Origin of the sequence: Thiohalophilus sp. (assembly GCF_034521165.1) — a bacterium.
Lineage (GTDB): Bacteria > Pseudomonadota > Gammaproteobacteria > UBA6429 > Thiohalophilaceae > Thiohalophilus.
Map to the genome: position 1 here is coordinate 114,437 of NZ_JAXHMV010000010.1, position 57,431 is coordinate 171,867.

Sequence of the window (57,431 nt, forward strand, 5' to 3'; positions counted from 1 at the left end):
ATCTTGTAGCTCACGCTGGCGTTAGCCTGCGTGACAACCCTCCGATATCGAGAGTGTCAGGTAACGCTGCGCGCAACCTGACCTGCGCTTCTGAGTACCTTATTAGGAACAGTTACTTAGCAGATCCGCGGCAGGGGATCGTCTTCCAGTTCTTCCAGCGCCCGTTCGCCTCCCAGTTCGGTCTCCAGCACCACGCAAGGGTCATCACGATTAATCTGGCCGATGATGGCGGCGTCCTCGCCCGCGGGAAGTTGCTGCCAAGCATCCAGTAAAGCCTGAGCCTGTTCGGTGGCGATAACGGCCACGATGCGCCCTTCACAGGCCAGATAATAGGGATCGTAGCCGAGCATCTCGCAGACGGATCGGACCGGTTCGCGGACCGGAATGCAGGACTCCTGGATCCGTACCCCCAGTCCCGTGGCGCGCTGGATCTCGTGCAGTACCGTCGCCAGCCCGCCACGGGTGGGATCGCGCATATAACGCAGGCCACCCAGTTCGGTGGCGGCCTGCGCCAGGGGCAGGACACTGGCCGCATCGGAACGGACCTCGCCGCGCAGGCCGAATTGTTCGCGGGCCAGCATCACGGCAATCCCGTGGTCCCCAACCGGTCCGCTGACGAGGATCGTGTCTTCCGACTGGATACGGGACATACCCAGTTGTAACGAACGCGTTCGCAGACCGACGCCGGTGGTGGCAAAATAGACGCCGCTGCCTTCGCCGCGCGGTACCACCTTGGTATCGCCGCAGGCAATGCGCACGTCGGCGTCACGGGCGGCGCCGGCCAGGCTGTTGAGCAGGCGTTGCAATAACGCCACCTCAAGCCCTTCTTCGATAAACAGGTTCAGGGTCAGGTAATGGGGAATCGCGCCGCTGACCGCCAGATCGTTGATCGTACCGTGTACCGCCAGCGACCCGATATCACCGCCCGGGAATTCCAGCGGCTTGACCGTAAAGCCGTCGGTGGTGATGAGTAATTCGGCATTGTCACATGCCATGTCGATACCGGCCGCATCATTTTCAAAATCCAGCAGCCGATCGCCGAGGCAGCCGGCAATCAATTCTTCGATCAACTCGCGCATCAGCCGGCCGCCATTGCCGTGGGCGAGGGAGATGTGCGTGTCAGTCAGCATGGCCATGTTTGTTTTTTTACCGCAGAGACGAAAATATAATTTTGAATTTTGAATGTTGAGTTAAATCTGGATACAGGGGTTCAATTCAAAATTCAGCATTCAAAACTCAAAATTACCTTGCCGCCTCTGCGGTGAAATCGTTTTTGAACTTTAGTCCGCCTGAAGCCGGGCCCGGGCTTCGATGATCTGACCGTAACACAGTCCGGCATCGTTGACCGGCACCTGTTGCGGCAGATAGACGCGAAAGCCGGCCTGTCGACACTGTTGCATGACCAGCTCGCAGAGTAAACGGTTTTGAAACACACCGCCGGACAGCCCGATGGCAAAATCGCCGTGGCGCTGTTTCAATGCGCTGGCCTGCGCGAGCAGGGTCCGGGCCAGGCTGTGATGAAAGGCCGCGGCCCGATCGGCAATCGACAGCGTCTCATCCAGCAATAGCGGCAGCAGCGGAGCCCAGTCGCTGCGTAACACCTCCGATTGTTCAAACCAGGGCAGGTCGATGCCTGCATGCTTGCCTTTGACGGCCTGTTGTTCGAGCCACATCGGCCCCTGGCCTTCGAAGCTGGCCTGCTGGCAGAGGCCGGTCAGGGCGGCCGCGGCATCGAACAGTCGACCGACGGCCGTGGTTTGCGGTGTATTGAGGCCTTTGTGCCAGGCTTCCTGTAACAGTGCGGTATTGTCGGGCGCGTCGGGCCAGTCGTATCCAGATTGCCAGCACAGCGCCAGGGCCGCTCGCCAGGGTTCACGCGCGGCACGCTCCCCGCCGGGTAAATAAAACGGCCGCCAGCTGGCCACACGCTGCCATTGGCCGGGGTGGCCCAGCAGGGCTTCGCCGCCCCACAAGGTGCCGTCCGGCCCCAGTCCAACCCCGTCCCAGGTAAACACCAGCCAGCGCGGCTCGTCGGGGAATTCCCCGGCGACGGTTGCGGCATGAGCGTGGTGATGGGGCACCGTTATCAGTGGCAGCTTCTGTTGTTTGGCCCAGCGTGAGCTGAAATAGTCGGGGTGGTTGTCGCACACCAGCGCGGCGGGCTCGACCGTATAGAGTTGTTGCAAATCGGCGAGGGTCCGGGCGTAGACCTGCTGGCTGCGGGGCGCATCGAGATCGCCGATATGCGGGGAGATGACGACCCGTTGCTCCCAGGCGAGTGCCACGCTGTTTTTCATATGCCCGCCACAGGCGAGCAGCGGTTGGGATAAGGGCTGCGGCAGGGTCAGCTCCAGGGGCGCATTACCCCGGCCCAGGCGCAGGGGGCGAGGGTGGTGATCAATCATGCGCAGCACCGGGTCATCCGCCGGTCGCACGATGGGACGGTCATGGTGCAGGCGAATGTCCGTCAGGTGCGTCAGGCGTTGTCTGACCTCGTCGGCCCCGGTCAATACCGGTTCCCCCGAAAGATTGGCCGAGGTCGCCACGATGGGCTTGCCAAACTGTGTCAGTAAGAGATGATGCAGGGGACTGTAGGGTAACATGACCCCCAGCTCATTCATTCCCGGGGCCAGGTTGGCGGGCAACGGGCACTGCGGCAGGCGGGATAACAGCAGCACGGGGCGTACCGGCGAACGCAAACAGGCTTCGGCAACGGCATCGAGTTGCAATTGTGGGCGTATCGCCGCCAGCTCATCCTCGCCGCTGGCGGGAAACATGACGGCCAGCGGTTTGTCGGGGCGCTGTTTGCGCTGGCGCAAGCGGTCAATGGCAGCCTGATCGGTGGCATCGCAACAGAGATGGTAACCGCCAATGCCTTTAATAAGGACAATCTCGCCCTGCTGTAATGCGCTAATGGCCGCCTGCAGGGCGGCATCGGCCGTGTGTTGTTGCGCGTGATGTTCAAATGCCAGTATCGGTCCGCAGTCCGGACATGCCAGCGGTTCGGCGTGATAACGACGATTGAGCGGATCGGTGTATTCCGCCTGGCAGGCAGCGCATAACGGAAAATCCCGCATGGCGGTATTTACCCGATCATAGGGGAGCCGTTCGATCAGCGTGAAACGCGGCCCGCAGGCGGTGCAGTTGATAAACGGGTAGCCATAGCGGCGATCGTCGGGATCGTTGAGTTCATGCCGGCAGTCGGGGCAGAGAAACAGATCCGTCGGCACATGGATGTCGGTCGAGTCGCCTTCCTGCGAGGGGTGTATCGCAAAACCGTCACCGGTCCCGCCCTCTGTCACGGTATCGATCGTCCGGCTGGAGCGGATTTGAGGTTGCGCGCCGGGCGGCGCCTGTTGCAGGAGTTGGTTGCGGAACGCCTGTAAGCAGTCGGCGGATCCCTGTATCTGAATCCGCACCGTGCCTTTTTCGTTGCGTACCCAGCCGGTCAGTCCCAGCCGGGAGGCCAGCCGATAGATAAACGGCCGAAAACCGACCCCCTGAACTTTCCCGCGGATGACCAGCTCAAGACGCTGCAGCATAAAACCGCTCTGCCTGATTAAAAGAACGTCAGCATAACAGATGTCATATTTTTGTAGCGTTGTTTTGCTTGAGGAGTAAACGAAAGCTGAACCATCAGTGATTGATTCACCGCGACGCTTGACCTAGTATCAAAGGATAGCGTAACAGATTAATCTGATTCTCTCACTGGAAGGTCGATGGAAGATACTCTTTCCAAATTGCTGGCGGCCGAGGACCAGGCCCAGAAGATTATCGACGCGGCACTCAAGGAACGGGACAGCATCGTCAACCAGGCCATGGAGGAGGCCCGGCGTGCCGAGCAGCAATTCGCAGACCGGGTTCCGGAAATACATCAATCGTATATCGACAAGGCACAAGAGCGCGCCCGCCATACCATTGCGGAAATGGAACGCCGCTTCAGTGAACGCCAGGATGAATTGCAACGCATGGCGCAAGAGAACCATGATGCCGCCCTCGATGCCGCCCTGACCATTATGCTGGGCGATAAGCCGGACTGAGCATTGTGCAGGTCAAACACGCTTATCTGAATACCCGACTGAACCTGTTATCCGGCTGGCTGAAGCGAACGGATCTGAACCGGCAATTGATCCGGGAAGGGGATACCCGATCGGGTGAACTGTTGCAGCAAGCCGGATTGCCGCACGCCTTTTCCGAACTGCTTTCACAACCTGATGAGTTTGATCGCCAGCTCCATCAACTGTTTCTGCGTGAAGTCACCCTGCTGTTGCGGGCCACCACGGGGGCTTTACGGGAGTTTATCATTCAGTGGTTGCGACAGTACGAGCTGTTGAATATCAAGACGGTCCTGCGGGCACGGGCCTACGGGGAGCCTCTCGACTCGACACGGATCACCCTGCTGGATATCGGCCGCTACGCCAGCCTCTCGGCCGAAACCCTGCTGGCCGCCGAAGATGTGAATGAAATTTTCCGGGTTCTGGAACATTACAGCTATGCCACTCTGGCGCAAAAGGCGCGGCGCCATTACCAGGAGCGGCAGAACATCTTCGATCTGGAGGCGATGATCGATCGTCAGTACTTTGTCGATCTGATGCAGCATTTTCAATTTCTTGACCCGGCGCATAAACAAGCCCTGAAACCGCTGCTGGGGATGCAACTGGATCGGGTCAACCTGCTGTGGTTGCTGCGCTACCGCCTGAACTACGGGATGGACACCTCGCACATCTATTATCTGCTGGCGCCGACCGGCCGCTGGCTGGACAAGACGGTATTGATGACGCTGTTGCGTCAGGAGACGCTGGAGGAAATGCTGCAACAGTTACCACCAACCTGGCGCAAGGCAGTTGCGGGCAAACAACAACTCACCCGCCTGGAGAATGCTGCCGATCAACTGTTACAAAACTACTATACGGAGCTGTTTCAACGTTCATCGGACAGTGTCGTGCGATTATATTGTTATCTCTGGTTGCGTCAGCATCAATTGAAACAGGTTGCGATCATTATCAAGGGGCGGGAGCTCGGGTTGGAGAGCGCGATGATCAGTGATGCCGCCGGTCTGGAAGAGCATGGGGAAGCAGGATTGAATCCTGACGGGGAACTGAATCTGGCGAGGGCAGGATGATTCGTCTACGTCCCGAGCGCATGCGTCATATTACGCTTTATCTGGTTCGCGAATCCGTACCCGATGTATCGCTGCATCTGGCCCGCTTTGGCTGGTTCAACCCGATATCCCCGAACACGGATACCGAAGTCCTGACTCCACGGCCCGACAGTGAATACCGGGACACTTATGCGCGCGCCAGAAAACGGCTGGACAAGATTCTCCATTTTACCGACTTATCGGTGCGGGGTGAGACAGGCACGATTGAGCAGATGTTGGGCCTTGCCGATTTGCAGGCGCTGGATAATCAGCTGGGTGACCTGTGGCAGCGTTGTTCCCGCCTGGAAGAACAGCAGCGCCAGGTTTCCGAAGAGATCCGCCATACCCGACAGCTGCAAAATACCCTGCAGGAGTATCGGGCGCTGAATATTGATCTCAGTCGTCTGCAACAACCGCATACTTTTCTGGATATTCGCCTGGGAACCGTGCCGCTGAGCGAGGTCAACAAACTGCGTGATGCCCTGAGTCTGAATAACTATCTGCTGACACTGTTCCGCCACCAGGAGAATCAGGCACATGTGGTGATCACCGGAGAAAAGGAACAGGGCGGGAACATCGCCCGGGTCCTGGAGGCCGCCTCGTTTCGCACGACGCCCTTGCCGGCCGAATTTCACGATTATCCCGAACGCCTGCAACAGCAACTGAGTACCGAACTGGATGAGTTGCAGCAGCAACAACAGCAGCTGGCGAAGACTGTCCGGCAAACGGCGCAGGACAACCACGCATTTCTGCAACAGGCGCAGGCGCAGCTGAATATCGCCGAGGCCTATGCCGAATTGTCCGGCCAGCTGGCTTCCAGCGGGGCTCTGGGTTCCTTGCAGGGCTGGGTTCCCAGGGGCCGGCTTGAGGGATTGCGCCGGACGCTGACCGGGATACTGGGGGATCGGTTTGTACTCCAGATACGTGCGCCCCGACTGGATGAGCGTTCGAAGGTGCCGTCCTATACTGAACATGCCGCTTTTTTGCGGCCCTTTGCCACGCTGGTGAACAACTATGGCGTACCGCGCTATGGCGAGTTCGATCCGACCTGGTTATTCGCGCTCAGTTATATTTTTATGTTCGGCATGATGTTCGGCGATATCGGTCACGGCCTGGTGATTATGCTGGGCAGTCTGCTGTTACGTGGCAAACTGGCAAGTTATCGACCCTTTTTTGTGACAATTGGTTTGTCGTCGATCCTGTTCGGTTTTGTCTACGGCAGTCTGTTCGGTTTCGAGGAGATTATCCCGGCCTGGTGGATGTCGCCCCTGCATGATCCGGTTTTGATGCTGACCGTGGCTCTTGGCTGGGGGATCGGGTTTATCATACTGATGGTGCTATTCAGTATCCGTAATCACTGGATCGACAGTGACTATCGAACGGCGTTGTTTGGCGGTCACGGGGTAGCCGGTTTGCTGTTGTATGCGGGTCTGATTCTGCTGGCCTGGCAAGGGTTCAGCCAGGGCGAAGTCGGCGCGGCAGGTGTCTGGCTGACGGGATTGTCGTTGCTGGCCATCCTTGTGCATGGCTGGGTCACGACCAGTTCGTCGCGCGGTGAGCGCGCTCTGGTGATTCTGATCGAGGCGTTCGAAACCGTTATAGGGTATTTCAGCAATACCCTCTCCTTTTTGCGTGTGGCGGCCTTCAGTATCAATCATGTTGCCCTGATCGTGGCGGTGTTCACCGTGGCGAACATGTTTGATAGCACCGGTCAATGGATTACGATTGTACTGGGTAACCTGTTTGTTCTGGTTCTGGAGGGGGCGATCGTCGCCATCCAGGTATTACGCCTTGAATATTACGAAGGGTTCTCGCGGTTTTATCGCGGTGACGGCCTGGCTTTTCGGCCGCTGGTCCTGCGGGATGCGGCCTGAGCCATATCGACTGATTGGACATTATAACGGAGATCAACACGATGCTTTACTGGATAGTGGGACTTGTCAGCGTCAGCTTTGTCGGCATCATTGCCCTCGGCATTTATTATGAAATGCGACCGCAACCGGCCGCCGGCCAGCCACGACGGCGGATGCGGCACGTGCTCGGCGGCAATCTGTTTTTGTTCGTACTGGCCCAAATACTGTTGCTGTTCACTGTCGCCAACGAGGTGATGGCCGCCGAGGCGGTGAATGCCGTCGTGAACGAGGTATCGCTCGGCAAGGGGCTGGCACTGGTCGGAATCGGGCTTCCGACCGCCGTGGCGACCATCGCCGCGGGGATCGCGGTGGGCCCGGTGGGTTCCGCGTCGCTGGCGGTCATCGCGGAAAAGCCGGAACTGTTCGGGCGTACCCTGATCTATCTGGGGCTGGCTGAAGGCATCGCCATCTATGGCCTGGTCGTCACGATCCTGATGCTGGGGAAAATCTAGATTCCAATGGAACGTAATGTGCGCATGCTCGCGCTGGGAAGTGCGGCCCTGACCGACGGCTTTGCCCTGCTGGGTTTTGAAACCTATCCCGATGCCGACCGGGAGGTATTGAACCGGGTGCTGGAAGAACTGGTCCAGCAACGGGGCCGGGCGCTGGTACTGGTGGAACCGGCCTTGTGTGAGCAGCCGAGCACGTTGCTGCAGCGCCTGCGTATCGAAGGCGGGCAGATCCTGATTACCGAGATTCCGCCGCTACAAATGCCCGAAGGCTATCAATCGGATGTCGAGGATCTGTTGCACTCGGTACTGGGCCAGAGTGCCCTGGAGACATAATGGCCGAAGAGCGCGATCAGACCGATAACCTGGAAAAGGCGTTACTCGAGCGCGCCAATCGCCTGGCCCGGGAATACCTGGCGCGTGCCGAACAGCAGCGCGAGGATATCCATCGCGACTTGCGCGAAAAACTGCATCTGAGCGAAGAGCGTGAACTGCTCTCTGCCCGGGAGAAAAGCGAGCGCGTTTATCAGCAACGCATCCAGGCCAGCGAATTACAGCTCCAGGCCCGGCTCGATCATCTGCGCTGGCAACAGGTGCAACAGATACTCGATGAGCTGCTGCGTCAGCTACAGCAACAGGCCGAGGATGACGAGACCTATCTGCCCTTACTCGGGCAGTTGTTGCAGGACGCGGCCGCGGCCATCACTGCCGAGCATCTTGTTGTGCAGGTAAATTCACGCGATCGGCAACGTCTGCAAAACGTCGATACTCAACAGTGGCAAACGTGGCTGCCGGACAAACAGATCACCCTTTGTGAACAACCCTGTGATTGTAGCGGCGGTGTTCTGGTGTATGACAGTGATAACCGGATCCGCGTGAACAATACGTTCGAGGGCCGGATTGCCATGCTGCATGAACAGCTTGAACAAAGCATCATGGAACATCTGTTCAGTAAAACCCTGACCACCGGGGAAATGATTCATGGGTGAAGTGCGGGAGATTAACGGCCCGATTGTCCGGACCCGCTTGCCCGGCGCGATGAACGGCGAACAGGTGCTCATCGGACAGCAGCAACTGATGGGTGAGGTGATCGGCCGGGAAGGGGACGAGGCCATCGTCCAGGTCTATGAGTCGACCGAGTCCCTGCATCCCGGCGAGTCCGTGAAGGGGCTGGAGCATCCCCTGTCGGTGGAACTCGGCCCCGGCCTGCTGGGACAGATATTCGATGGCATCCAGCGTCCACTTAACAAGCTCTATGATCGCAGCGGCGATTATATTGCCCGGGGGCTGAATATTCCGGCCCTGGATCGGGACAAGCTATGGTCCTTCCAACCTGAGGGCAGTCTGCAGCCGGGTCAGTCGCTTGCCGCCGGGGCGGTACTCGGTACGGTGCAGGAAAGCGAGACCATCACGCACCGCATTCTGGTACCGCCGACCCTCGAGGGGGAACTGCTGTCGCTGGCGGGGGCCGGCGAGTATGGCGTGGAAGAGCCGATCGCGCGAGTGCGTGACCACCATGGGCAGGAGCACACCCTCCAGCTTTACCAGCGCTGGCCGGTACGCCAACCCAGGCCCTATGCGCAGCGTGACAATGCGGTCGCACCGCTGTTTACCGGGCAACGGATCCTGGATACCTTCTTCCCTTTACTCAAGGGCGGCAAAGCGGCGGTGCCGGGACCGTTCGGCGCCGGCAAGACAGTCGTGCAACAGCAGATTGCGCGCTGGTCCAACGCAGATATCGTGATCTACGTCGGCTGCGGCGAGCGCGGCAACGAGCTGGTGGATATCCTCGACAGCTTTCCGCAACTGACCGATCCCTATAGCGGACGATCCCTTATGGAACGCACGCTGCTGGTCGCCAATACCTCCAATATGCCGGTGGTGGCGCGGGAAGCCTCGCTCTATACCGGGATCACCATCGCCGAGTATTATCGCGACCAGGGTTACGATGTGGTAATGGTGGCCGATTCCACCAGCCGCTGGGCCGAAGCGCTGCGCGAAGTGGCCGGCCGCCTCGGTCAAATGCCGGTCGAAGAGGGTTATCCTGCCTATCTTGCTTCCCGGCTGGCTTCGTTTTACGAACGTGCCGGTCGGGTGATGACGCTCAACGAAGCCAGCGGTTCGGTCTCCCTCATCGGTGCGGTTTCCCCGCCGGGTGGGGATTTTTCCGAGCCGGTCACCAGCCACACCAAGGAGATCGTGCAAACCTTCTGGGCCCTCTCCAAGGAGCTGGCCGATGCCCGTCATTATCCGGCGGTCTCCTGGACAGAAAGCTTTTCCGAATACGTGGGGGTGGCCGCCGAGTGGTGGCACGAGCATGTGAATGAACAGTGGTATACCGAACGGGCCCAGGCGGTGGCCCTGTTATCCCAGGCCGATGAACTGGCGCGGATCGTCAACCTGGTCGGGCCCGAGGCACTCTCTGCCTTTCAGCGCTGGACTCTGGAGGTGGCCAGTCTGTTGAAAGAGGCGGTGTTGCAGCAGAGCGCGCTGGAAGACAATGACAGTTATGCCTCGCCCGAAAAGCAGTTTGCCCTGTTGCACCTGGTCATCGACATCAAACGTCAGGGTGAAAAATTGCTGAAGCGGGGCGTGCCGGTACAGCAGTTACTGGAACTGGCGGTACTGACGCAGGTGAAGCGGCTCAAATCACGCTACAGCAGCGAACAGGTGGCCGATCTGCAAGGCTATCATGAGACGATCGATGCGGCCTTTGCCGAACTGGGCAGCGAATACCCGGAGCTGGAAACCCATGAGTGAGCATTATCGTCGCGAGGAATATCGCCTGGCCAGTGCCGCGCGCGGCGGTCTGTTGTATATGCAGGGCGTTGGGAATGTTGCCTTCGGTGATCGGGTGCAGATCCGCAACCGTAACGGGCAACTGCGCAATGGCCAGGTGATTCGCAGCTCGCCCGACGTGGTCCTGATCCAGGTCTTTGAAGGGACCGATAATTTAAATCTGGAAGATACCTGGGTGCGGTTTCTGGACAGGCCGTTCGAAATCGCTCTGTCGCCGGACGTGCTGGGCCGGGTCTTCAACGGCATCGGGGAGCCGCGCGACGAGCGGCCGCCGCTGGTCTCCCGTCAGCGCTGGAACGTGAATGGCGCTCCGACCAATCCGGCGGCCCGGGCGTATCCGCGTGAGTTTATCCAGACCGGGATTTCCGCGATCGACGGGCTGAACTCGCTGGTGCGGGGCCAGAAGCTGCCGATTTTTTCCGGCTCCGGTCTGCCGCATAACCGGCTGGCCGCCCAGATCGTCCGCCAGGCCCAGTTACCCGGCGAGGAATCGCGGTTTGCCATCGTGTTTGCCGCCATGGGCGTCTCCTATGCCGATGCGCGTTATTTTCATACCCAGTTCGAGCAGAGCGGGGTTCTCGGGCGGGTGGTGATGTTCATCAACCGGGCGGATGATCCCCCCATCGAACGGCTGATCCTGCCGCGCACGGCGCTGACCGCGGCCGAATACCTGGCCTATGAAATGGACATGCACGTGCTGGTGGTGATGACCGACATGATTCACTATGCCGAGGCGTTGCGCGAGGTGGCTACCGCCAAGGGCGATGTGCCGGCGCGCAAGGGGTATCCCGGCTATCTCTATTCGGATCTGGCCGAGCTGTATGAACGCGCCGGACGCATTCGAAACCGGGCCGGTTCGATCACGCTGCTCCCCGTGGTCAGCATGCCCTCCGATGATATTACCCATCCGATCCCGGATCTGACCGGCTATATCACCGAGGGCCAGATCGTCTTGAGCCGTGAGCTGCACAATCAGGGAGTTTATCCGCCGATCAATATTTCACCTTCCCTGTCACGCCTGATGAAAGATGGGATTGGCAAGAACGATACCCGCGACGATCATCCGCGGGTCGCCAGTCAGTTATACGCCGTCTATGCCCGGGCGCTGGAGGTACGTAACCTGGCCTCGATCATCGGTCCCGAAGAGCTCAGCGAGCTGGATCAGGAGTATCTGCATTTTGCCGAACAATTCGAACAACGCTTTATCGGCCAGGGCGAAGAGCAGAGCCGCTCCATCATCGAGACACTGGATCTTGCCTGGGAGTTACTGTCACTGTTACCGGCCGACAGTCTGAACCGGGTCAGTGATGCGGATCTCGACAAGTATCATCACTGGAGCCGTTCGTCGCAAAATCAGGCCAGAACGGCCCAGGAGGGCGAATAATGCCGGCACGTTTCAAAGTGGCCCCGACCAAAAACAACCTGTTGCAACTGCAGCAGCAGGTCAGGTTTCTGGACAAGGGTTACAGCCTGCTGGAACGCAAGCGCGAATTATTGACCCGGCTGGTCTATGAACGCCTGGCCAATTACCGCAAGCTGCGCAAGCAGAGCAAGGCATTGCTGAAACAGGCCTATCACTCCCTGGCCATTACCCATATGCGTATGGGGCGGGCGCAATTCAAGCAGACCACGCTGGGGATCCAGCCGGCGATTGAATTGCAGATTCTGCCAATGAGCAGTCTGGGTGTGCAGTACCTTTCTGTTAGCGCGAAAAAACGGCCTTTTCAACCTCTGGGCTTGTTCGGCACCGATGCCAGCTTCGATCAGACCCGCCAGTTGATGACGGAATTGGCACTGGTGCTGGTTCAACTCGGGGAGGCCGAAACCGCATTGCGTCGCCTGCTGGTCGAGCAACGCAAGACCCAGAAACGGGTGAACGCGCTCAAATACAATGTCATTCCCCGCTATCAAGATACGATCCGGTATATCGAATCAACGCTGGAAGAAGAGGAGCGCACCACGTTGTTTCAGATTCAGTTGTTGCAGAACAAACAGCACCAGAGTTGATGGCAGGAGCGTCCAGTAAACGCCCCGGCCTTGCGCACGCTGAAAATTTATCCAGAGAGTCCCCGCGTTTATGAAAAGTCTTCGTGTGGTAAGATACTGCTATCGGCCTTACTTTCGAAACTGTTCCGAACTCCCGACACGAGCCAACGGTATAAATGGAACTGCTAAATCACCTTTTATCAATCGCCGCATTGCTGTTATTCGGCAGCATCGTGGTCAGTTCCATTTCGGCACGGGTTGGCGCTCCCTTGCTCCTGATCTTTTTGATCGTGGGCATGCTTGGCGGCAAAGAGGGACCCGGAAACCTGGTGTTTGATGATGTCGGTACCGCCTATCTTATCGGTTCGGTGGCACTGGGCATTATTCTTTTAAACGGTGGTTTACACACCAAATTTGAAAGTTTCCGGGTTGGGTTGCGTCCGGCATTGAGCCTGGCAACAGTCGGGGTGTTGATCACCAGTGGTCTGGTGGGGCTGGCGGCCGCCTGGATTTTTGAACTGCACTGGATGCAGGGCATGCTGCTGGGCGCCATTATCGGTTCCACCGATGCGGCAGCGGTCTTCTCCCTGTTACACGCCCGGGGGATGAATATCGAGCGCCGGGTAGGGGCCACGCTGGAGATCGAGTCGGGCAGTAATGACCCGATGGCCATCTTTCTCACTATTGTGCTGATTGAGCTGATCCAGACCCAGCAGCCGTTGATGAGCTGGGATGTATTGCTCTCGTTTTTCATACAGATGGGTATTGGCGCCCTGGCGGGCGTGCTGGGCGCGCGTCTGCTGGGCTTTATGATCAACCATTTGACGCTGGCCAACGGATTGTATCCTCTGCTGGTGACCAGTGGCGGCTTGCTGATCTTTGCCCTGAGTAACAGCCTGGGCGGTAGTGGTTTTCTGGCCATCTATCTGGTTGGCGTGGTTCTGGGTAATCGCAAGCTGCATGCCGGACAGAATATTCTGCGTGTGCATGACGGGCTGGCCTGGCTCAGCCAGATCGGTATGTTCCTGATTCTGGGATTACTGGTGACGCCTTCCGATCTCTATCCGGTTGCCTGGCACGCCCTTTTGATCGCGCTGGTGCTGATCTTTATCGCGCGTCCGCTGGCGGTGTTGCTGTGCCTGTTGCCGTTTCGCTTTGCCTGGCGTGAGCTGGTCTATATTGCCTGGGTCGGGTTACGTGGGGCGGTACCGATTATTCTGGCCCTGTTCCCGTTACTGGCGGGCCTGGAGCAGGCCGATCTCTATTTCAATGTGGCATTTTTCGTGGTGCTGGTCTCCTTGTTATTGCAGGGCTGGACCGTGGCGCCCGTGGCACGCGGGTTACGACTGGATATTCCGCCGGGACCTGAACCGGTTATGCAGATCGATACCCTGATACCGGGGCATCCTGAATGTGAAATTCTGGTTTACCACCTGGGTCGTAACAGTCCGTTACGGGATCGTTCGCCCGATTACTTTATTTTACCGGGGACGGCACGCCTGACCTCGGTAATACGTGGCGGGATTTCCTACGATGCGAAAGATATCGACCGATTTGCAGTCAACGATTATGTCCACATTCTGGCCGCCAGTGAGGAAGTGGATCAGATAAACCGGCTGTTTACCACGCTGGAGTACGCTGCGGATCATCAATTCTTTGGCGATTTTGTTCTCGACCCCGGCGCCAAACTGTGCGACCTGTCGATGGCCTATGGCGTCTCGGTGCCCGAGCAATGCGACACGCTGACTGTTGGGGAATATCTGGCGCAACAGTTTCGCAACAAACCGGTAGTCGGAGATCGGGCCCGACTGGATAAAGTTGAATTAATCGTGCTGGAGATCGAACAGGGCAAAATTGTCAAAGTGGGTCTGAAAATTTCATAAATTTATGCATTCTGCCGCCTGATTCGATTAAGGACGTTCCCGGGGCAAACCGGGAAGTCGCGTTTGACTTGAAAAGCGTCTGACGATTGTGGTTCAATTCACTGTTTGGGGCCGTTAGCTCAGTTGGTAGAGCAGGAGACTCTTAATCTCTTGGTCGAAGGTTCGAGTCCTTCACGGCCCACCAGTACCTGCCGATTGTCCCCGCACCGCGCACGGATTACACCTCCATCCACGGTCTTCTGTATAATCCCCCCTGATGTGCATTCGCGGAAGTGGTGAAATTGGTATACACGCAGGTTTTAGGTACCTGTGCCGCAAGGCGTGTGGGTTCGAGTCCCACCTTCCGCACCAGCTGTTGAAAGGTTTTAACTGTCTGAATTTAAAGAACTAAATGACGAGGTCAAACACATGCAAGTCTCTGTAGAAGCCACCGGGGGTCTGGAACGCCGGATGACAGTCAACGTCGACGAGGAGCAAATCGCCTCGGCGGTCGACGATCGGCTCAAAAATATGACCCACACCGTCAAGCTCAAGGGCTTCCGCAAGGGCAAGGTACCGTTCAAAGTGGTCAAGCAGCATTACGGCAAGCAGGTGCGTGATGAAGTGGTGGGCGAAGTCGTGCAATCCACCTTTTATGAGGCGGTCAGCCAGGAAAAACTGCAGCCGGCCGGGAACCCGAATTTTGACGATTTGAAAAACGAGCCGGGTCAGGGGCTGGCCTATACCGCCACCTTTGAAATCTATCCCGACGTCGAACTGGCCCCGATGGCCGAGCAGACCGTGGAAAAACCGGTGGCCGAGATCGGCGAGGCGGATATCGACAAGATGATCGAAACCATCCGCAAGCAGAACGTCAGCTGGCAGCCGGTGGAGCGCGAGGCCAAAGAGGGCGATCGGATCACGCTCGACTTCAAGGGCATGGTCGATGGCGAAGCCTTTGAGGGCGGCAGTGGCGAAGGCATGCAGGTCGAACTGGGCGCCGGCCGCATGATTCCCGGTTTCGAGGACGGGCTGATGGGGGGCAAAGCCGGTGAAGACCGGACCCTGAACGTCACTTTTCCCGACAATTATCACGTCGAGACGCTGGCCGGCAAAGCAGCGGTATTTGAAACACATATAAATAGTGTCGAGGAAGCGGTGTTGCCCGAGGTGGATGCCGAGTTCGCGAAGAAACTGGGCGTGGAAAGCGGCGACCTGAGCGAGATGCGCAATGAAGTGCGCGCCAACATGCAACGCGAGCTGGACGACCGTCTGCGGGCCAGGCTCAAGGACGCGGTGATCGAAACCCTGCTGGCGGCCAACCCGATCGATGTGCCCAAATCCCTGGTCGAAAACGAGGAACGGACGCTGTTACAGCAGATGCTGCAGAACCTGGCTAGCCAGGGCATGCAACAGCAGGATCTGTCCGGGCTTAACCCGGAGATGTTCCGCGAGCAGGCTGAAAAGCGCGTGACACTGGGGCTGATTATGTCGGAGATCGTCAAGGCCAATGACCTCAAGGTGGAACCGGAGCAGGTCAAGGCGCGCATCCAGGCGATCGCCGCCCCTTACGAACATCCCGAAGAAGTGGTCAAATGGTACCAGTCCGATCGCCAGCGCCTGAGTGAAATCGAATCGCTGGTCTTCGAGGACCAGGTCGTCGACTGGGTGGTCGATCAGGCCAAAGTGGTTGAGAAACCGGTCTCATTTGATGAAATAATGACGTCCGAAAACGCGAAATAACAAGCTAGCAGCTTAAAGGATAGGTAGTCGTGACCGATAATCATAGCAAGCACACCGATACCGTGGCCCAGATGGTGCCGATGGTGGTTGAGCAGACCTCGCGCGGCGAGCGCGCTTATGACATCTATTCACGTTTGCTCAAGGAGCGGGTGATTTTTGTGGTGGGGCAGGTCGAGGATCATATGGCCAACCTGGTCGTGGCCCAGCTGTTGTTCCTCGAATCCGAAAATCCGGACAAGGATATCCACCTGTATATCAATTCACCCGGGGGTTCGGTGACTGCTGGACTGTCGGTTTATGACACCATGCAGTTTATCAAGCCCGATGTGAGTACTATGTGTATTGGCCAGGCGGCCAGCATGGGCGCGGTCCTGCTGGCCGGCGGCGCGAAGGGCAAGCGCTTTGGTCTGCCGCATTCGCGGACCTTGATCCATCAGCCGCTGGGCGGTTTCCAGGGCCAGGCGTCGGATTTTGAGATCCACGCCAAGGAAATTCTGGATGTGCGCGAGCGCTTGAACCGGATTCTGGCCGAACATACCGGCCAGCCGCTGGAACAGATTCAGAAGGATACCGACCGGGATTTCTTCATGAGCGCGTCACAGTCGGTCGAGTACGGGCTGATTGATGAGGTCATGACCAACCGGGACACAGGCTCGGACACATAGACCGGGTTTATGTCGGAGCGGGGCGCTAAAAGCCTGTTTGCAATAGGGCATTTAACTGTGCATTCGATACTTGAAAAATGCGTCAAATCGACGCATGGTATGAAGACAGTCAGCACACATATTTAGAGGTAGGGACATGAGTGACGACACAACCAATTCCGGTGATAACGGCAAGCTGTTGTACTGCTCTTTCTGCGGCAAGAGCCAGCACGAAGTACGCAAGCTTATCGCGGGTCCCTCCGTGTTTGTTTGTGACGAGTGTGTTGAGTTGTGCAATGACATCATTCGCGAGGAAGTCCAGGAGCAAAGCGGTACGGCGACCGGCAGCAAGCTGCCCACCCCGCACGAAATCCGTGACAAGCTCGACGAATACGTTATCGGCCAGGAACGCGCCAAGCGGGTGCTGGCGGTAGCGGTGTACAACCATTACAAGCGTCTGGAATCGGGGCAGAAAAAAGACGATGTGGAGCTGGCCAAGAGCAATATCCTGCTTATCGGGCCGACCGGCTGTGGCAAGACCCTGCTGGCCGAGACCCTGGCCCGGCTGCTGAACGTGCCGTTCACCATCGCCGATGCCACCACCCTGACCGAGGCCGGTTACGTCGGCGAGGATGTGGAAAACATCATCCAGAAGTTGCTGCAAAAATGCGACTACGACGTCGAGAAGGCCCAGACCGGGATTGTCTATATCGACGAAATCGACAAGATTTCCCGCAAGTCGGATAACCCCTCTATCACCCGCGACGTCTCCGGCGAGGGCGTGCAGCAGGCGCTGCTCAAGCTGATCGAAGGCACCGTGGCTTCCGTACCCCCGCAGGGCGGGCGCAAGCATCCGCAGCAGGAGTTCCTGCAGGTGGACACCGGCAATATCCTGTTTATCTGCGGCGGTGCTTTCTCCGGGCTGGACAAGATCATCCGCGATCGTTCCGAACGCGGCGGGATCGGTTTCGGTGCCGAGGTCAAGACCAAGCAGGAGAAGAAAAGCGCCAGCGAGGTGGTCAGCGAGGTCGAGCCCGAGGATCTGACCCGTTACGGTCTGATTCCCGAGTTCGTCGGTCGTCTGCCGGTCATCGCCACGCTCACCGAGCTGGACGAGGATGCGCTAATCCAGATCCTGACCGAACCCAAGAACGCCCTGACCAAGCAATATCAGAAGATGTTCGAACTGGAAGGGGCCGAGCTGGAATTCCGCGAATCCGCCCTCAAGGCCGTGGCCCACAAGGCCATGGAACGCAAGACCGGTGCGCGTGGTCTGCGCTCGATTCTGGAAGGTGTGCTGCTGGATACGATGTACGACCTGCCCTCGCTGGAGGATCTGAACAAAGTGGTCATCGATGATTCGGTGATTCGCCAGGAAGGCGACCCTCTGTTCATTTACGAAAGTTCGGAGTCCTCCAGAGCGGCATCGGCTGAAGACTGAAACGATTAAGGGGTATTTCGATACCCCTTAATTTTTATGGGCATGGAAAAATCGCCGGCGCCTGTTGAATTCCTGAGTATAGAACCCCAGATTAGCCTGTAACGGTCCCCGGGACCTCACGCAAACAAGAGATATCTGATTATGTCCGAAATGATTGAAGAACCGTTGACCGAAATTCCGGTCCTGCCGTTGCGGGACGTGGTGGTCTATCCCCACATGGTCATTCCGCTGTTCGTCGGTCGTGAAAAATCGATTCAGGCGCTGGAAGCGGCCATGGAAGACAACAAACAGATTCTGCTGGTGGCGCAAAAGAGCGCAGCCGAGGATGATCCCAAGGCCGACGACATGTACCGCATCGGTACCGTGGCCAGCATCCTGCAACTGCTCAAACTGCCCGACGGGACCGTCAAGGTCCTGGTCGAAGGCGGCAGGCGGGCCAAGGTCCTGAACTTCAACGAAGCCGAGGACGAGTATTTTACCGCCCAGGCCAAGGTGCATGAAGAAGAAACCGTCGATGATCGCGAAGCCGAAGTGCTGGTGCGCTCACTGACTACCCAGTTTGATCAGTACGTCAAACTGAACAAGAAGGTCCCGCCGGAGATTCTGACCTCCCTGTCCAGTATCGATGATCCCAGTCGGCTGGTGGATACCATTGCCGCGCATATGTCGCTGAAGATCGAGGAGAAACAGAAAATTCTCGAAAACTTCTCGCTGCGCGATCGGGTCGAGCAGCTGATGGGGCTGATGGAATCGGAAATCGATCTGCTGCAGGTGGAAAAACGCATCCGCGGTCGCGTCAAGCGTCAGATGGAAAAGAGCCAGCGCGAGTATTATCTGAACGAACAGATGAAAGCGATCCAGAAGGAACTGGGCGAAATGGACGACGTGCCCAACGAGATCGAGGATCTGGAAAAGAAAATCGAAGAAGCCGGCATGTCCAAGGAGGCCAAGACCAAGGCCAAGGCCGAGATGAACAAGCTGAAAATGATGTCGCCCATGTCGGCCGAGGCCACCGTGGTGCGCAACTATCTCGACTGGCTGGTGGGCGTGCCGTGGAAAAAACGCAGCAAGGTACGTAACGATCTGGCGCGCGCCGAAGAGGTGCTGGAAGAGGACCACTACGGCCTGGAGAAGGTCAAGGAACGCATCCTCGAATACCTGGCCGTGCAAAAGCGCATGAAGAAAATGAAAGGCCCGATCCTTTGCCTGGTCGGCCCGCCCGGGGTGGGCAAGACCTCCATCGGCAAATCGCTGGCCCGGGCCACCAATCGCAAGTTCATCCGCATGGCGCTGGGTGGCGTGCGTGACGAGGCCGAAATTCGCGGTCACCGTCGCACCTATATCGGCTCCATGCCGGGCAAGGTAGTGCAGAACCTGTACAAGATCGGGACCCGCAACCCGCTGTTTTTGCTCGATGAGATCGACAAGATGGCCATGGATTTCCGCGGCGATCCGGCCTCGGCCCTGCTCGAGGTGCTGGATCCGGAACAGAACCACACGTTTAACGATCACTACCTGGAGGTCGACTTCGATCTGTCGGACATCATGTTCGTGGCCACCTCCAATACCATGAACATTCCGGCCCCGCTGCTGGATCGCATGGAGGTGATTCGTCTGTCGGGCTACACCGAGGATGAGAAGGTCAACATTGCCCTCAAGTATCTGGTGAGCAAACAGGTCAAGGCCAACGGGCTCAAGGAAGGCGAGGTGGAGATCACCGAGGACTCCCTGCGCGATATCGTTCGTTACTACACCCGCGAAGCCGGTGTGCGTAATCTGGAGCGGGAGATCGCCAAGATCTGCCGCAAGGTGGTCAAGGAGATTCTTTCCGAACCCTCCGAGGAAACCGTCGTGGTCAAGCCAGAAAGCCTGGAGAAATACCTGGGCGTGCGGCGCTTCCGCTTCGGCCTGGCCGACGAGCAGGATCGCATCGGTCATGTGACCGGCCTGGCCTGGACCGAGGTCGGCGGTGATTTGCTGACCATCGAAACCGCGGTCATGCCCGGCAAGGGTAAGCACAACATCACCGGCCAGCTGGGCGACGTGATGAAAGAATCCATCCAGGCGGCCCTGTCGGTTGTGCGCAGCCGCGCCAATGTGCTGGGTATCGAACCGGACGTGTTCGAGAAGAAGGACATCCACGTGCACGTGCCCGAAGGCGCGATCCCGAAAGATGGTCCCAGCGCCGGTGTTGGCATGTGCACCGCGCTGGTCTCGGCCCTGACCGGTATCGCGGTGCGGGCTGACGTGGCCATGACCGGTGAGATCACCCTGCGGGGCGAGGTGTTGCCCATCGGTGGCCTCAAGGAGAAGCTGCTGGCGGCACACCGCGGTGGGATCAAGATCGTGTTGATTCCGCATGAAAACGAGCGGGACCTGACCGAGATCCCCGACAATATCAAGGAGAGACTCGATATCCGCACGGTCCGCTGGATCGACGAGGTGCTGGAAGTGGCATTGACCCGCCAGCCCGAGCCGCTCGAGCCGGCCAAGGGTGAAGAGAAGACCGAGGTGGTCACAAACAGCGATAACCCGGATCAGCCGGGCACGCTGCGGCCGCATTGACCCTGCATGTGACGCGGATTGACAGGCTTGTCAAGGATTTTATTACCGGTGGGCTGTATTAAACCGGTAATGTTTCCTTGACCGTCTGTAGCTCCCGTTGGTATAAAAATTCCCAAATAATATCCTGTACGACCGCCGGTCTCGTGATGGCGGTGTTTTTACCTCACACAACACTGAAAATAAGGGGGGACTCCCACTGTGAATAAAGCCGAACTGATCGATGCAGTTGCCGAAGGCGCCGACATCTCCAAAGCCGCCGCGACCCGTGCCGTGGATACCATGTTTGACAAGATTACCAACTCGCTGAAACAGGGCGACCAGGTGACCCTGGTTGGTTTTGGAACTTTCTCCGTGAAGGAACGTGCGGCCCGTACCGGACGCAATCCGCGCACCGGTGAAGCCATCCAGATCGCCGCCTCAAAAGTTCCTGGATTTAAGGCTGGAAAAGCGTTGAAAGATGCCGTAAACTAGCGCGCCTTTGCTGGGGTGGTTAGCTCAGCTGGGAGAGCATCGCCCTTACAAGGCGAGGGTCGCAGGTTCGATCCCTGCACCACCCACCAGTTCGGACCGGTAGTTCAGCTGGTTAGAATGCCGGCCTGTCACGCCGGAGGTCGCGGGTTCGAGTCCCGTCCGGTCCGCCAATACTGAAAAAGGGCGAGCTTTAACGAGCTCGCCCTTTTTCTTTTGTGTTCCCGCGTCAGGTATAACCGCCTCTTCAGGATAAGGTCTGCTGCGGGCCGGCAGGTATTTCGCCAGTGCCCTCAACTGAAATTTTGATTTGCGGGTTCTTTTTCAGACGTTTGCGGCGGTTCGGGATTGGCAACGCATATATTTTCGGCGGCGAATCAGAGTAAAATAGACCCTCCACTCACAACCCGACTCATCTAGTTATGCTGCAACTCATTCGTGATCGTGCCAAAGGTGTCTTTGCCTGGGTTATCGTCGGTCTGATTATTATCACCTTTGCCCTGTTCGGCCTCAGCAGTTATCTCACCGGCGGGGGTGGCTCGAGCAATGTGGCGGAAGTCAACGACACCGAAATTACCGAAAACCAGTTGTTACGCGCCCAGCGTAATTATCTGGAGCGTTTGCGGCAATTCCAGGGCGATCAGTTCGATGCCTCTCTGTTCGATAATGCGCGCGTCAAGCGCGAGGTCTTGCAGGGCCTGATTCAGCGCGAACTGGTTCAGCAGCATATCAACGAGACAGGCTATCAGCCCGGCTCCCGGCAGGTGCTCGATGCCATCCAACAGTATGATGCGTTTCAGGAAGACGGTGGTTTCTCCAGCGCCCGTTACAAAACGATATTGCGTCAGCAGGGGATCGCGGCCGAGCAGTTCGAGCGGGATGTGGCCAGTGATCTGGCGTTCGAACAGTTACGCAACGGGATCGCCGGCAGTGCCTTTGTCACCGATGCCGAGCTGCAGCGCTATTTGCGTCTGAAATACCAGCAGCGCGAGATCGGGTATCTGGTCCTGGATGTCGCCGACTTTCTGGAGCAGGCCGAGGTGGATAAGGCCGAGGTCGAAGCGTTCTACCAGGCCAACCGTGGCCGTTTCATGACGCCGGAGAAGGTCAGTCTCAACTATCTGGAACTCGACCTGCAGAAACTGGCCAAACAGTATGAAGTCAGTCAGCGGGAAGTCGAGGAATTTTATGCCAGCCAGCAGGATCGTTACCGCGAAGGGGATGAGCGCCGCGAGGTCCGCCATATTCTGATTGGAATCAATGCCGAACGCAGTCAGAGCGAGGCGCTGGAAAAGGCTCAACAACTCTATCGCGAGCTTCAACAGGGCGCCAATTTTGCCGAGCTGGCACGGAAACATTCGGATGATCCCGGTTCCGCCAGTCAGGGGGGCGATCTGGGGCGGATTGAACCCGGCGCCTTTGACCCCGACTTTGAGCAGGCCGCGTTTGCCCTGGAGGAAGACGCGATCAGTGAGCCGGTCAAAACCCGCTTCGGCTATCACCTGATCAAAGCCGACACCGTGGTCTCGCCACCGGTGAAGCCGCTGGCCGAGGTCGAGGATGAAATCCGTCAGGAGCTGCGCATGCGCCAGGCGGAACAGGATTTTTACGAGAAAGTCAGCGACCTGGAGCGCTACAGTTACGAGATGCCCGACTCCCTGCAGGGCGTGGCCGAACAACTCGATCTGACAGTCCGGCAAAGCCCGATGTTGACCCGCCAGGGCGGCGATGGCGTGCTTGGCCATCCCAAGGTGGTGAACGCAGCCTTCAGCGAGGAGGTGTTGCAGCAGCGGCGCAACAGCGAGGTGCTGGAGCTGAGCGATACCCATTTTCTGGTATTGCGGGTCAACGAACACGAGCCGGCCAGTGAAAAATCCTTACAGGAAGTTCGCCCCCAGATCGTCCGGCAGCTGAAACGCCAGCAGGCACAGGAACTGGCCAGCGGGACGGCCCGGTCCATCAGGGCCAAGCTGGAGCAGGGGAGCGATCCCGCGGCGCTGGCGGCGCGCTATGACGTCGACTGGCAGACGCCCGGGTTAATTAGCCGTCGCGCACAACAGGCGGGTGCGTCGCTGGATGAGCGTCTGCGTCAGGCGGCGTTTCGGATGCCGGCTCCCCAACAGGGGGACCCCAGCGTGACCACCGCGACCCTGTCCAGCGGCGATGTGGCCGTGATTCAGCTGCAGGGCATCCGCGACGGGGACCTGCCCAGCGGGGAAACGCTGGCACGCGAACGCCAGCAGCTGGCTGCGGCTTTTGGTGTGAGTGAATACAATGCCCTGGTGGAAAGTCTGCGTCAGGCGGCGGAAATCCGTATCAGCGACGACCTGGGCGGCGAAGAGTAACCTTCGTTCGGAACAGGGCTCTGTTCGTCGCTTTGAGGCGGTGATAGCGCCCTGGGCACACGGCTCGCTGGAAGACGAAGGGACAAGGCCATGCTGAAACTCAAACTCCACTGGCAGATCCTGATTGCACTGGTGCTGGCGGTGCTGATCGGGGCCTGGGCGGGCCAGGAGGGCAGCCTGTTCGGGGTGCGCCTGTACAGTGTCTTCGATTTTGTTGGCAGCCTGTTCCTCAATGCCCTGAAGATGATCATCGTGCCGCTGATCGTCGCCTCGATCATCGTCGGCATTGCCGGTATCGGGGGCGGCCACGGGCTGGCCCGGCTCGGCGGCAAAACCCTGCTCTACTACATGGCCACCAGTCTGGTGGCGATTCTGATCGGCCTGTTTTTCGTCAACCTGCTCTCCCCGGGCATCATCGACGGCCAGCCGGCGAACGAGGTACTCGGACTCAGCCAGCAACAGGCCGACATTGCCCGGGAGACGGTCGGCGAGCGGGGCGCCAATGACATTGCCGGCGTCTTTTTGAGCATGATTCCGGCCAATATCGTGGCCGCCGCGGCCAACGGGCAAATGCTGGGGCTGATCTTCTTCAGCCTGCTGTACGGCTTTTTCATGGCCCGGATCGAGGACGACTACGCCGAAGCGCAGTACAACTTCTGGAACGGCATGTTCAACATCATGATGGCCATTACCGACCTGGTCATGAAATTCGCGCCGCTGGGGGTCTTTGCCCTGGTGGCCAGGGTGGTGGCCGAAACCGAACTGGATCAGCTGGCGGAACTGGCCCAGACCCTGGGCCTGTTTGCCGCGGCGGTGTTACTGGCCCTGCTGACGCATGTGCTGGTGTTTTTGCCGCTGCTGCTCAAATTCCTTGGCAAAGTGCGCCCGCAGCGCCACTACCGGGCCATGGCCCCGGCCATGCTGACCGCGTTTTCGACCGCTTCCTCGGCCGCGACCCTGCCGCTAACCATGGAGTGCGTGGAGAAAAACGCCGGGGTTTCCAATCGCACCAGTAGCGTGGTGCTGCCGCTGGGGGCGACCATCAACATGGACGGTACGGCGCTGTATGAGTGCGTGGCGGCCATTTTCATCGCCCAGGCTTACGGCCTGGAGTTGGGCTTTGCCACCCAGTTCACCATTGTGCTGATCGCGCTGCTGACTTCTATCGGCGTGGCCGGGATTCCCGCCGCCAGCCTGGTTGCCATCGCCATCATCCTGGCCGCCATCGGCCTGCCGCTGGAGGCGCTGGGGCTGATCCTGGCGGTGGACCGGATCCTGGATATGTTCCGCACCTCGGTGAACGTCTTCAGCGACTCCTGCGGTGCGGTGATCATCGCCCGCTCGGAGGGGGAGACGGACCTGTTGACTGACGAACAACCGGTTGTGAAATCGGCATAAATCTTCGCCGCTTTACCAGAAGGGCCGAGTTACGAGGGACGAGGAAAGGCTTCACCACCAGGACGCCAAGACACGAAGAAAACTGTTCAGAAGAATTGAGCTTTTAACTTGGTGTCTTTGTGTCTTGGTGGTGAGTATTTCTGGTTTCGGATTTATTCGTCGCCCAGTGGGCGCATGCCGATGGTGCTGTAGCCGGAGTCGACGTAGGTCACCTCGCCGGTGATGCCGTTGGCCAGGTCGGAGCAGAGGAAGGCGGCGGCGTTGCCGACGTCCTCGATGGTGACATTACGGCGCAGCGGGGCGGTGTTTTCCACTTCGGTGAGCATTTTTCTGAAGTTGCCGATCCCGGCCGCGGCCAGGGTTCGGATCGGGCCGGCGGAGATAGCGTTGACGCGGATGCCGTCGGGCCCCAGGCTCTGGGCCATGTAGCGCACGTTGGCTTCCAGGCTGGCCTTGGCCAGGCCCATGACATTGTAATTGGGCATGGCGCGCACGGCGCCCAGGTAGCTGAGGGTCAGCAGGGCGCCGTCACGCCCCTCCATCATGTTGCGGCCGGCCTTGGCCAGGCCCGCGAAGCTGTAGGAGCTGATCTCGTGCGCGGTGCGAAAGCCGTCGCGGGTCACCGCGTCCAGATAATCGCCTTCCAGTTCATTGCGCGGCGCGTAAGCGACCGAATGCACGATAATATCCAGGCCGTCCCAGTAATTGTCCAGCTGATCGAAGACCTTGCTGATCTCCTCGTCGCTGCTGACGTCACAGGAAATGGTAATTTCCGAATCGAGTTCGGCGGCCATTTTGGCGACCCGGTCCTCGAGTTTGTCGTTCTGATAGGTGAAGGCAAGTTCGGCGCCCTCGCGGTGCATGGCCTGGGCGATGCCCCAGGCAATGGAGCGGTTGCTGGCGAGACCGACGATCAACGCGCGTTTCCCTTGTAGAAATCCCATAGTTCACCCTGCAATTGAGTTGATTGAATTCGGTTGCGGACGCCCTGGACGGTCGCCGACATCGGCATAAGGTACCGAAATTTACCAGCCAGGGGAAGGCTTGCAGCGTGTTCCACGGCTTGTTTGCCGGCGGCGGGGTAGTTATTCTGAGTCTCGACCGGGTTTAAAAATAGTGTACCATCGCAGTCACGAAATATAAGTTATAACGATAAAGGCGTAGTGAGCCCCGTCATGGAAAAACGCTTCACGTTTAAAGACTTCTTCCTGTTTGCCTTTCTGGCCCTGTTGTTCATTACTCTGCTGTTATCGATGTACATGGTCGATCGCCAGTGGGGCGAAATGGCCGGGATGCAGCGGATCATGAACGAGCAGGCGGAGGATCTGCGGGCACTGCGGGGTGCGATCAATCGCCTGGAGTCGCGTCTTGATCGTGGCGCCATCGTCAGCGAGGGCGGCGCAGCCGGGCAGACGGCGGCCGAGTCAGCGGCGTTCGCGCGCGCACGGGCCGCCACCCGCCAGCCCGATTTTGCCCGCGGTGACTGGCTGGTGGACTCCTTTGGCACCGGGCTGAAGACCATCACCCCGCTGGTTTCCAGTGATGCCTATGCCTCGCAGGTGCAGTCCTATGTCCAGGAGTCCCTGTTGACCCGCGATCCCGACTCGCTCGAATGGGTGGGGATGATCGCCCGCGACTGGCAGGTCAGCGACGACGGGCTGAGTTTTACCTTCCAGCTGCGCGAGGGCGTCAAATTTTCCGACGGCGAACCCCTGGATGCCGACGATGTGGTCTTCACCTTCGAATTTATCCAGAACCCGGCCATCGCCGCGCCGCGCGAACGGGCCATCTACGACAAGATCGAGAGCGTGAAGGCTACCGGCCCGCATGAAGTGGTGTTTAAATTCAAGGAACCCTATTTCAACAGCCTGGCGCTGGCCGGTGGCATGGCCATCATGCCGCGTCACTTTTACGAACCCTATCTCGACAAGCCGGAAACCTTTAACCAGTCCAAGGGCCTGCTGCTGGGGTCGGGACCGTATCGACTCGCCGATCCCAAAGGCTGGACACCGGATCAGGGGCTGGTGGAACTGCAGCGCAATCCGCGTTACTGGGGGCTGCAGCCCTCGTTTGATCGGGTGATGTGGAAAGTGATCCAGAACGATGCTGCGCGCCTGACTACGTTTCGTAACGGTGATATCGATGCCTACAATGCCCGGCCGCGTGAATACCAGACTTTGCTCGATGATAAGTCGCTGATGTCCCGCAGTCAGCGCTTTGAATACATGAGTCCCACCGCCGGCTACAGCTACATCGGCTGGAACCAGCAACGCAACGGCAAAGCGACCCGTTTTGCCGATGAGCGCGTGCGCCAGGCCATGACTTACCTGACCGATCGGCAGCGCATTATCGACGAGATCATGCTCGGTTACGCCGAAGTGGCGATCAGTCCGTTCAATCCGCGCAGCGATCAGCACGATCCGGCACTGGAAGCGCGCCAGTTTAATCTGGACAAGGCCCGCCGGTTGCTGGGCGAGGCCGGTTATCGCGATCGCGACGCTGACGGTATGCTGGAAGGAGCAAACGGTAAGCCGTTCGAATTTGAACTGGTGTTTTTCCAGGACAGCGAGGATACCCGGCGGATTGTGCTGTTTCTCAAGGACCTCTATGCCCGGGCCGGTATCTCCCTGATCCCCAAACCCACCGAATGGTCGGTGATGCTGGATCTGATCAACAAGCGCGATTTCGATGCGATTACCCTGGGCTGGACCAGCGGGGTGGAAACCGATATCTACCAGATCTTCCACAGCAAGCAGATCGAATCCGGTGGCGATAATTTCGTCGGTTATAAAAATGAACAGCTTGATCGGCTTATCGAGCAGGCACGCGGCACGGTAGAGGAGTCAAAGCGGATGCCATTGTGGCGGGAAGCCGAGCGCATTTTACATGACGATCAACCCTATACCTTCTTGATGCGGCGCGAGTCGCTGGTGTTTATCGATCAGCGCATCAGGAATTTGCAAAACACCAATCTGGGGCTGAACCTGGGGATTCTGCCGGTGGAAATTTATGTGCCCATGGATATGCAGAAATATAAACGCTAGTTGATCCGGCAACGCTCGCCCGATGCATACCTACATACTTCGCCGCCTGCTGTTGATGATCCCGACCCTGCTCGGGATCACCCTCGTGGTGTTCGCCGTCATGGCCGCGGCACCGGGGGGCATCAGTGCCCAGAGCCTGGTGGAAGGGCAGAACCTGGAGCCGGAAGTCAAAAAGGCGATGGAGGAGTACTATAATCGCCTCTATGGACTGGATCAGCCGGCACCGGTGCAATATCTGCGCTGGCTGAACAATATCTCGCCGATCGGTTTTACCTTCGATCAGGACAACCGGGTGGACGGTTTTTCACTGACCAAGGGGGTCGAGCTGGGCACCAGCTTTCGCTATGGGCGCCCGGTCGCGGATCTGATCGAGGAGCGGTTGCCGATTACCTTGCTGCTGAACATTCTTTCCATTCCGCTAATCTACGTGGTGGCGATCGCCATCGGGGTGCATGCCGCCACCCAGCGCGGCAAGGCCTTTGATGTCGGCTCGGGCGTGACTCTGCTGGGTCTGTGGTCGGTGCCGACCATGCTGGCGGGGGTGTTGCTGATCGGCTTTTTTGCCAGCGATCAGTACTGGCACTGGTTTCCCACCGGCGGACTGAATCGGCGCGAGGCACTGGACATGCCGTTCATGCCTCACTGGCGTTCCTTCGGTGATCTCCTGCTGCTGTTTGTGGCCATGGCGTTATCCATGGCGCTGTTCATTATGCTGAGCCTGCGTGGCGCAAGCCGCTGGCGCACCGGGTTGATGGCGGCACTGGGCGCGCTGCTGGGGGCGGTGATGGCCGGCGCCTTGCCCGGCGAGACAGCGTGGCTGACCGTGATGCTGATCAGCGCGGTGCTGGCGGCCTGTCTCGGGTTGATCGGCTATACCGACTACGCTGCCCTGCGTACCACCCTGCTGGGGATTCTCGGTGCGGGGATCGGGGCGGGCATTGCCGTCTATTTCATGCAGGGCGAGTTTATCCGCGGTTTCCTGCTGGATCGACTCTGGCATCTGATCCTGCCGGTGTTGTGTCTGTCCTACGGCGGCTTTGCCTTTCTGGCAAAACTGACACGCAGCGCGGTGCTGGAGAATCTGTTGTCCGATTATGCGCGCACCGCCCGGGCCAAAGGGGTGCCCGAGAAACAGGTACTGTGGCGACACGTTTTTCGCAACAGTCTGCTGCCCCTGATCACGGTGGCGGCCGCCTTGCTGCCCAGCCTGCTGGGCGGGTCCATTATTGTCGAAGCCCTGTTCAGTATCGACGGGATGGGCAAGCTGGCCGTCGAAGCGGTCCAGACGCGGGATCGTGAACTGGTGCTGTCCATTACCCTGATCGGGGCGCTGTTATCCCTGCTGGGCTATTTGCTGGCCGATCTCTGTTATGCGATTGCCGATCCGCGGGTCAGTTATGAGTGAGCCAAGACAACAACGCAGTTATGCGGTCCAGGTTATGCGCGAGGTGTTTACCAAATGGGCCGCGCGTATCGGCCTGGCCTGGATCGGCTTGCTGGTGTTCGTGGCCGTGTTTGCGCCCCTGCTGGCCAACAGCCATCCCCTGCTGTTGAGGGAGCAGGGAACGCTGGCCAGTCCCCTGTTGCGCTATCTTGGCGCGGCCGATGTGACTTTGTTGATTATTTTTTTCAGCGCCGTGGCCCTCGGGTTTATTACCAGAATCCGTTTGCGGATCCGGTTTGGCATATTATTGCTGATCGCGCTGGTTGCCACGGTGCTGTGCAACGCGCTGGTTTCCCCGCCGAAACTGAGTGTCTACGAGGAATACCGGGACAAGCAGCGGGCCGGCGCCTATGACTGGGTGATCAGCGCGCCGATTCCCTATTCACCCAAGGATTATCTGCGCGACGCCGGGGATACCGGCCTGGAAGCGCCGCTGAGCGCGAGCGAACGCCAACACTGGTTCGGCACCGATGAAAACGGTGCCGATGTGTTGAGCCGCATGATCCATGCCTCGCGTATCGCGCTGGGGATCGGTTTTGTCGCCACCGGAATTGCCATGATCATCGGCACCCTGATCGGCGGGCTGATGGGGTATTTCTCCGGCATTTACGACATGCTGGGCATGCGGCTGGTGGAAATCTTCGAGGCGATCCCGGTTCTGTTTTTACTCTTGACCTTCGTCGCTTTTTTCGGCCGCAACCTCTACGTGATGATGATCATCATCGGCATCACAAGCTGGACCGGTTTTGCCCGCTATGTGCGGGCGGAGTTTCTCAAGCTGCGGCAACAGGAATTCGTCCAGTCGGCAATTGCCTGCGGACTGCCGCTGTATTCGATTCTGTTTCGGCATATTCTGCCCAACGGCATGGCGCCGGTGCTGGTGGCAGCCTCCTTCGGGGTGGCCTCCGCGATCCTGGCCGAGGCCACGTTGAGTTTTCTCGGCCTGGGGCTGGTGGATGATCCCTCCTGGGGACAGATGCTGAACCAGGCGGTACAGGCGGCCACCTTCAACTGGTGGATGGCGGCCTTCCCCGGCGGGGCCATTTTCCTGACGGTGTTTGCCTACAACCTGATCGGGGAATCCATGCGCGATGCCATCGATCCCCATCTGAAAAAGTCCGCCCGGTGAGGTCGACGTGAGCCGATTACTCAAAGTGGACGGATTGCATACCTGGTTGCGTAGCGGCGACGAGATGATCCGCGCGGTGGATGATGTCAGTTTCGAGATCAACAAGGGGGAAACCTTTTGCCTGGTCGGCGAATCGGGCAGCGGCAAGTCGGTGACCGCGCTGTCGATTATCCAGTTGTTACCGCCGGATATCAGCGAGCATCCGGGGGGCCGGGTGCTGTTCGAGTATCGGCATAACAACGGCCAGACCGAGCAGGTGGATATGCTCCGGCTTGATCCGGCCAGGACACTGAATATCCGCGGCTCGCGCATCGCGATGATTTTCCAGGAGCCGATGACCTCGCTGAACCCGGTGTTCTCGGTCGGCGATCAGATCATCGAAGCCTTACTGCTGCACAACCCGGACATGGATGAGACCGAGGCGCGCAACCGGGCGATCACCGCGCTGGAGCAGGTCAAGATTCCCCACGCCGCCGAGCGCATCGATGATTATCCGCATCGTCTTTCCGGCGGCCAGCGCCAGCGGGTGATGATCGCCATGGCCATGGCCTGTGAACCCGATTTGCTGATCGCCGATGAGCCGACCACGGCCCTGGATGTCACCGTGCAGGCCGAGATACTGCGCCTGATGAAGGATCTGCAACAGCGGCGCGGCACGGCCATTTTGTTTATCACCCATGACTTCGGGGTGGTCTCGCAAATGGCCGATCGGCTGGCGGTCATGCAAACCGGCAAGATTGTCGAATCGGGTCCCCTGCAGCAGATGATCAACCAGCCCCGGCATCCCTATACCCGCAAGCTGCTGGCGGCGCTGCCGGAGAATTTGCCGCGCGAGGTGATTACCCACGACAGCGAACACAGCAAGTCGAGCGACATCCTGCTCGATCTGCAGCAGGTGGAAGTCCATTTTCCCGTCAAGAAGGGACTGTTGCGGCGGACCGTCGATTACGTCAGGGCGGTCGACGGGATCGATCTGCGCATACCCAAAGGCCAGATTCTGGCGCTGGTGGGGGAGTCCGGTTGCGGCAAAAGCACCCTGGGACGGGCCATTCTGCGCCTGACCGATCCCACCGCCGGTCGGATCCATTTCGACGGCCGCGAGATTACCTCGCTCCCGCGCAGGGCGCTGCAACCGTTGCGACGGGAAATGCAGATCATTTTTCAGGACCCCATGTCGTCGCTCAATCCGCGTCTGAGCATCGCGGCGACGTTGACCGAGCCGATGAAGGTGCACGGCATCGGTGAGTCAAAGGAGGAGCGTCTGGAGCTGGCCAAACAGATCCTGGAACGGGTGCATCTCAAGGGCGATTATGTGTGGCGCTTTCCGCATGAATTCTCCGGCGGCCAGCGTCAGCGTATCGGCATCGCCCGCGCCCTGGCGCTCAATCCGCGTTTCATCGTTTGTGATGAAGTGACCAGCGCGCTGGATGTATCGGTGCAGGCCGAGATCCTGCAAATGTTGCTGGAATTGCGCCGGGAACGGGATCTGACCTTACTGTTTATCACCCATAATATCGGCGTGGTGGAGTATGTCAGCGACGAGATGCTGGTGATGAACGAGGGGCGAATCGTGGAACGCGGTCCCACCGATCGCATCAGCCGCGAGCCGCAACACGAATACACCCGAAAATTGCTCTCGGCGGTACCGCGGGTTCAGTTCAGCCGCTGATGGTCAGTGTCGGATGAGCGCTTCGGTGGTTAAGTCTATGCCGGGACGGAGTGGGCCAATGTTCTCTTCTTTGCGCCTGACAAAAATAACGCAGAGGTCGCGGAGGCGCGGAGGCGCAGAGAATAATAATCGGGTGATTTGCCGGTTCGAACGTCGCAGGCCGGATCATGTGTTAGCAGATCCGGCATAGCGTTGGATAGTCTAAATAACCGCTCCAAATTTATGCGCGCTTTATACTCTGGTTAATCTTACAGGTCACGCTGGCGTTAGCCTGCGTGATACACCTGCTGATACGCAGAATGTCAGGTAGCGCTGCGCGCAACCTGATCTACGCTTCTGCATACCTTTTAGGAACAGTAATTTAGTCATGCAGCCTTTGTCGGATCAGGATTCAGGATCGCCGAAGTTTCTTTATCAATCTATTTCTCCGCGCCTCTGCGAACTCCGCGTTAAAAACATCCACTCTGGAGAAAAGGATTAGCTGGATGTCTGCATGACATCGACATACAGGGTCAGCCGTTGCCCCGGTTGCAGGTATTTGCCGACCGGCAGGTTGTTCCATTTGCGCAACTGGCCGATGCTGACGCGGAATTTTTGCGAGATACGCGCCAGAGAGTCGCCCCGGCGTACGCGGTAGCCGATTCGCTTGGTCAGGCTGCGTTGGGCTGGCAAAGCGATCTGATCCGGATTCAGCGCGGCCTGATCGCTGCGGCGTGACCAGATGATCAGGCTTTGTCCCGGTTTGAGCGGGTCGCCGGGGGCCATGGCGTTCCAGGCGGCCAGGGCCCGAACGCTGACGCTGTGGCGTTGCGCCAGCTCCCAGAACGTATCGCCGGGGCGCACCACATGGGTGATCTTGTTGCCCTGGCGCGGTCGGTTTTGCAACCGCTGGGTGCGCTGGGTCTGACTGAGTCGATAATTTTCCGGTTGCTGGCTGGCTACCGGGATCATCAGGCTCTGCCCCTCGCGCAGCAGGGTGCCGCGCAGCTGGTTGATGCGTTTGATGGTATTGATGCTGGTGTTATAACGCGCGGCAATCCCACTCAGAGTGTCGCCCTGGCGTATGCGGTAGCGTTGCCAGGTGACCATCTGGTGACGGTCCAGCCCGGCCAGTCGCTTTTCAAAGGTTGCGACCGAGTCTTTGGGCAAGAGCAGGTAATGCGGTCCGTCGGGCGCCGTGGCCCAGCGGTTGTAACCGGGATTGAGTCGATAGAGTTCATCCAGATCGAGATCGGCCAGCTCAGCGGCCCTGGCTAGATCGATCTGCCCCTGAATGTCGACCCGGGCAAAATAGGCTTCATCGGGAATCGGATCGATCGTGAGACCGTATTCCTGTGGTGCCTCGATCAGTTTTTTCAATGCCAGCAGTTTGGGCACATAGGCTTCAGTCTCACGCGGCAGATTCAGTGAGAAAAAATCGGTCGGGCGATTGCGGACCTGGTTGCGGCGAATGGCGCGATTCACATTACCGAGGCCGGAGTTATAGGAGGCCAGGGCGTGCATCCAGTCACCGTCGTAATAATCATGCATGCGCTTGAGAAATTTGGCGGCTGCTTCGGTGGAGGCATAAATATCGCGGCGACCGTCGTACCACCAGTTCTGTTTCAGTCCATAGAGCCGTCCGGTCGAAGGAATAAATTGCCAGATACCCGACGCCCGCCCATGGGAGTAGGCAAACGGTTGAAAGGCACTTTCGACGATCGGCAGCAGGGCGATCTCCAGCGGCAGATTGTACTGCTCGAGGGTTTCGACAATATAGTACAGATAGGGCCGGGCCCGTTGTGCAACCCGCTGCATGTATTCGGGATTACGGGCATACCAGCTGAGTTGTTGCTCGACGCGTGCGTGGTCGATGTCCGGCAGGTCAAATCCGGCCCGAATCCGTCGCCAGATGTCCGGGGGCGGCGCCGGCTCGTTCGACAGTTGGGAGACGATCGTCTCGTCGCGCATCAAAAGCGGAAACGGCGCATCCCCCACCACCGTCGCGACCTGTTCCGGTGTCTTCTCGACGGGTTCGACGGGGTTTTCAGAGGGGGAAGATGAGGGCAGAGCGCAGCCACTCAGGGTCGCCGTCAGCAGAACAACGATCAGTATGCGCGTCATATTGTTGTTATCAATTCAAGGGGTTGGCGACTGACTATAGTGAATTCAGATAGTAAAAACTGTGAACCAGGTGGTCAAGCTTTATCGCCGGCCGGGGAAAGATTCCCCCATCAGCCCGGAGCGGGCATACTGTGACAGGTTTGAAGCGGTCATTGATCGAAAGAGCATGAAGCTACGTCGTCAAAAAAGCGGGCTGCGCCGATTCCACCGTTGTTCGGGCGGGGAACGGATGGGGCCACGGCTCGAGCAATGGTATACCACCCGTCTGGGGTGCTTGCTGGCCGAGCAGGAGCAACAGCAGCTGGATACGGAGCTGGTGAATCTGTTCGGCTATCATCTGCTGCATATGGGCAGCCCCGCGGAGGCGGCGATGTTGCGCACCAGCCGGGTCAATCACCGTATGCGCACCCGGCTCGATCCCGACAGCCGCGCGGCGGGCCGGGACGAGCGGGTATTGTGTCTTGAGCCGACGGCCCTGCCGTTCAGCCCCGATACCCTGGATGTGGTGGTGTTATCCCATGTGCTGGAGTTTTCGAACGATCCGCACACCGTCTTGCGGGAAGTGGAGCGTAGCCTGATTCCCGAAGGACATGTGGTCATTCTGGGCTTCAATCCCGTCAGCCTGTGGGGACTGATCCGGCTGTTTCGCGGCGGCAAAGGCCAGCTGCCCTGGTGTGGCCATTTTATGACCCTGACCCGGCTCAAGGACTGGTTGGCCCTGCTGGGTTTCGATGTGGTGCAACAGCGTCGCTATTGCTACCGGCCCCCCTGGCAGCGGCCCCGGTTGATGCAAAAGCTGATGTTTATGGAGCGGCTCGGGCAACGCCTGTGGCCCTTTTTCGGCGGCGGCTTTCTGCTGGTGGCGCGCAAGCGGGTCACAACCCTGACCCCGATCCGCCCGCGCTGGCGGGCGCGGCGGCGCATCGCCGTCAGCGGTCTGGCCAAGCCGCTGAATAATGAAAGACAACACAAAGGAGCCCGTTTTGAGTCAGATCGTTGAAGCCTTTACCGACGGTGCCTGCCGCGGCAATCCCGGTCCCGGTGGCTGGGGGGTGCTGCTGCGCTATAACGGCCATGAAAAACGGCTGCACGGCGGTGAGCCGCAGACCACTAACAACCGGATGGAACTGATGGCCGCCATCCAGGCGCTGGAGAGCCTCTCCCGGGCCTGCGAAGTGCACCTGACCACCGACTCGACCTATGTGCAAAAAGGCATCAGCGAATGGCTGGCCAACTGGAAGGCACGCGGCTGGAAAACCGCGTCCAAAAAACCGGTCAAAAACGTGGACCTCTGGCAACGCCTGGACGCCGCGGTGCAAAAGCATCCGAAGGTACACTGGCACTGGGTCAAGGGCCACAGCGGCCATGACGAGAACGAGATCGCCGATCAACTCGCCAATCTCGGGATCGATGAGTTGCCCAGCAACTCATCGATGGGACGAGGGACGAGGGACGAGGGACGAGGCTGATGTTTATGCCGGTTCAAGGCGTGAAACTCCGTCAGAATTGCGATAATCTTCGCTACATGCACATGACTAACGTTTTTACTCGTCCCTCGTCCCTCGTCCCTGGTACCTGGTCATGAGGCAGATCGTCCTCGACACCGAAACCACCGGCCTGGAGCCGGCCCAGGGCCACCGGATCATCGAGATCGGGTGTGTCGAGCTGGTCAACCGGCGTTTGACCAATAACCGGTATCACCAGTACATCAACCCCGAGCGGGAGATCGACGAGGGGGCGGTTGAGGTACACGGTATCACCAGCGAGTTTCTGGCTGACAAACCCCGCTTTGTCGAAGTGGCCGAGGATTTTGTCAATTTCATCCGCGGTGCCGAGCTGATTATCCACAATGCGCCGTTCGATGTCGGGTTTATCAACCACGAACTCAGGCGCCTGGAGGCGGGGAGCCAGCCGGTCGACGATTTCTGCCGGGTGATCGATACCCTGGTGATGGCGCGCCAGCTGCACCCGGGGCAGAAAAACAACCTCGACGCCCTGTGCAAGCGTTATTCCATCGATAATTCCTCGCGTGAACTGCACGGCGCGCTGCTCGACGCCGAGATCCTGGCGGAAGTCTATCTGGCCATGACCGGCGGGCAGGTGACCCTTTCCCTGGAGGGGCGGGGTGCCAGCGAGGCAACCGGACGGCCCGAAACACGTCGTCCCCTGGCGGCAGATCGCCCGCCTCTGAAAATCCTGCACGCCAGCGAGGACGAGTTGCGCGCCCATCAGGCCCGCCTGGACACCATCGACGGGGCCAGTGACGGCCAGTGTCTGTGGCGCCGCCTTGAGCCGTAAGCCATGGCCGTTCCGGCAAAAATCTCATTTATCATTTAAAAACAAGCGCTTGCGATGGATCAAAAAAGATTAAAGTCGCTTGCCCCGGCTGCCGAAAAACTGATCAAGCCCGGAGAAAATTGTTGGTCCGGACAAAGTGAGAGAGCGATGTTTTGTTGTATTGATTGTTGTGTTTCCTCCCCCTGCGCAAGAATTGCGCAAATTTAGATTCCCCGCCAATTGAGCGGGGATTTTTTTTGTCTGGTATGAATTGCACAACACCGCTATCAGGGCCACTATTTTCACTAGTTTGGCTAAATCGGCGGCGGCAGGGGTTGGTATGACGGTCAGTTCCCAGTTCACTGATGATGGCAAGACACTGATTATTCAGGTTGAGGGAGACTTCGACTATAACCTGCACAAGGCGTTCAGAGACGTTTTTGAACCCGATGAGCAGGTACAGTGCTACGTGGTGGATCTAAGCCGCACCGAACAGATGGACAGCGCGGCGCTGGGGTTGTTGCTCTGGCTGCGAGAACAGGCTGGTGGTGAGAGGGCGCAGGTGACCCTGCAGGGAGCATCGAAACGTGTGCGCCAGATTCTGGAACTGTCTCGGTTTGAGCGTCTGTTTAACCTGAAGTGAAAGCCGATCGGCCTGCGCGAGCGTGGTCCCTCAGCGCTCGTGATAAACCACGATATCCATTCCCTGCACTTCGATTATTTTTTGCTCGGCCAGGCTTTTCAGTACCCGGCCAGCCATTTCGCGCGAACATCCCACAATCCGGGCCAGCTCCTGGCGTGAGACGTGGATCTGGGTCCCCGCCGGATGGGACATGGCTTCCGGGTGGGCACACATGTCCAGTAGTGTGCGTGCAATGCGTCCAGTAACGTCCATAAAGGCCAGCTGGCTGACTTTTCGATTGGTGGTGATCAGCCGTTGTGACAGCTGCAAACCCACGGCCTTGAGAATGTCGGGCTGGGCATCCCGAAGCTCGTTTTCGAACAGCCGGTTTAGCTCATCGTAGCTGATGCGGGCCAGCTTGCAGGGTGTACGGGTGCGCACCAGCGCCGTGCGATTCTTGGTGCGATAGAATAGCCCCATCTCGCCGATAAAATCTCCGCTGTTGAGATAGGCGAGTACGATTTCGTGGCCATCTTCCCCGCTGTCTTCCAGCATGACGCTCACCGAGCCTTCGATAATGTAGTAGAGCGTGTCGCCCGGATCGCCGGCACGAACCACGACGCTTTTTTTCGGCAGGCTGTAGTGCGTGCAGTGTTCCAGAAACTGCGCCATGGAGCGGGGATCGATCTCACAGGCCTCCGTCTGCTGATCATCATCCAACACAATCGTCATGGCCATCTCCGATGTGTTAGGGGGGCTCTGGTGATATTGAGTGCCTTTCTGCGAGACAAACGGTAGCGTGCTTCCATGATCCTTCTCCGAAAGATTCCCTGACTTTCGAGTTGTTATTGTCACTGCCAGGCAGTTGATTCGTGACTTAAGTGTAATCGGTCGGTGTCGCGCAGACTTTAGGAAAATCCGCGGTTGCCATGGCCATTGCGGGCCGGGCTACCAACCGGTCATGCGATCCGACCTGTCGGTCGCCAATACTGCGCCAGGACTGCATTTTTGCCGCGTGGCGAGTACAATACCCCTTTCAACAGCCGCAGTATGACATATTTTTCAAGGATTCGGTTTTCATGTCCATTCGCACCCGTTTTGCCCCCAGTCCCACCGGTTACCTGCATATCGGCGGGGCTCGCACCGCGCTGTTTTCCTGGCTATATGCCCGCAAACATGGAGGCCGCTTTGTGCTGCGCATCGAGGACACCGATCTGGAGCGCTCCACCGCCGAGTCGGTCAATGCCATTCTCGAGGGGATGACCTGGCTGGGCCTGGAATACGACGAGGGGCCGTTCTACCAGACCGAGCGCTTCGAGCGGTATAACGAAATCATTGAACGGCTGCTGGCCGAGGGGCATGCCTATCGCTGCAACTGCAGCCGCGAACGTCTGGATGAATTGCGCGAGGCGCAGATGGCGCGCAAGGAGAAGCCTCGCTACGACGGTCACTGCCGGCATCGCGAGGTCAGCGAGGATGAGCCGCATGTCATCCGGTTTAAAAATCCGCTGGAAGGGCAGGTCGTGATCGACGATCTGATTCGCGGCCGGGTGATTGTGCAAAATTCGGAGCTGGATGATCTGATCATCCGTCGTTCCGATGGCGCGCCCACGTATAATCTGACCGTGGTGGTGGACGATCATGATATGCAGATCAGCCATGTGATTCGTGGTGACGACCATCTCAACAACACGCCGCGCCAGGCCAATATTCTCAAGGCCCTGGGCGCGACTGTACCGGTTTATGCCCATCTGCCGATGATTCTGGCCGAGGATGGCGCCAAGCTCTCCAAGCGGGTGCATGGCGAGTCGGTCAGTGTGATTCAGTATCGCGAGGAAGGGTATCTGCCCGAGGCGTTGCTCAACTACCTGGTGCGCCTGGGCTGGTCATACGGCGACCAGGAAATCTTTTCCCTGGATGAGATGGTGCAGCTGTTTGACCTTGCCGAGGTCAACAACTCGGCTTCCAGCATCAATATCAGCAAGCTGTTGTGGCTGAACCAGCAATACCTGAAAAACAGCGATCCGGGCTATATTGCCCATCACCTGGGTTATCACCTGGGTCAACTGAATATCGATCCCAGCGAAGGACCGGATATCCTTGCCGTGGTCGAAGCCCAGCGCGAACGGGCCCAGACACTGAAGGAACTGGCGGACATTTGTCAGTTTTTCTATCGCGATTTCGACAGTTATGATGAGAAAGTGGCCAGCAAACAACTCAAGGTCGCCGCGGCTGAGCCTTTGCAACGGATCCGCAACAAGTTGGCCGCGCTGGAAACCTGGGAACAGGAGGCCATCCATACGGTGATTCACAGCACGGCCGAGGAACTGGAACTGAAAATGGGCAAGATCGGTATGCCGTTGCGTATGGCGGTAACCGGTGGCGCGCCATCACCTTCACTGGATCTGACCGTCTACCTGATCGGACGCGAGCCCTGCCTCCGTCGTATCGATATGGCGCTGGACTATATACAGCAGCGCGCCGCACAATAAGCCCGCCACACACGGACTGAACCTTAATATGAGCAGCAACATAACCAAACCCGCTAATTTTATTCGCCAGATCATTGATGCCGATCGGGCCGCTGGTAAACACGGGGGGCGGGTGGCGACTCGCTTTCCACCCGAACCCAACGGCTATCTGCATATCGGCCATGCCAAATCGATCGTGCTGAACTTCGGTATTGCCTGGGACTATAACGGCACCTGTAACCTGCGCTTCGATGACACCAACCCGCACAAGGAAAATGTCGAGTTCGTCGAGGCGATCAAGCAGGATGTACAATGGCTGGGTTATGAATGGAATGAGCTGCTGTTTGCGTCTAATTATTTTGAACAATTGCACGATTACGCCGTGCAGCTGATCAAACGGGGCAAGGCGTATGTGTGTGATCTCAATGCCGAGCAGATCCGCGAATACCGCGGCACCCTGACCGAGCCGGGCCGGGACAGTCCCTATCGTGAGCGCAGCGTCGAGGAAAACCTCGATTTGTTTTCCCGCATGCGGGCCGGCGAATTCCAGGACGGCGAAAAAGTCCTGCGGGCCAGGATCGACATGGCTTCGCCCAACATCAATTTGCGCGATCCAACCATTTACCGGATTCGCCATGGCGTGATACATCATCAGACCGGTGAAGAATGGTGTATCTATCCGATGTACGATTTTACTCATTGCCTGTCGGATGCGATCGAGGGAATTACCCACTCGCTCTGCACCCTGGAATTCGAGGATCATCGTCCGTTGTATGACTGGTTTCTGGACACCCTGCAGACCCCGCATCACCCGCAACAGATCGAGTTCTCTCGCCTGACACTGGAACATACTGTGACCAGCAAGCGTAAACTGACCGAACTGGTCGAGCAGGGCTTTGTGGAAGGCTGGGACGATCCGCGCATGCCGACCATTGCCGGATTACGTCGCCGAGGCTATACACCGGCCGCGTTGCGCGATTTCTGCGAGCGTATTGGCGTCACCAAGTCGGACAACTTTGTCGAGATGGGTGTGCTGGAGAACAGTATCCGCGAGGACCTCAATCGTGCTGCACCGCGTCGCATGGCTGTCCTGCATCCGCTCAAGGTGATCATTACCAATTATCCCGAAGGGCAGGGCGAGCAACTGGCGGCACCCAACCATCCGCAGGATGAGGCCATGGGTAGCCGTCAGATCAGTTTCAGCCGCGAGGTCTGGATCGATCGCGAGGATTTCATGGAAGTGGCGCCCAACAAGAAATTCAAGCGCCTGGTCAGTGGTGGTGAAGTGCGCCTGCGCAATGCGTATGTGATCCGGTGTGATGAAGTCGTCAAGGACGCGCATGGAGAGATTATCGAGCTGCATTGCAGTTATGATCCTGACACCCTGGGTGCCAATCCCGAGGGGCGCAAGGTCAAGGGGGTGATTCACTGGGTCAATGCCGCTGATGCGGTTGTGGCCGAGATTCGGCTCTATGATCGCCTGTTCAGCCACCCCAATCCAGACAGCGCCAAAGACGGCCAGCACTGGACCGCCCACCTTAATCCCGATTCCCTGCGCACGCTGACCACCAGCCTGGTGGAGACGAGTCTGGGCGGGGCGCAATCTGGCGAGGTCTTTCAGTTCGAACGTGAGGGCTATTTCTGCCGTGATCCGCAAAACCGCGAGGGCGGGCTGCCGGTGTTCAATCGCACGATTACTCTGCGCGATACCTGGGCGAAAATCGAGCAGAAATCGGCCGGGAGTTAAAACGTCCTGGCACAGTGGTGAAAGATGCTGCAAATAGCTGAAATCTGACGGAATCACGGAAAAATCACAGGCAAATGATTGACATGCCCGGGCCGCTATCGTAAATTGCGCGCTCTCGATTTTCGGGGCTATAGCTCAGCTGGGAGAGCGCTTGCATGGCATGCAAGAGGTCGGCGGTTCGATCCCGCCTAGCTCCACCAGAGACCACAGCGAGGTGACGCGTGAAACTGGCCGGACGCTTTGCTGTGTATCTCGGGATCATACTCATCATACTGGGTGTGATTGCGGGATTCGGTGCGATGTTTGTCAATCAGGACAGCGCGGGCATACAGTGGCTCGGCGTCGTGCCAGTAGGGTTTGTAGTACTATTGGCGGGCACTGTGATGTCGCAGCTGTCGCGCCCTGACGACGAATAACACAACGTTTTTCGTCCCCATCGTCTAGTTGGCCTAGGACACCGCCCTTTCACGGCGGCAACAGGGGTTCGAATCCCCTTGGGGACGCCAGATAACATACTGAAAAGTAAGAGAAAAAAGAAAAGCCCCGCGTCAGCGCGGGGCTTTCTTTTTACGGAATACGGAAATTGTACGGAAACAGCTGTAATCCCAATCCCTACATGCTGGGGGCAAAAAAAGGGCCGCTTGATGCGGCCCTTTTTTCGTCACTGTCCCGGCTGGGTCAGTGGTTCAGCTTCGCTCGCGCATGGCGCAGTTCTTCCAGCGTGCCGGTGAGACTGCCGGCGGTCTCGGCCAGCTGCTCAATCAGCCCTGAAACGTCCTGCAGGGTCAAAATACTGATCGGTGCCGGATCGTTCAGGTTGGCATCGATCGGGTGCGCCTCAACCGCAACCGTGGTCATCAGCTGGCCGATTCCACGTAGACCGTTATGGATGGCGAATAACGAATTTTCAGCGCCACTGATCGCCTGGTCGAGGTCTTCCCGGTCCGGCTTGTGGCTCGAGTGAGCTTCAAAGTAGGGAATAGCCAGGTCTGTGAAAACAGAAAGGCCGGAAACGCCCAGGGTGCGTGCCTTTGGGGTGCTCGCCTTCGAGGTGCGCGCGTAACGCGTCAGTGTGTTTGTTGTCGCTCACGATGATGGTCTTCTCTGATGTCGATTCAGCTCAGTCAATTAAGGTGTCAGGGCCTGACTTACGCAAACAGTAGGATTGCGCCGCGGGCTTATTCCCCCCCGAAAGGGTGTTTTTTATTCACCGGGCCCCGACAATGAAAGTGAAAGCTACCACGTTGTCGGAACGCAGTGCCGCCGATGCTACGGCCAGTGGTCGAGCCTCAGACCCAATAATAGCTGACTGATCGAAAATATCAAGAAAAGTAAACCCGAGGCTCGGTGATTCCAAGGTCAGTTCACCATGGAAGGATGGAACACCGGCGCATCCCGTAGCTGCCAAGTATCCGGGAGCGGCTTGCCTTTGTTGGGTGGTTCGGAATTTGCCGAGGGCATCGGAAACTTTCTCGATCTGCTCCTTACCCGTCAGCTGTTCAGCTCCTGGTGGCGCTCTATGGTCATACGCCGAACCTTGCCCGCGATGTTATCAGGGCTCCTGAGCCTGACGATGTTTTTCGACTATTTTTGCAGCCATAGCATCGCCGGTGTCTAAAAGTTCTTTTGCCTCGATGCCTTCTCTTGTGATTTTTTTAAAGTCGATGCCGTGGCGCTCGCAAAATGCCTTGCAACCGGATACACAATAACCGGCTCGGTACGCGTCACGCATTTTAATGATATCGTTCATTTTGTCTCCAACGGGTAAATTGCTTCTGCCTGGACCGCGCCTACGGCTGATTATCAACCCATCTTTCGCAACAAGTAGTTCGTCTTTTCTGCGCAATTCGGCGAAATTATTGTTAAGGGTAGTCCCGTCGAATGTAGCGCCAACGTCGGACAACGTGCCATCGACGGTGCCCGCGGTACTATCGATTAACTCGGATTGGGCGCCTTTAGCGGTATTTGACGCAACCACACCAACACCGGAGGCCACCCAGCGATGGACATACCCGATACGGGTGTTGCTGCCCTGGGTAAGAATAAAGGTGTTGTCATCCGAGGCATAGACATCCTTGCCGACGTCCGTGATGGCCAGCCCGGAAATGCTCAGTTCGACTTTGCCTATTTCCCGGGTGCGGACGTTGATGTCACCGGCGGATCCGCTTGCATTATCGGCACGCTGCTCGGCAAAGCCACGGAAGGGATCGCCTGCCTGCAGCGGTCGGGCATAACCATTGCCATTGTCGCCGACGGCGGCGCCTTCGTAGATGATGTCCGACGCAATCACCGGAAGCTCGTTGCGGTCCCCACCTTCGAAAGCACGGGGTTCATCAGATGTTAAGGTAGATCATGCTGCTTAAGCTCGATTCGCCCGACGAAATCGGGCGGTTTATGAATGTTGTTAATTCCCGCCGCGGCTCCCGGGTTGTCTGGCCCCCGAAAGCCCGCGGGAAGTCATAGGCTGACTTGCCCCCGGCCGCGCCCATGTGACAAAGGAGGTGAAGACCGTCGGGTTGGTGTTATTGCCGGTATCGCCAGTGGCGGTGTGCTGCACGATGAGAGCCAATTAATTACCGGCGATCGTCAGAGGTGAGCGGTTTACCTCCCACATAGGCGCCGGATTCTTCAAGATCCCGCGCTGCTTTCTCGACCTGTTTCATCTGCCATTTTTTACGGGCCTTATCATCACTGAAGACTCGATCAACATGTATGCCAGCAGCCTCGGCCTGCTCGACCAGTTCGGCATGTTCCTCGTGAAGTTTGTCCAGCTCCTGGATCGTTTTTTCAATCAGCGCCGGTCGCTCAGAGAGCGGCGGAAGTCCATCCATATCAGGCCAGGGCATCGCATCGATCGCGTCGCAAACACGTTGTTCGATCTGCTCCTGAAAAAGATAGTACAGCGATTCCTTTGTGATCTGATTGTGGTCAACGCCCATAGGGACTGCGCCGAAAACATCGAACCGACTCAGTTTTTTGGTAGGGCTCTGTAGATTCGACCCGTATCCACCAGAAAAGAAGCCAAGAAATTTATCCGCCTCGAGCAGCACCCTCGAGGGCCTTTTCTTTCGCCTCGGCTTGCGTGATCGGACCTGTTCTCAGTTTTTCCAGCCAGGCTGTTTTAGCTTCGATCTGAGACTTGTAGTCAGAAAGCTGGTTGTTCAGCTCTTTGATCGAATTTTTCACGTTGCTGAAGATGTTCAACATGCCTTTTCTCCTTTGCTTTGTTGTTAGCAGATACGAACTCGATTGTTCGCATGTGCCCGGCAGTAAGCCGCAAAGTTCGCTTCGCTCGCAAACTGGCTGTGCAAGCTCGTGTGACTGCGCCACCAGGTGGTCGCCTGCTGATTCACCGCCTCGGCGCTCATACCTTTCAGGCTGTCAAAATCAACCGGATCGTTTGCTTTGGTCGATTTGTAACTTTCATGCACCTTGGCGGCCTTTTGCCCTGACTGCTGGTTTTTCGCGGCCACTTTGGCATAGGCGATCAGGGTGGACGTTGCGCCTGAACTCGGCTTTGCAGTTCACGGGACTTGCTCCCACCAGTTCGCGGCGGTTTTCTCGACAGCGTCCGGCGTCATGCCGGCCAGGGATTCAAAATCGCCCGGCGTGGGTGTCGGAGTTGTTGCGATGGGCGCCGGTCGGCCTGACCTGTGATTTGAAGCTGTTGTCATCGTCGTGTTGCTCCCGTTTGTTGCTCCGGTTAGTTTTGAAATCAGGGCCTCGAAGGTGGAAACGCGATTCGCCATATCCGCCAGCCGCACCTGCTCCCGCTCACCGATCTGCTCCTGGCCGAACTTCTCAAGCACGGTATTGACAGTAACGCCGCGATAGGTCGCGACGTCCTCCACAAATACCTGCGCCAGCGCGTCAATACGCGTCTGGACCTGTTTTTTACCCTCGTCGGTAGTCACGTCAGGGCGCTTGTTTGGCGACTGGCTGGAAACGATCTCAACGAGCCCGTCGGGTTTTCGGGTATCGACACCGACCACCGCGCCCACTGATCCAACCATCGCGGTTTTGGAAACCACTACCTCATCAGCTGCAGCGGCGATCCAGTAAGCGGCCGAGGCGCCGTCGCCGTCGATGTACGCGGTAATCGCCTGCCAGCACGCTACGATTTCGGCGAACTCGGCAATGCCGGTCGCCATGCCTCCGGCGCCAGCTCAATCATGAGTACGATAGAATGGATATCCGGCCACCCGACTGCCCGGAAATCCTGCGCGAGGATGTCGAGGAAGTCGCCGGGATATCTGGGTAAAGACGTTGGCGTAGCGAAGATCTGGCCGGTGCAATGGGAATCACAGCCACACCGCCGCGGTCTTCAACATTGCGGGTATTCATCAGCGGCCGGCCCAGCTTGGCGGCGACGGCCTCGGGCGATTCATTATCGCGCTGCGCGATCGAAAGGATGAGGTTCATTCCTTCATCTGTGATTGCCCAGACCGCCGATGCGATAGCACTTAAGGCGTGTGTTTTTTCCATGTTCACTCCTAATGTTCGGTGTGTGGATGCACGTGCATATCTGAAATCAGCGCAGGATCAATGCCGTGCAATCGTTGCATCGCTATGTAGAGATCATTTGCACTACGAAACAGCTCGCGCACTTCTGCCGGCGCTTCCTGCCAGGCTTCCACCGCCAGATCAGCGAGCCACTTTTGTTTTTCTTGAGTTGTCATGCTTGTCTGGCCTTCGTCAGTGGAAATGCAAACGGCCTCGGATTTCCAAATTCCGAGCAGTCGCTTTGCCGTGCGCGGCACCTTTTCGAGGTGGTCATAGAGGAAGGCGCGCCATAAATGCCAGAAAACATCAGGCCACTCCGGGTCTGGCTCGTCAGTATGTAGTTTGATCAACGAATTCAGCAATGATTTTTGTGAAGCTTTACATCGGGCTTCTGGTTTACCGGGCAGCTCGGACAGTGCAGCCAGAAGGTGAGGGTTGCGTTCGCGCAATATAATTTGTCGACGATCAACGCCCAGGTGCTCGTGGAGGGGGGTTCCCGGGGAATGGATCCAGGCTTCAAAGGCATCACGGATCCGCTCCTCAGTGTCCGGCTTGAAGGGACCATCGGATTGAGGTTATCGAGAGAAGCTGATTAGTCGATGCCATGGCGTTTTCTTGCAAGGCGCATGACTTGATTTAGCTGGGCGGGCGCTTAGCTCTGGCCCAAGGGACCAGATAGCAGCGGCGGCCTGCTCCTCGCTGGCGCCGCCGGACAGCTCAAGCGCCGCCAGACGAGCTAGGTAAGCCAGCTGTGATTCGGTGCCAGAGTTGAGTCGAACACTTCTCGCACGGCTCAGCTCGCCCCACGAGGCGCGCGGATGGGTTGCCCAGGCAAAGCCGGCAGCATCCTGCAGCGACAATCCGTCTCGCAAACCAGCCGCGATATCTTGAGCGAGAGCGTTGATTAAGGAAGTTTTCTTCATATCACCGGAACCGGAACGCCCCTGAAAATCCAGGTGTCTGCAAAAAAACGCGGCTCGAAGTTCCCGCATCGAACGCCTTTCCTCGAAGAGCTTGTATTGCAAGGCTCTCGGCGGCTGTTCGAAAAAATGATCCGAAAATTCTGATTCTTTCCTCCAGACCGGTTTAGGTGCTTGCTTGTCGTCTTTGAGCGCGACCCGCACGCGCTACTGCGACAAGAAAAACTGTGATTTATCTTTAATATCAGTAACTTGTGGGCACTGTATAGTTTGTCCATGTCTCATATTTAACCTGATGCCGAGATCATAGGGCCCGAAAATGTGTCGAAAATCGCGAGTCTCTACTGACCCGTGGATGGGCCCCTCGCGGGAGGACCCCGGACGGCCCGGGAGGTAACCAGGTAGGGGTGAGAAGTGAGTTTTCTTTATGAAACATTAGCAGGGTTAGCAGGAATAGCAGGGTCACCGGGTGGCCGTATGCCAGTGCTGATACCAGATCAAAGAATAAAATAAATGATCGATCTTTTTAGAGTGGCTGCCATTGTTGCGTATTGTGAATGATAGGCATGCTCAGGTAAGCCTTTGTGGTTATCGGGGTGTCCAGCCGCCGAAAAATAGCAGCCCGGTTGCGAAGACCTGCTAATGTTCATTGGCCCACCCCATCGAGCAGCCAGGGATTCACAATATTTAGTTTCTTTTTGTTCTGCGCTTCTTGTCGCACATGGCACACCTCGGGCTGCATCAGCTCAGCGATAGCAGCATCCCGGCGGTTCTTATCACGCAGACGGTAGGGGCCGAACTGCAAGATATCGGACAGCCGATGCTGCCTGCAGGAGATGTGTATCATCAAGGTGAGGCCGACCCTCTGTCAGCAGCCACCGGCTGAGTAGTTCGGCGTCACTCAGTTCCTGAGGTTTACTGGCATCTGAAGACAGGCGCAGCGCCTCGTGCAAATGCCAATGGGATGAAGGCCATACCCCGGACCATACCTCATTGACCTGCCCGCCTGGTCTTTGTTCTGCCACACATGGAAAACGCACGCGATCCGGGCCGCATTCTCCGCGCTCTTTGCGCCTACATCAGCCACCAGGGAATAATCACCAAACTCCCCGAGCTCGCGTTCGACTTGGTTGTGGCACCGCGCCAGACCTCTAAGGCTGCAGGCAGGATGGAAGGGCTGGTGGTTTAGTTTGAACGCTTACTCATTTACAGGCAATACTACGGATAATATTTCCCGGTACACGATCATCGCGCATCCGTTCAGGTGAGTTAGTCCTTGAGGTTTTTTTGTACAGCGGCTCCCCATCGTCGAGGCCGGGATAGGCAACCAGGCAACGGGCGATAGTCCCAGGCTTCGCCCTCCTTTCTCGCTTATCGCATCCAGAAGGTGAGGTTGCATCATTAATGATATAGATACCCGCCTACCTGTAACCTGTCCTCCCTTGGCCTGCTTTCGGTACATCCATCGCATTTCCTGTCCAGGCGATCCATGACCACATCCCGTTGGCGTTGTGATCATTGGCAAAAACCTTTGCTGCCCGCCACAATGCCGCCCCTGTCACTCTGGATGATGGCGGTAGGCCAGCCAGTCGCCAGGGCACCAATCAGGCCCTCGTGAGTAGCGTCCTCGTACCATAGGTGAGGGTATAGGAAAACCACATGGTCGAGGCCTGGCCGTGTTATTCTTTCAGTCGTTCTTCAAGCTGTTTAATATCATCGTGCTTGTTCTTCGATCTGAGTTGCGGCTATCTGATCCGCTACTGCTTCCTTTCTTTTTTCGAATAGTTCCCTGGATAGCTATGGCCTGCACGTTATCATGCAGCAGCTCATCACGCTTTTGCTGCCATCTTTTTTGCGCCGTGCCCAAAGGCTCTATCTGCTCCAGTCTTTCGCTCTCCTGAAGCGCCAAAGATAAGAAGAAGAAGTGAAGACAATCCTTACCAATGGGTGTCTCGCGCTACATCTGCAAGGCCTTGAGTTGGGAGAGCCATCTGTCCAAGAGCCGACATTCCGAACGTTAAGCGGTCGCCGTCCGTACGCCATTCCTCCAGAAGCCAACCATCCTGTCTGGCTGGAGGATCTACTGGATAGGGCCTGGTTCTCTGGCGTGGCGCGTAATCTCGCCTGGCTCCGTCCAGTCCGGTAGAGGACGGCCTTTGCTTCTTGATTTTGCTGGCATCTTCCGGGGAGATGGGATTACCTGCCGCCCGATCATGCGCTGCCATATCCAGCACTGTTCTCTGGGTAGCGTCGTCTTTCTCTGGGTGTGGCGTCGCCGCGCCTGTCGCTGCTGACTGGTAGGCCCCGGCCAGAGGCCGCGCTTTCTCAATTCAGCCGATATGGCCTTGAAGTCACATCCTGCAAAACAGTGGAGAATAGGCCCGTTCTCGCCATCTGAATTGAAGGCTGGATTTTTATCCTCATGCGCCCGCACAAGCCATATATCCCTGACCTGCCTTTTTTTCCGCCAGCGCCTTAGCTATCGCTCGCCGCGCTCATTCATGCCGGTTATATGCCTGCATTTCAATTTCCTGCTGTTCTGCCGCGTCCTGACGGCGTATATGGTTGCTTTAGGTATGGGAGTGGCGCAGGCGGGCACCGAGGCTGTGAAACCAGCTCTCAGCATCCTCACGAGTAATTAATGGTTTAGAGCGGACGTAGACGACTTTTGGCCCTGTGCCGTCCTTTTGTAGCTCATAGAAAGTGGTGCGGGAGATATTAGCCCAGTCGCAAAACTGGCTTACAGTAAAACTGCCTCGGTCAATCGCGGTCATTGTTGTTTCCTCTTGGGTTTTTACAAACTCTAGGGAACAGCTAAAAAATGGGATCAGGTTAGAGACGCGGTGTTAATTAGGTTATTTCGGGCCGCGTTACTTGAGGGGTGTATCCAGGGTAAGTGATTTATATGAAGTATCTGGGACGAGAGAGTATCTGTCTTTTGCCTCCTGCCGCATAGCTGTGCCTTCCAAGAGTTCATTCAGTCCGCTTTCATAATACCTCGCTGATGCTCTTCATATTTATCTTGGAGTGTGGAGCTATCCAGATTAGGTAGCGATACCTCTGTCTCATTCCAGTTCGTATCATGTAGACTGGCAGCGACCATTTCAGAGGCCGCTATATTGGTTAAAGAAAAAATCACTTTAATCCTATGAATTTCCAGCATAAGGTTTTGCAATACTTCTTCTCTAAGAGCCTTGGCGCATGGCATTCAATTGCCCCTTTCGCTTCAGCCCCATTGCTATTATCCATTGATTATTTTCGATGCATTTTCTCTTGGTGCCAATCCTTCAAGGAAGATACTAGCCACTGCATTACGCTCAGGGATAGAGGCCGGATTCATGGCAAGAAATAATCGATATTGATGGCGTGCACAGGATTGCGAGATTATAAAATTATTGGGCTGGTAATCAGGTCATTGGGATATTTCGGCTCACCGGTCACATCCATTCCGTAACAACCAAAACGATAGGTTGCTACGTTGTTGTTCTCAAATCAAGCTCGGCATCGCTCAGTGGATGCTTAACGAATGCACGTAGATGCTTTTTCATCGCTTCGACCTGGTTGAACATATTTCGCCCATCAGCTCTTCAAGAATTTTCCGATGTTTTTCAATCATCTTGATTGATGTCCCGCAGTTTTCCGCCACGACCTGTATATTGACGCCGGCCAGTAGAGCGCGGCTGATATGGGTATGGCGCAGGGCGTAGAACGTCGTTTCGGTGGGGAGTCCTGGCTTTTTTCATAATAGCTTCCCGCATAGGCCGCTGTTGGTGGGCGCGCCGGTATGGTTTCGCCGTCTTCTCTGATATGCAGGTAAGCCGCCGGCAGCTTGTCTTTTGCCAGTGCCTTGAAGTGGGTAATCGCGGTATCACTGAGGTAGCAATCCCGCGCGCCGGTTTTGCCGGACAGGTGTAGGGTGCCATGGCGGGGGTCGTAGTCCTCGACCTTCGCATTGACGCATTCACCATACCGGGCGCCGGTGAGAAGGGTGCTTTTTATCAGTTCATGGAACCAGCCTTCTGTGGAGTGAGAGCGCTAATTTGTCCATCCGACAAAAAAACTTTTCGTGCCGTGCGATATCCTCTAACCTTATGCCGCCAGGCTTTGTCTGTGCCATGATATCTTTTCGGTAGGCCAGATTAAGGGCCGCTTTGAACGTGCTGAGCAGTTGTTTTGCTCTGGTCCTTGGACTTTCTCACGTCGTCTTCATCGTCGGAGATCCTGATCAGGGAGTCCCGCCACCTGGTGACATCTTGCATGGTCAGTTTTGTTAGCCTCATATTACCAGGAGGGGGAGGCGTGTATAATCGTTGCCGTGCGTCTGTCGCTGAAAGGGAGCCGTATTGTCGATTTGCGGTGTTCGATATAGTCATCGATGGCGTGCTTGATCGTGTACCCGCTGAGCGTTGCGCCGCCAAGAGTCCGGAGCCAGTTCCGGGCCTGTCGCTGGGCTTCGTCGAACCGGCTTGTATCGGATACGTGGAGAGGGGCCGAGCGATTCATAATGCTGGTTGCCCTCATGATCACGCCATCCAGCAACCCAGTTCCTCCTGACTTTGTCGAAGCGCGATAGCCGATATAACAGCCCGGCCTGCTTTACCAATACGGCTCGCGGCGCGGCGAGAGCTTCTCACGCGCCGTCTTGGTATCGATTCTGTTGCGGACGTGTTTCACCGGTAACACCTTGTACGGAAAAAGTACGAAAACGATACAACAGCTGAGAACAACAAGCTAACACAAATCAATAAAAAACAACCTCTTACTGTTTCGTGCGCGTCCGGGAACATGTGTGGCATTATGAACTTTTATGGTGGCAACAGGGGTTCGAAATCCCTTGGGGACGCCATACAATCCCCTGCTGATAAGATGAATCGGCATAGCTAATCTGGCATGTCAGATCAGCGGGATTATTATTCGATGCGATCGACGCATGAGTGAAGGACAGTTTCAAGACTGTCCAGTTCCATTACTGACAATTTTTGTGCGAGTACTTCGAGCCGAAGTCTTCTGACTTCCTGTTCGGATAGCATCGCCGCGGATATGTGTCGCGGCTTGGTATTCGCGCTCGAGAGTAAGTCGAACTTTCAGCAACGATTGTTTTGCGTTTCTGCTCAAGCTGATCAACCCTTCGCAAGGCAGGGAGTGGGATCAGAGAGTTCTTCTGCGTTTTCCAGATTTCCGTCGATCTGCCGGGTGCTGGTCATTTATGTTGACGTAGGTCTTCAGCAGGATCTATCCGACGCCGGCTAATAAAAATGCGAAGTTCTTCGTACATCGAGAGCTACGAGTTTCCTCAGATTCTAGATCCGCTTCCACTCTCGACTGACTATGAATTTTCAAGCCATGCCATTTGTATTTTCTTCCCGGTTGTACGATAGAACCCACAGCCATCACTGTGCCAGTTTGAACCATGTGGAGTTCTCAGGATGGCCGGTTAGTAGGTTGGTAGTGCGTAGAGCTTTCGAGTGAAACTTTTCTTCTCTAAAGTTGTTTTAGTCAGGGTCTCCGCTTCTTTCAATCCGGCGATGAGAGCTTCGTGAGTGTTATGTTTGATTTTCCATTCTTCGCGAGGACGGCGTTTGTTGCCGCCTTTGTATCGTTCGCCCTTATTGAATTCGTTATGAATGTTCCATGTAGTATGGCCAGCGTAGGTGAGTGCATTATACTCAATTCCGATTAAACGATGAGTCCAGATAAGGGTAATTGCAATCTCTGTTTTTAAGAACTTCTTCGGGAGCGACCTTTCGCTCGCTCTTTAGGTAACGCTTAATAAGCGGAGCGTTCTCGTCAGGTTTGAGTCTTTGACTTGGAAACTGGTTTTCCGTCACGATGAAGCGCCTGTATAAGGTTTTTGCCGTAGTTTGTAGCCAAATGGAGGCCTTCCGTACACGGAAACCCTTCTCAATATTTTCAGCCATACCAGAAATACCCTTTTCTCTCGACATTAGGCTATGGACTTCATCCATCGCCTCGAAAAGAGATTCGACTGAGAGTTGCTGTGATGGGATCCAGGTCAGGAAGTTTCGATAATATATAATTTGTATGTCACGTTTCTTGCATTCATGTTTAAATGCCTGGGCAAACGTATCGCCTACGAGAAAGGCGAGATGTATCGACCACTAAAATCAGTTTCGATTCTCTGCTAGGTTCCTTCAGATCTCTCCAGAAGCTTTGAAAAGCTGGGCGATTCTCGTTTTTCGCTGATTCAACGACGTCAGTATACTCGCCGAGTGTTGTTTAACCCTTTTTCTTTAGCTAATTTCTCCAGCTCCCTTTTCTGTGCGCTGACGGGCGACACCAGGACCTATCTGTTACCTTGATCTTAGATACAGAACGGCTTTGTTTATCATCTTTCAAACCTTTTTGACTTCTTCTTCAAAGAAAAAAGTGCCATTAATCGTATTCCTTGCTGGGGAGGTTTTCCCGATTGATGGAAGCATTTTTATATCGCGGCTGGTTTTTCGTTTTCCGTTGGTATTATTTTGTTTGTATTCTTTTGTCAGTGGCGGCCCTTTGGGTTAGGGCTCTGATACTGATCGACAAAAAATTACCCTTGACATTCAAACGATATTTGCACCTATTTTAATCATAAAGAGCGGTTTTTCAATAGTGGTATGTATAGCTATTGAATCGCACACTTTTATACAGAGTTGTGCAAAATGTTAAGTAGATTAAGTTCGATTCCTGGGTTTACTCTTATAGCATGTAGCGCAGATGTCAATATAACTATTACTGCGTTCATTACGTTCGATTTTCGCAATCTAAAGTAAAGTAGTATTCATGATTATATATCTTGTTCGAAGGTTTAATATATAATCTCATCTGCTGTTGCATGGGCTTTTATACCTCCCCTATTAATCCCGAGCTCATCGAAACTCGGTGTAGATGGATTTGACAAAGGATATCGAAAGGAAGATCCAGGCTGGCAATTATTTTAATCAGTGATCTGGCAGTCTTATCATTTGGCAATACAAACGTCATTCTGTCAAACCAGTAATACTGTCCGTCATGTTGTGTCATATAGCCGTCTTCTGAACGTAAGAAGTCGCTTGGCAACAGATAGAAGTTGATGAAGTTGCTCCTTGCTTTTGGGGTATTTTCAACCTCAACCCAACTAATTCCACCCTGTGCTTCGACCAGGGCGTCGGGAATTTTCCTGCGCGCTATTTCGTCATTTTTGTTTTGGCGGACATTTATTTCAGGCAAAGGCGCGATACGACGTTGTCTCTCAAATTGGGTGCAGGTTCTGTGTCCTAGAAGGTGATAATCAATCACATATGCATTAGCTATAAACCGGTGCGTCGGCTTGTCAAACGTAAGATCGCGATGGCCTCTCGAGCTTACATTTTCATAGCCAAGCTCGCGCAAAATAGCAGCCCCACGCTCTCCTAAAACATCCAGAGACAACCTCCAGTATTAAGGCGTCTCTGTAATACTGTTTTGTTGTTTTCGAGGCGGCGTAACGGTACGCTGGGCCATGCGCATACCAGGTAAGCTTTTCCTGGCGAATGAAGGCGTGCGAGTTCACGCGTTGGCAGTCCTCCAAAGCGGTTGTAGCCAACTGAAGCACTCTGTGCTCATTGTGCTCGCTGATTAGCCGTCCGTCTCGAGAAGATGCGTATGTCATGACCAGTATAGTGACTGGCGTGACATGCGCTGTGCCCCGTGCGCACGCCCATACACCCCTCATATCCCTGAGGGGTGTATGGGCGGTATGGCGGCCGCTTAGGCGGCCGCTACGCCAGCGAAAAAGCTTAACGCCCTGAACGGGCTCGGCTTTTCCTGCTGCCTCAGCTGGACGCTGAGGCTGGCGGATTACATCGGGTGCTGCGCGGCGGTTCCCGCCGCTGGCCTGCGGCTTTACCGGGTCGCGCTAAGCGCCCACCGTTGGTGGTTGCCAAGCGCGAACGTTCGCACTCCGTGCTCACTCCTGGCAAACCCGGGAGGCCAGCGCCGTAACGGCCGCGGCACCGGGGCTTCGCCCAAAAACGGGCCCGGCCTTGGGGCCGGGGCTGTCCGTTCTGGCTTCCCCCAGCCCTCCAGCGCTCGGCGCTGGAGGGGGCTTCGGGCTGCACGCCCTGCGCCACCGCTTCGCGGCACCCCGCGGCCGCACTCTGTGAGTCCCCTGTTTGGCGGCGCCGGCTCCGGCACATTAGTTGATACGAAAAGTGCACCTTAGAAGGTGTACTTTTTGTCTGTGTTTTGTGAACAAATTTTGTACGTAATCTGAATGCATTAGTGAGTTGGTTATTTGTTTGCCAATATCATAACAATGTGATTCATAGATATATGATGTACAAACCTATGACTTAAAACTCAGCGCGAGTGACTGATTAACTTCATTACCAGTTCGTCCTGTGGGATAGCGAGGTGTTCGACGACGCGAATATCGATGTTCTCGAGACAGGGATTTGTGCGCTCATGGTATTGGTTTCCAAGGTCGTAATAACCTGAAGAGTTACCCGATAGCGGTAGTACGGACTGATAGGTTAATCCTCTGAATAGTGCAACGAAACTTCTATTAGTGATTTGACGATTCGATTTATGTATTGATTCAAAACTGCGCAAAATTTGACAACAGATAAGTGGTTTCAGGCATTGGTTATTAAAAAGCCGATTTTCTCAAAAATATTTTTTGTTCCGAGTAATCGGCATTAATTTGATCGGTATTTTTAGATGAATTCTGTCGCTGATTATTGTTCGGTTCCTATAAAATCTTTATTCCCCATCCAGTCGCCAGTTTTTGTGTAGAATTTGTAGCAATTTTTGTATTCCCTCGGGGTACAGGGGGGCAGGATTTATGCCACTATGTAGATATAGCTGCAATTCTTTCTGATTTTTAAAGCTTTAGTTTACGCAAAACTTTTCTTGCTTTGCAAAAGGCCAGAGATTTTTCAGGTTTTTTGTGCCCGTCATTGCTGTTTTGTGTGTTCTTTTCTCTTTTACGATTTATTTCGACTTAATTCCTTTTTGGGATGACTTTTTCAGGCGGTTTCTTGTTGCGCTGTGGTTATTCTGGTAATTGGCAAGACCTGAAGAATCTTTTTTTAAGTAAATTGTGTTTAGTATGTTGGAGGCCGTTAGATTGTTTAAATTCTAATTCTCTTGTGTTATTAGTATTTTATCTTGCATCAATTAAAATACCATGTTTTTTTAGTTTGATTGAAGGTTGATGCATAGATTTTCTTCATAATTATTCCACTGCGACATATTTAGAGTTAACAGAAACAAGGTAACCTGAAATTCTTTTTTGCGATACTTCCTTTTCCTTGAAATCTTGTCTTTTTGAATACTGTTCTTTCCTTCTCCCTTCTACTCCGTGTGGTCATTCTGCAATACCTTGATATATATATTATATTTATCTAGGAAAAGTCACATCGGGACGGCCTTTTTGGTTTGTATTCATAGGCATGGGTAAATCCATGTCATATAAAAATTTAATATTTTGGTGAGAAAGGCAGTTTCCCAATTATCATCATGTCATTTATATGCTATATTATTAATTTTTAATAGTCAACATGCGTATACCAGCCATATTTATTTATAATCTCATCCTCAGTCTTTAGATTTAACTTGTTTGTGAAGTGCGTCATTATGTATTTTTAGATTGTTAGGCTTTTGTAGTTAACGCAAAGAGCAATGATTTCTACGTTATATTATCTCCATGCCTTGTCTTTTTGGTGATGTAGGCTGATTCGTCTTATAAAGGACTTAAATCTTGATTTAGAGCTCTTTATATAGAGTTTATGATCAATTTTCACATAGTTCAGTTCTATACTATTTTTTTGTTCCTTTTATTCTTGCTTATGAAGCAATTCATAAATTAATATTACGTTTTGATTTTGGTGGTATTTTTCCATTTATTATACCGTCTTTATTAGTATTCCGACAAATGTCTTTTTTATCCTCATTGTTGTGCTATTGCGTTTAACGGTAATCTTGTCTAGACCTGTAGCTTCTGATATAGCTTTTATGCTTACTTGGTTTTTATATAAGTATTTATTCATTTTTTTTTGTTTTAATTATTTATAATAAATTTAGCAAATACCTCGATCTCAGTTTTCGGGTGAGTTGTGATATATGATTTTAATTCAGACAAAAAGTTATCCAGGCGGTCGTTTTGTTCTAACACCACTAGTCGATAAGTTAATACGATAATAAAAGTAGTGGTTTTGCTGCTTTTAAAAAGAAGACGTAGACTTGCAAAAATCGTAGCTGTGGTTTACAGTTTGTATACTAATCGCCAGTTAGTACAAAGTATTCCCATCTTGCATAGCAAGTCCTGCCTTTCCTGTTGGCAGCCTAACCTCAACATATCATCATATTCATACATAAAGACTGTAGTCAACATGGGCTCGATAAAATATTTTTGAGTGTATAAATATAAAAAATCTTTTTACGTTTCACTTACTGCTAGATGCTCTTATTTGTACTTTCTACTGTTGGTAAGTTGTCAAATATCTAGTTTTTGCTCATTTACATAAGTCATCAATCAAATGTTACCTCCATCTGCTATGTCAATGTCTATTCACTTCAATCTACAGCGGTAAAAATATCGCAATGGGTATTTATATATCTTCTTCTGTTGTTGACTTGATTGGGGAAGAGGAATTAGAAATGATTGACTAAAATTGATTGGCGTCTGAGCTTAACCGCTTACCTTATGATGGTGTTATTTTATACATCGTGAACACTTTTGCCAGCTGTCTGTAGTTTCTTATCCATGATATACATGGGGTTAGCGTTGAG

Annotated in this window: 46 protein-coding genes and 6 tRNA genes; 34 read left to right on the top strand and 18 right to left on the bottom strand. The window is 56.0% G+C overall.

All coding sequences use genetic code 11. The features are described from left to right. Positions 1-116 precede the first annotated feature (116 nt). Positions 117-1,130 carry a hydrogenase expression/formation protein HypE gene (gene hypE / locus U5K34_RS09790; RefSeq protein WP_416224072.1) on the bottom strand — a complete coding sequence of 338 codons (1,014 nt, stop codon included), beginning with the start codon at positions 1,128-1,130 and terminating at the stop codon, positions 117-119. Positions 1,131-1,280: 150 nt separating this feature from the next. After that, the gene (gene hypF / locus U5K34_RS09795; protein WP_322568212.1) at positions 1,281-3,542 is read right to left on the bottom strand and encodes a carbamoyltransferase HypF; all 2,262 of its coding nucleotides are present in this window, start codon (positions 3,540-3,542) and stop codon (positions 1,281-1,283) included. A gap of 177 nt (positions 3,543-3,719) precedes the next feature. Here hypF and U5K34_RS09800 point away from each other — a divergent pair, with 177 nt between their 5' ends. The 21 genes from U5K34_RS09800 to U5K34_RS09900 all read left to right on the top strand — a co-directional run bounded on the left by U5K34_RS09800 (position 3,720) and on the right by U5K34_RS09900 (position 24,753). Beyond that, the gene (locus U5K34_RS09800; RefSeq protein ID WP_322568213.1) at positions 3,720-4,040 is read left to right on the top strand and encodes a hypothetical protein; all 321 of its coding nucleotides are present in this window, start codon (positions 3,720-3,722) and stop codon (positions 4,038-4,040) included. Between the two features lie 5 nt (positions 4,041-4,045). Further along, positions 4,046-5,122, top strand: coding sequence for a V-type ATPase subunit (locus tag U5K34_RS09805; protein ID WP_322568214.1), 1,077 nt, complete (start codon positions 4,046-4,048; stop codon positions 5,120-5,122). Further along, positions 5,119-7,014: a V-type ATP synthase subunit I gene (locus U5K34_RS09810; RefSeq protein WP_322568215.1), complete on the top strand. Its 1,896-nt coding sequence runs from the start codon at positions 5,119-5,121 to the stop codon at positions 7,012-7,014. The genes U5K34_RS09805 and U5K34_RS09810 overlap by 4 nt, the downstream gene beginning before the upstream one ends. Before the next feature lie 41 nt (positions 7,015-7,055). Continuing rightward, complete coding sequence (locus tag U5K34_RS09815; RefSeq protein ID WP_322568216.1) at positions 7,056-7,505, top strand: ATP synthase subunit C; 450 nt, start codon at positions 7,056-7,058, stop codon at positions 7,503-7,505. 6 nt (positions 7,506-7,511) lie between these two features. Beyond that, on the top strand, positions 7,512-7,838 hold the full coding sequence (locus U5K34_RS09820) for a V-type ATP synthase subunit F (protein ID WP_322568217.1): 327 nt from the start codon (positions 7,512-7,514) through the stop codon (positions 7,836-7,838). Continuing rightward, on the top strand, positions 7,838-8,491 hold the full coding sequence (locus U5K34_RS09825; RefSeq protein WP_322568218.1) for a V-type ATP synthase subunit E: 654 nt from the start codon (positions 7,838-7,840) through the stop codon (positions 8,489-8,491). The genes U5K34_RS09820 and U5K34_RS09825 overlap by 1 nt, the downstream gene beginning before the upstream one ends. Then, positions 8,484-10,262, top strand: a complete 1,779-nt coding sequence (locus U5K34_RS09830; protein ID WP_322568219.1) for a V-type ATP synthase subunit A — start codon at positions 8,484-8,486, stop codon at positions 10,260-10,262. The genes U5K34_RS09825 and U5K34_RS09830 overlap by 8 nt, the downstream gene beginning before the upstream one ends. Beyond that, positions 10,255-11,685 carry a V-type ATP synthase subunit B gene (locus U5K34_RS09835; RefSeq protein ID WP_322568220.1) on the top strand — a complete coding sequence of 477 codons (1,431 nt, stop codon included), beginning with the start codon at positions 10,255-10,257 and terminating at the stop codon, positions 11,683-11,685. The genes U5K34_RS09830 and U5K34_RS09835 overlap by 8 nt, the downstream gene beginning before the upstream one ends. After that, positions 11,685-12,308 carry a V-type ATP synthase subunit D gene (locus U5K34_RS09840; RefSeq protein WP_322568221.1) on the top strand — a complete coding sequence of 208 codons (624 nt, stop codon included), beginning with the start codon at positions 11,685-11,687 and terminating at the stop codon, positions 12,306-12,308. The genes U5K34_RS09835 and U5K34_RS09840 overlap by 1 nt, the downstream gene beginning before the upstream one ends. 155 nt (positions 12,309-12,463) lie before the next feature. Next, on the top strand, positions 12,464-14,170 hold the full coding sequence (locus tag U5K34_RS09845) for a potassium/proton antiporter (protein ID WP_322568222.1): 1,707 nt from the start codon (positions 12,464-12,466) through the stop codon (positions 14,168-14,170). Between the two features lie 108 nt (positions 14,171-14,278). After that, positions 14,279-14,354 (top strand) — tRNA-Lys (locus tag U5K34_RS09850). Positions 14,355-14,436: 82 nt separating this feature from the next. Continuing rightward, positions 14,437-14,521: transfer RNA gene (locus tag U5K34_RS09855), tRNA-Leu, on the top strand. Between the two features lie 57 nt (positions 14,522-14,578). Further along, positions 14,579-15,892 carry a trigger factor gene (gene tig, locus U5K34_RS09860; RefSeq protein WP_322568223.1) on the top strand — a complete coding sequence of 438 codons (1,314 nt, stop codon included), beginning with the start codon at positions 14,579-14,581 and terminating at the stop codon, positions 15,890-15,892. 29 nt (positions 15,893-15,921) lie between these two features. Beyond that, positions 15,922-16,557 carry an ATP-dependent Clp endopeptidase proteolytic subunit ClpP gene (gene clpP / locus U5K34_RS09865; RefSeq protein WP_322568224.1) on the top strand — a complete coding sequence of 212 codons (636 nt, stop codon included), beginning with the start codon at positions 15,922-15,924 and terminating at the stop codon, positions 16,555-16,557. Positions 16,558-16,693: 136 nt separating this feature from the next. Further along, the gene (gene clpX, locus U5K34_RS09870; protein ID WP_322568225.1) at positions 16,694-17,977 is read left to right on the top strand and encodes an ATP-dependent Clp protease ATP-binding subunit ClpX; all 1,284 of its coding nucleotides are present in this window, start codon (positions 16,694-16,696) and stop codon (positions 17,975-17,977) included. Positions 17,978-18,127: 150 nt separating this feature from the next. Next, positions 18,128-20,542 (top strand): endopeptidase La, encoded by a 2,415-nt coding sequence (gene lon / locus U5K34_RS09875; protein WP_416224073.1) that lies wholly within the window; start codon positions 18,128-18,130, stop codon positions 20,540-20,542. A 198-nt stretch (positions 20,543-20,740) separates the two neighbouring features. Next, positions 20,741-21,013, top strand: coding sequence for an HU family DNA-binding protein (locus U5K34_RS09880; RefSeq protein WP_322568226.1), 273 nt, complete (start codon positions 20,741-20,743; stop codon positions 21,011-21,013). 13 nt (positions 21,014-21,026) lie between these two features. Further along, positions 21,027-21,102: transfer RNA gene (locus tag U5K34_RS09885), tRNA-Val, on the top strand. Between the two features lie 4 nt (positions 21,103-21,106). After that, positions 21,107-21,183 (top strand) — tRNA-Asp (locus U5K34_RS09890). A 249-nt stretch (positions 21,184-21,432) separates the two neighbouring features. Further along, positions 21,433-23,355 (top strand): SurA N-terminal domain-containing protein, encoded by a 1,923-nt coding sequence (locus tag U5K34_RS09895; protein ID WP_322568227.1) that lies wholly within the window; start codon positions 21,433-21,435, stop codon positions 23,353-23,355. Between the two features lie 90 nt (positions 23,356-23,445). Next, on the top strand, positions 23,446-24,753 hold the full coding sequence (locus tag U5K34_RS09900) for a dicarboxylate/amino acid:cation symporter (RefSeq protein ID WP_322568228.1): 1,308 nt from the start codon (positions 23,446-23,448) through the stop codon (positions 24,751-24,753). A gap of 152 nt (positions 24,754-24,905) precedes the next feature. Here the strand turns inward: U5K34_RS09900 and U5K34_RS09905 are convergent, their stop codons facing one another. Next, positions 24,906-25,697, bottom strand: coding sequence for an enoyl-ACP reductase (locus U5K34_RS09905; protein WP_322568229.1), 792 nt, complete (start codon positions 25,695-25,697; stop codon positions 24,906-24,908). Between the two features lie 231 nt (positions 25,698-25,928). Here U5K34_RS09905 and U5K34_RS09910 point away from each other — a divergent pair, with 231 nt between their 5' ends. The 4 genes from U5K34_RS09910 to U5K34_RS09925 are packed head-to-tail and all read left to right on the top strand — an operon-like array spanning position 25,929 to position 32,039. Then, complete coding sequence (locus U5K34_RS09910; protein ID WP_322568230.1) at positions 25,929-27,797, top strand: peptide-binding protein; 1,869 nt, start codon at positions 25,929-25,931, stop codon at positions 27,795-27,797. Between the two features lie 22 nt (positions 27,798-27,819). Continuing rightward, complete coding sequence (locus U5K34_RS09915; protein WP_322568231.1) at positions 27,820-29,202, top strand: ABC transporter permease; 1,383 nt, start codon at positions 27,820-27,822, stop codon at positions 29,200-29,202. Further along, positions 29,195-30,370, top strand: a complete 1,176-nt coding sequence (locus tag U5K34_RS09920; RefSeq protein WP_322568232.1) for an ABC transporter permease — start codon at positions 29,195-29,197, stop codon at positions 30,368-30,370. The genes U5K34_RS09915 and U5K34_RS09920 overlap by 8 nt, the downstream gene beginning before the upstream one ends. 7 nt (positions 30,371-30,377) lie before the next feature. After that, positions 30,378-32,039 carry a dipeptide ABC transporter ATP-binding protein gene (locus tag U5K34_RS09925; RefSeq protein ID WP_322568233.1) on the top strand — a complete coding sequence of 554 codons (1,662 nt, stop codon included), beginning with the start codon at positions 30,378-30,380 and terminating at the stop codon, positions 32,037-32,039. A 477-nt stretch (positions 32,040-32,516) separates the two neighbouring features. On the opposite strand, the gene U5K34_RS09930 is transcribed toward U5K34_RS09925, so the two are convergent. Beyond that, a complete protein-coding gene (locus U5K34_RS09930; RefSeq protein WP_322568234.1) occupies positions 32,517-34,142 on the bottom strand; it encodes a LysM peptidoglycan-binding domain-containing protein in 1,626 nt (541 codons plus the stop codon). A gap of 166 nt (positions 34,143-34,308) precedes the next feature. Between U5K34_RS09930 and U5K34_RS09935 the strand changes: the two genes are divergently transcribed. The 4 genes from U5K34_RS09935 to U5K34_RS09950 all read left to right on the top strand — a co-directional run bounded on the left by U5K34_RS09935 (position 34,309) and on the right by U5K34_RS09950 (position 37,062). Then, complete coding sequence (locus U5K34_RS09935; RefSeq protein ID WP_322568235.1) at positions 34,309-35,142, top strand: class I SAM-dependent methyltransferase; 834 nt, start codon at positions 34,309-34,311, stop codon at positions 35,140-35,142. Further along, the gene (gene rnhA, locus U5K34_RS09940) at positions 35,126-35,611 is read left to right on the top strand and encodes a ribonuclease HI (protein ID WP_322568236.1); all 486 of its coding nucleotides are present in this window, start codon (positions 35,126-35,128) and stop codon (positions 35,609-35,611) included. Before U5K34_RS09935 ends, rnhA begins: the two co-directional genes overlap by 17 nt. Positions 35,612-35,723: 112 nt before the next feature. Beyond that, positions 35,724-36,440, top strand: a complete 717-nt coding sequence (gene dnaQ / locus U5K34_RS09945) for a DNA polymerase III subunit epsilon (RefSeq protein ID WP_322568237.1) — start codon at positions 35,724-35,726, stop codon at positions 36,438-36,440. A gap of 319 nt (positions 36,441-36,759) precedes the next feature. Next, the gene (locus U5K34_RS09950) at positions 36,760-37,062 is read left to right on the top strand and encodes an STAS domain-containing protein (protein WP_322568238.1); all 303 of its coding nucleotides are present in this window, start codon (positions 36,760-36,762) and stop codon (positions 37,060-37,062) included. 30 nt (positions 37,063-37,092) lie between these two features. Here the strand turns inward: U5K34_RS09950 and crp are convergent, their stop codons facing one another. Further along, on the bottom strand, positions 37,093-37,773 hold the full coding sequence (gene crp / locus U5K34_RS09955) for a cAMP-activated global transcriptional regulator CRP (RefSeq protein WP_322568239.1): 681 nt from the start codon (positions 37,771-37,773) through the stop codon (positions 37,093-37,095). A 347-nt stretch (positions 37,774-38,120) separates the two neighbouring features. On the opposite strand from crp, the gene gltX reads away from it, so the two are divergent. The 5 genes from gltX (at position 38,121) to U5K34_RS09980 (ending at position 41,765) form a co-directional block, all read left to right on the top strand. Further along, complete coding sequence (gene gltX, locus U5K34_RS09960; protein ID WP_322568240.1) at positions 38,121-39,533, top strand: glutamate--tRNA ligase; 1,413 nt, start codon at positions 38,121-38,123, stop codon at positions 39,531-39,533. 28 nt (positions 39,534-39,561) lie between these two features. Beyond that, positions 39,562-41,259: a glutamine--tRNA ligase/YqeY domain fusion protein gene (locus U5K34_RS09965; RefSeq protein ID WP_322568241.1), complete on the top strand. Its 1,698-nt coding sequence runs from the start codon at positions 39,562-39,564 to the stop codon at positions 41,257-41,259. Positions 41,260-41,383: 124 nt separating this feature from the next. Further along, positions 41,384-41,459, top strand: a tRNA-Ala gene (locus tag U5K34_RS09970). A gap of 21 nt (positions 41,460-41,480) precedes the next feature. After that, positions 41,481-41,675 carry a hypothetical protein gene (locus U5K34_RS09975; RefSeq protein ID WP_322568242.1) on the top strand — a complete coding sequence of 65 codons (195 nt, stop codon included), beginning with the start codon at positions 41,481-41,483 and terminating at the stop codon, positions 41,673-41,675. A 13-nt stretch (positions 41,676-41,688) separates the two neighbouring features. Next, positions 41,689-41,765, top strand: a tRNA-Glu gene (locus U5K34_RS09980). Between the two features lie 172 nt (positions 41,766-41,937). Here the strand turns inward: U5K34_RS09980 and U5K34_RS09985 are convergent. The 13 genes from U5K34_RS09985 to U5K34_RS10040 all read right to left on the bottom strand — a co-directional run bounded on the left by U5K34_RS09985 (position 41,938) and on the right by U5K34_RS10040 (position 54,089). After that, positions 41,938-42,117: a hypothetical protein gene (locus tag U5K34_RS09985; protein ID WP_322568243.1), complete on the bottom strand. Its 180-nt coding sequence runs from the start codon at positions 42,115-42,117 to the stop codon at positions 41,938-41,940. A gap of 694 nt (positions 42,118-42,811) precedes the next feature. Continuing rightward, positions 42,812-43,549 carry a hypothetical protein gene (locus U5K34_RS09990; RefSeq protein ID WP_322568244.1) on the bottom strand — a complete coding sequence of 246 codons (738 nt, stop codon included), beginning with the start codon at positions 43,547-43,549 and terminating at the stop codon, positions 42,812-42,814. Positions 43,550-43,832: 283 nt separating this feature from the next. Then, positions 43,833-44,309, bottom strand: a complete 477-nt coding sequence (locus U5K34_RS09995) for a hypothetical protein (protein ID WP_322568245.1) — start codon at positions 44,307-44,309, stop codon at positions 43,833-43,835. Next, complete coding sequence (locus U5K34_RS10000; RefSeq protein WP_322568246.1) at positions 44,290-44,466, bottom strand: hypothetical protein; 177 nt, start codon at positions 44,464-44,466, stop codon at positions 44,290-44,292. The genes U5K34_RS09995 and U5K34_RS10000 overlap by 20 nt, the downstream gene beginning before the upstream one ends. A gap of 23 nt (positions 44,467-44,489) precedes the next feature. Then, positions 44,490-44,732, bottom strand: coding sequence for a hypothetical protein (locus U5K34_RS10005; protein WP_322568247.1), 243 nt, complete (start codon positions 44,730-44,732; stop codon positions 44,490-44,492). Positions 44,733-44,783: 51 nt separating this feature from the next. Next, positions 44,784-45,410, bottom strand: coding sequence for a S49 family peptidase (locus U5K34_RS10010; protein WP_322568248.1), 627 nt, complete (start codon positions 45,408-45,410; stop codon positions 44,784-44,786). 19 nt (positions 45,411-45,429) lie between these two features. Then, positions 45,430-45,744, bottom strand: coding sequence for a hypothetical protein (locus tag U5K34_RS10015; RefSeq protein ID WP_322568249.1), 315 nt, complete (start codon positions 45,742-45,744; stop codon positions 45,430-45,432). A gap of 8 nt (positions 45,745-45,752) precedes the next feature. Beyond that, positions 45,753-46,211 carry a hypothetical protein gene (locus U5K34_RS10020; RefSeq protein ID WP_322568250.1) on the bottom strand — a complete coding sequence of 153 codons (459 nt, stop codon included), beginning with the start codon at positions 46,209-46,211 and terminating at the stop codon, positions 45,753-45,755. A 126-nt stretch (positions 46,212-46,337) separates the two neighbouring features. Continuing rightward, positions 46,338-46,886 (bottom strand): hypothetical protein, encoded by a 549-nt coding sequence (locus tag U5K34_RS10025; RefSeq protein WP_322568251.1) that lies wholly within the window; start codon positions 46,884-46,886, stop codon positions 46,338-46,340. Positions 46,887-47,583: 697 nt separating this feature from the next. Beyond that, complete coding sequence (locus U5K34_RS16120; RefSeq protein ID WP_416224074.1) at positions 47,584-47,829, bottom strand: DUF3987 domain-containing protein; 246 nt, start codon at positions 47,827-47,829, stop codon at positions 47,584-47,586. A gap of 1,423 nt (positions 47,830-49,252) precedes the next feature. Beyond that, a complete protein-coding gene (locus U5K34_RS10030; protein WP_322568252.1) occupies positions 49,253-49,456 on the bottom strand; it encodes a hypothetical protein in 204 nt (67 codons plus the stop codon). A gap of 203 nt (positions 49,457-49,659) precedes the next feature. Further along, positions 49,660-49,890 carry a hypothetical protein gene (locus U5K34_RS10035; RefSeq protein WP_322568253.1) on the bottom strand — a complete coding sequence of 77 codons (231 nt, stop codon included), beginning with the start codon at positions 49,888-49,890 and terminating at the stop codon, positions 49,660-49,662. Between the two features lie 3,632 nt (positions 49,891-53,522). After that, the gene (locus U5K34_RS10040; protein ID WP_322568254.1) at positions 53,523-54,089 is read right to left on the bottom strand and encodes a hypothetical protein; all 567 of its coding nucleotides are present in this window, start codon (positions 54,087-54,089) and stop codon (positions 53,523-53,525) included. Positions 54,090-57,431 lie beyond the last annotated feature (3,342 nt).

Coding starts and splice junctions, on each gene's coding strand:
- U5K34_RS09915 (WP_322568231.1), top strand. CDS start 27,820: ATGCATACCTACATACTTCGCCGCCTGCTGTTGATGATCCCGACCCTG.
- crp (WP_322568239.1), bottom strand. CDS start 37,773: ATGACGATTGTGTTGGATGATGATCAGCAGACGGAGGCCTGTGAGATC.
- U5K34_RS09815 (WP_322568216.1), top strand. CDS start 7,056: ATGCTTTACTGGATAGTGGGACTTGTCAGCGTCAGCTTTGTCGGCATC.
- U5K34_RS09830 (WP_322568219.1), top strand. CDS start 8,484: ATGGGTGAAGTGCGGGAGATTAACGGCCCGATTGTCCGGACCCGCTTG.
- U5K34_RS09965 (WP_322568241.1), top strand. CDS start 39,562: ATGAGCAGCAACATAACCAAACCCGCTAATTTTATTCGCCAGATCATT.
- gltX (WP_322568240.1), top strand. CDS start 38,121: ATGTCCATTCGCACCCGTTTTGCCCCCAGTCCCACCGGTTACCTGCAT.
- U5K34_RS09800 (WP_322568213.1), top strand. CDS start 3,720: ATGGAAGATACTCTTTCCAAATTGCTGGCGGCCGAGGACCAGGCCCAG.
- U5K34_RS10030 (WP_322568252.1), bottom strand. CDS start 49,456: ATGACCGCGATTGACCGAGGCAGTTTTACTGTAAGCCAGTTTTGCGAC.
- U5K34_RS09845 (WP_322568222.1), top strand. CDS start 12,464: ATGGAACTGCTAAATCACCTTTTATCAATCGCCGCATTGCTGTTATTC.
- tig (WP_322568223.1), top strand. CDS start 14,579: ATGCAAGTCTCTGTAGAAGCCACCGGGGGTCTGGAACGCCGGATGACA.
- U5K34_RS10000 (WP_322568246.1), bottom strand. CDS start 44,466: ATGTTGAACATCTTCAGCAACGTGAAAAATTCGATCAAAGAGCTGAAC.
- U5K34_RS09905 (WP_322568229.1), bottom strand. CDS start 25,697: ATGGGATTTCTACAAGGGAAACGCGCGTTGATCGTCGGTCTCGCCAGC.
- dnaQ (WP_322568237.1), top strand. CDS start 35,724: ATGAGGCAGATCGTCCTCGACACCGAAACCACCGGCCTGGAGCCGGCC.
- U5K34_RS09825 (WP_322568218.1), top strand. CDS start 7,838: ATGGCCGAAGAGCGCGATCAGACCGATAACCTGGAAAAGGCGTTACTC.
- U5K34_RS10035 (WP_322568253.1), bottom strand. CDS start 49,890: ATGCCATGCGCCAAGGCTCTTAGAGAAGAAGTATTGCAAAACCTTATG.
- hypF (WP_322568212.1), bottom strand. CDS start 3,542: ATGCTGCAGCGTCTTGAGCTGGTCATCCGCGGGAAAGTTCAGGGGGTC.
- lon (WP_416224073.1), top strand. CDS start 18,128: ATGATTGAAGAACCGTTGACCGAAATTCCGGTCCTGCCGTTGCGGGAC.
- U5K34_RS09900 (WP_322568228.1), top strand. CDS start 23,446: ATGCTGAAACTCAAACTCCACTGGCAGATCCTGATTGCACTGGTGCTG.
- U5K34_RS09895 (WP_322568227.1), top strand. CDS start 21,433: ATGCTGCAACTCATTCGTGATCGTGCCAAAGGTGTCTTTGCCTGGGTT.
- U5K34_RS09930 (WP_322568234.1), bottom strand. CDS start 34,142: ATGACGCGCATACTGATCGTTGTTCTGCTGACGGCGACCCTGAGTGGC.
- U5K34_RS09985 (WP_322568243.1), bottom strand. CDS start 42,117: ATGACCACGGTTGCGGTTGAGGCGCACCCGATCGATGCCAACCTGAAC.
- U5K34_RS09835 (WP_322568220.1), top strand. CDS start 10,255: ATGAGTGAGCATTATCGTCGCGAGGAATATCGCCTGGCCAGTGCCGCG.
- U5K34_RS09810 (WP_322568215.1), top strand. CDS start 5,119: ATGATTCGTCTACGTCCCGAGCGCATGCGTCATATTACGCTTTATCTG.
- U5K34_RS09950 (WP_322568238.1), top strand. CDS start 36,760: ATGACGGTCAGTTCCCAGTTCACTGATGATGGCAAGACACTGATTATT.
- U5K34_RS09935 (WP_322568235.1), top strand. CDS start 34,309: ATGAAGCTACGTCGTCAAAAAAGCGGGCTGCGCCGATTCCACCGTTGT.
- hypE (WP_416224072.1), bottom strand. CDS start 1,130: ATGCTGACTGACACGCACATCTCCCTCGCCCACGGCAATGGCGGCCGG.
- U5K34_RS09820 (WP_322568217.1), top strand. CDS start 7,512: ATGGAACGTAATGTGCGCATGCTCGCGCTGGGAAGTGCGGCCCTGACC.
- clpX (WP_322568225.1), top strand. CDS start 16,694: ATGAGTGACGACACAACCAATTCCGGTGATAACGGCAAGCTGTTGTAC.
- U5K34_RS09920 (WP_322568232.1), top strand. CDS start 29,195: ATGAGTGAGCCAAGACAACAACGCAGTTATGCGGTCCAGGTTATGCGC.
- U5K34_RS09840 (WP_322568221.1), top strand. CDS start 11,685: ATGCCGGCACGTTTCAAAGTGGCCCCGACCAAAAACAACCTGTTGCAA.
- U5K34_RS09910 (WP_322568230.1), top strand. CDS start 25,929: ATGGAAAAACGCTTCACGTTTAAAGACTTCTTCCTGTTTGCCTTTCTG.
- U5K34_RS10010 (WP_322568248.1), bottom strand. CDS start 45,410: ATGGCGACCGGCATTGCCGAGTTCGCCGAAATCGTAGCGTGCTGGCAG.
- U5K34_RS10015 (WP_322568249.1), bottom strand. CDS start 45,744: ATGGAAAAAACACACGCCTTAAGTGCTATCGCATCGGCGGTCTGGGCA.